This is a genomic window from Allochromatium humboldtianum (assembly GCF_013385175.1).
GTDB classification, from domain to species: Bacteria; Pseudomonadota; Gammaproteobacteria; order Chromatiales; family Chromatiaceae; genus Thermochromatium; species Thermochromatium humboldtianum.
This window is the reverse complement of sequence record NZ_JABZEO010000015.1, coordinates 1-57671: the sequence shown is the minus strand read 5'-3', so window position 1 is coordinate 57671 and position 57671 is coordinate 1. Positions and strand designations below refer to the sequence as shown.

At 65.3% G+C, this 57671-nt stretch carries 43 protein-coding genes and 1 CRISPR repeat array; of the genes, 18 read left to right on the top strand and 25 right to left on the bottom strand.

Features of this window, described 5'->3' with window-relative positions:
- Window positions 1-45: 45 nt before the first annotated feature.
- From pta to mdoH, 6 genes are all read left to right on the top strand, one after another.
- Window positions 46-2169 carry a phosphate acetyltransferase gene (gene pta, locus HW932_RS17615; RefSeq protein ID WP_176977799.1) on the top strand — a complete coding sequence of 708 codons (2124 nt, stop codon included), beginning with the start codon at window positions 46-48 and terminating at the stop codon, window positions 2167-2169.
- Complete coding sequence (locus HW932_RS17610; protein WP_176977798.1) at window positions 2166-3380, top strand: acetate/propionate family kinase; 1215 nt, start codon at window positions 2166-2168, stop codon at window positions 3378-3380. The genes pta and HW932_RS17610 overlap by 4 nt, the downstream gene beginning before the upstream one ends.
- Before the next feature lie 80 nt (window positions 3381-3460).
- Complete coding sequence (locus tag HW932_RS17605; RefSeq protein WP_176977797.1) at window positions 3461-5350, top strand: OmpA family protein; 1890 nt, start codon at window positions 3461-3463, stop codon at window positions 5348-5350.
- Window positions 5351-5526: 176 nt separating this feature from the next.
- Window positions 5527-7116, top strand: coding sequence for an OpgD/OpgG family glucan biosynthesis protein (locus HW932_RS17600; RefSeq protein ID WP_176977796.1), 1590 nt, complete (start codon window positions 5527-5529; stop codon window positions 7114-7116).
- Window positions 7101-7658, top strand: coding sequence for a hypothetical protein (locus tag HW932_RS17595; RefSeq protein ID WP_222932437.1), 558 nt, complete (start codon window positions 7101-7103; stop codon window positions 7656-7658). The genes HW932_RS17600 and HW932_RS17595 overlap by 16 nt, the downstream gene beginning before the upstream one ends.
- Window positions 7655-9730 carry a glucans biosynthesis glucosyltransferase MdoH gene (mdoH, locus tag HW932_RS17590; protein ID WP_176977794.1) on the top strand — a complete coding sequence of 692 codons (2076 nt, stop codon included), beginning with the start codon at window positions 7655-7657 and terminating at the stop codon, window positions 9728-9730. Before HW932_RS17595 ends, mdoH begins: the two co-directional genes overlap by 4 nt.
- Here the strand turns inward: mdoH and HW932_RS17585 are convergent.
- Entirely contained in the window at window positions 9615-11039 is a 1425-nt protein-coding gene (locus HW932_RS17585; protein WP_176977793.1) for a GH1 family beta-glucosidase, read from the bottom strand. The two genes, mdoH and HW932_RS17585, sit on opposite strands and share 116 nt — an antisense overlap.
- A 2-nt stretch (window positions 11040-11041) precedes the next feature.
- Window positions 11042-12853: an ABC transporter ATP-binding protein/permease gene (locus HW932_RS17580; RefSeq protein WP_176977792.1), complete on the bottom strand. Its 1812-nt coding sequence runs from the start codon at window positions 12851-12853 to the stop codon at window positions 11042-11044.
- Between the two features lie 190 nt (window positions 12854-13043).
- On the opposite strand from HW932_RS17580, the gene HW932_RS17575 reads away from it, so the two are divergent.
- The 6 genes from HW932_RS17575 (at window position 13044) to HW932_RS17550 (ending at window position 22480) form a co-directional block, all read left to right on the top strand.
- Window positions 13044-16145 carry a discoidin domain-containing protein gene (locus HW932_RS17575; protein WP_176977791.1) on the top strand — a complete coding sequence of 1034 codons (3102 nt, stop codon included), beginning with the start codon at window positions 13044-13046 and terminating at the stop codon, window positions 16143-16145.
- Between the two features lie 35 nt (window positions 16146-16180).
- Window positions 16181-16447 (top strand): DUF433 domain-containing protein, encoded by a 267-nt coding sequence (locus tag HW932_RS17570; protein ID WP_176977790.1) that lies wholly within the window; start codon window positions 16181-16183, stop codon window positions 16445-16447.
- Window positions 16448-16707: 260 nt separating this feature from the next.
- Window positions 16708-18057 (top strand): RNA-guided endonuclease IscB, encoded by a 1350-nt coding sequence (gene iscB, locus HW932_RS17565; protein WP_176977789.1) that lies wholly within the window; start codon window positions 16708-16710, stop codon window positions 18055-18057.
- A 65-nt stretch (window positions 18058-18122) separates the two neighbouring features.
- Window positions 18123-18473, top strand: a complete 351-nt coding sequence (locus HW932_RS17560; protein WP_176977788.1) for a DUF5615 family PIN-like protein — start codon at window positions 18123-18125, stop codon at window positions 18471-18473.
- A 62-nt stretch (window positions 18474-18535) separates the two neighbouring features.
- Complete coding sequence (locus tag HW932_RS17555) at window positions 18536-21928, top strand: GH36-type glycosyl hydrolase domain-containing protein (RefSeq protein ID WP_176977787.1); 3393 nt, start codon at window positions 18536-18538, stop codon at window positions 21926-21928.
- 9 nt (window positions 21929-21937) lie between these two features.
- Window positions 21938-22480, top strand: a complete 543-nt coding sequence (locus HW932_RS17550; protein WP_176977786.1) for a hypothetical protein — start codon at window positions 21938-21940, stop codon at window positions 22478-22480.
- A gap of 60 nt (window positions 22481-22540) precedes the next feature.
- On the opposite strand, the gene menC is transcribed toward HW932_RS17550, so the two are convergent.
- Genes menC through menB form a run of 3 tightly spaced genes read right to left on the bottom strand, consistent with a single transcriptional unit; the run spans window position 22541 to window position 25407 of the window.
- Window positions 22541-23608, bottom strand: coding sequence for an o-succinylbenzoate synthase (menC, locus tag HW932_RS17545; RefSeq protein ID WP_176977785.1), 1068 nt, complete (start codon window positions 23606-23608; stop codon window positions 22541-22543).
- Window positions 23605-24504 (bottom strand): 1,4-dihydroxy-2-naphthoate polyprenyltransferase, encoded by a 900-nt coding sequence (locus HW932_RS17540; protein WP_176977784.1) that lies wholly within the window; start codon window positions 24502-24504, stop codon window positions 23605-23607. The genes menC and HW932_RS17540 overlap by 4 nt, the downstream gene beginning before the upstream one ends.
- Window positions 24505-24546: 42 nt before the next feature.
- A complete protein-coding gene (gene menB / locus HW932_RS17535) occupies window positions 24547-25407 on the bottom strand; it encodes a 1,4-dihydroxy-2-naphthoyl-CoA synthase (RefSeq protein ID WP_176977783.1) in 861 nt (286 codons plus the stop codon).
- Window positions 25408-25554: 147 nt separating this feature from the next.
- Between menB and HW932_RS17530 the strand changes: the two genes are divergently transcribed.
- Window positions 25555-27321, top strand: a complete 1767-nt coding sequence (locus HW932_RS17530) for an AAA family ATPase (protein ID WP_176977782.1) — start codon at window positions 25555-25557, stop codon at window positions 27319-27321.
- Window positions 27322-27336: 15 nt separating this feature from the next.
- Here the strand turns inward: HW932_RS17530 and menD are convergent, their stop codons facing one another.
- The 3 genes from menD to HW932_RS17515 form a co-directional block, all read right to left on the bottom strand.
- Window positions 27337-29097, bottom strand: coding sequence for a 2-succinyl-5-enolpyruvyl-6-hydroxy-3-cyclohexene-1-carboxylic-acid synthase (menD, locus tag HW932_RS17525; protein WP_176977781.1), 1761 nt, complete (start codon window positions 29095-29097; stop codon window positions 27337-27339).
- Complete coding sequence (locus HW932_RS17520; RefSeq protein WP_176977780.1) at window positions 29094-30476, bottom strand: isochorismate synthase; 1383 nt, start codon at window positions 30474-30476, stop codon at window positions 29094-29096. Before HW932_RS17520 ends, menD begins: the two co-directional genes overlap by 4 nt.
- Window positions 30477-30599: 123 nt before the next feature.
- Window positions 30600-31511: an alpha/beta fold hydrolase gene (locus tag HW932_RS17515; RefSeq protein WP_176977826.1), complete on the bottom strand. Its 912-nt coding sequence runs from the start codon at window positions 31509-31511 to the stop codon at window positions 30600-30602.
- 210 nt (window positions 31512-31721) lie between these two features.
- Between HW932_RS17515 and HW932_RS17510 the strand changes: the two genes are divergently transcribed.
- The gene (locus HW932_RS17510; RefSeq protein ID WP_246296905.1) at window positions 31722-32453 is read left to right on the top strand and encodes an alpha/beta hydrolase family protein; all 732 of its coding nucleotides are present in this window, start codon (window positions 31722-31724) and stop codon (window positions 32451-32453) included.
- A gap of 32 nt (window positions 32454-32485) precedes the next feature.
- Here the strand turns inward: HW932_RS17510 and HW932_RS17505 are convergent, their stop codons facing one another.
- On the bottom strand, window positions 32486-32860 hold the full coding sequence (locus HW932_RS17505; protein WP_246296904.1) for an EF-hand domain-containing protein: 375 nt from the start codon (window positions 32858-32860) through the stop codon (window positions 32486-32488).
- A gap of 168 nt (window positions 32861-33028) precedes the next feature.
- A complete protein-coding gene (gene ettA, locus HW932_RS17500) occupies window positions 33029-34696 on the bottom strand; it encodes an energy-dependent translational throttle protein EttA (RefSeq protein WP_176977777.1) in 1668 nt (555 codons plus the stop codon).
- 44 nt (window positions 34697-34740) lie between these two features.
- Here ettA and HW932_RS17495 point away from each other — a divergent pair, with 44 nt between their 5' ends.
- Window positions 34741-35979, top strand: a complete 1239-nt coding sequence (locus HW932_RS17495; protein WP_176977776.1) for an HDOD domain-containing protein — start codon at window positions 34741-34743, stop codon at window positions 35977-35979.
- Between the two features lie 13 nt (window positions 35980-35992).
- On the opposite strand, the gene HW932_RS17490 is transcribed toward HW932_RS17495, so the two are convergent.
- The 3 genes from HW932_RS17490 to HW932_RS17480 all read right to left on the bottom strand — a co-directional run bounded on the left by HW932_RS17490 (window position 35993) and on the right by HW932_RS17480 (window position 39649).
- Window positions 35993-36631: a LysM peptidoglycan-binding domain-containing protein gene (locus HW932_RS17490; protein WP_176977775.1), complete on the bottom strand. Its 639-nt coding sequence runs from the start codon at window positions 36629-36631 to the stop codon at window positions 35993-35995.
- Between the two features lie 70 nt (window positions 36632-36701).
- Window positions 36702-38063 (bottom strand): TrpB-like pyridoxal phosphate-dependent enzyme, encoded by a 1362-nt coding sequence (locus HW932_RS17485; protein WP_176977774.1) that lies wholly within the window; start codon window positions 38061-38063, stop codon window positions 36702-36704.
- 89 nt (window positions 38064-38152) lie between these two features.
- On the bottom strand, window positions 38153-39649 hold the full coding sequence (locus tag HW932_RS17480; protein WP_176977773.1) for a leucyl aminopeptidase: 1497 nt from the start codon (window positions 39647-39649) through the stop codon (window positions 38153-38155).
- 114 nt (window positions 39650-39763) lie between these two features.
- On the opposite strand from HW932_RS17480, the gene lptG reads away from it, so the two are divergent.
- The gene (gene lptG / locus HW932_RS17475; protein ID WP_176977772.1) at window positions 39764-40828 is read left to right on the top strand and encodes an LPS export ABC transporter permease LptG; all 1065 of its coding nucleotides are present in this window, start codon (window positions 39764-39766) and stop codon (window positions 40826-40828) included.
- Between the two features lie 37 nt (window positions 40829-40865).
- Here the strand turns inward: lptG and HW932_RS17470 are convergent, their stop codons facing one another.
- The gene (locus HW932_RS17470) at window positions 40866-41321 is read right to left on the bottom strand and encodes an RDD family protein (RefSeq protein WP_176977771.1); all 456 of its coding nucleotides are present in this window, start codon (window positions 41319-41321) and stop codon (window positions 40866-40868) included.
- A 162-nt stretch (window positions 41322-41483) separates the two neighbouring features.
- On the opposite strand from HW932_RS17470, the gene HW932_RS17465 reads away from it, so the two are divergent.
- A complete protein-coding gene (locus HW932_RS17465) occupies window positions 41484-44027 on the top strand; it encodes a PAS domain-containing sensor histidine kinase (protein ID WP_176977770.1) in 2544 nt (847 codons plus the stop codon).
- Window positions 44028-44029: 2 nt separating this feature from the next.
- On the top strand, window positions 44030-44656 hold the full coding sequence (locus HW932_RS17460) for a response regulator transcription factor (protein WP_176977769.1): 627 nt from the start codon (window positions 44030-44032) through the stop codon (window positions 44654-44656).
- Window positions 44657-44679: 23 nt separating this feature from the next.
- On the opposite strand, the gene HW932_RS17455 is transcribed toward HW932_RS17460, so the two are convergent.
- From HW932_RS17455 to cas3, 11 genes are all read right to left on the bottom strand, one after another.
- Window positions 44680-46797, bottom strand: coding sequence for a TonB-dependent receptor plug domain-containing protein (locus HW932_RS17455; protein WP_176977768.1), 2118 nt, complete (start codon window positions 46795-46797; stop codon window positions 44680-44682).
- A gap of 105 nt (window positions 46798-46902) precedes the next feature.
- A CRISPR array of direct repeats spans window positions 46903-50181; the repeat unit is 29 nt; unit sequence CGGTTCATCCCCGCGAGCGCGGGGAACGG.
- Window positions 50182-50274: 93 nt separating this feature from the next.
- The gene (gene cas2e, locus HW932_RS17450) at window positions 50275-50574 is read right to left on the bottom strand and encodes a type I-E CRISPR-associated endoribonuclease Cas2e (RefSeq protein WP_176977767.1); all 300 of its coding nucleotides are present in this window, start codon (window positions 50572-50574) and stop codon (window positions 50275-50277) included.
- A complete protein-coding gene (gene cas1e, locus HW932_RS17445) occupies window positions 50555-51472 on the bottom strand; it encodes a type I-E CRISPR-associated endonuclease Cas1e (protein WP_176977766.1) in 918 nt (305 codons plus the stop codon). The genes cas2e and cas1e overlap by 20 nt, the downstream gene beginning before the upstream one ends.
- 57 nt (window positions 51473-51529) lie before the next feature.
- Window positions 51530-51742 (bottom strand): type II toxin-antitoxin system HicB family antitoxin, encoded by a 213-nt coding sequence (locus HW932_RS17440; protein ID WP_176977765.1) that lies wholly within the window; start codon window positions 51740-51742, stop codon window positions 51530-51532.
- A gap of 67 nt (window positions 51743-51809) precedes the next feature.
- On the bottom strand, window positions 51810-52439 hold the full coding sequence (cas6e, locus tag HW932_RS17435) for a type I-E CRISPR-associated protein Cas6/Cse3/CasE (protein WP_176977764.1): 630 nt from the start codon (window positions 52437-52439) through the stop codon (window positions 51810-51812).
- Window positions 52436-53134, bottom strand: a complete 699-nt coding sequence (cas5e, locus tag HW932_RS17430) for a type I-E CRISPR-associated protein Cas5/CasD (RefSeq protein WP_343047401.1) — start codon at window positions 53132-53134, stop codon at window positions 52436-52438. Before cas5e ends, cas6e begins: the two co-directional genes overlap by 4 nt.
- A complete protein-coding gene (cas7e, locus tag HW932_RS17425; protein ID WP_176977763.1) occupies window positions 53131-54309 on the bottom strand; it encodes a type I-E CRISPR-associated protein Cas7/Cse4/CasC in 1179 nt (392 codons plus the stop codon). Before cas7e ends, cas5e begins: the two co-directional genes overlap by 4 nt.
- Window positions 54310-54768, bottom strand: coding sequence for a type I-E CRISPR-associated protein Cse2/CasB (casB, locus tag HW932_RS17420; RefSeq protein ID WP_176977762.1), 459 nt, complete (start codon window positions 54766-54768; stop codon window positions 54310-54312).
- Window positions 54765-56288 (bottom strand): type I-E CRISPR-associated protein Cse1/CasA, encoded by a 1524-nt coding sequence (casA, locus tag HW932_RS17415; protein ID WP_176977761.1) that lies wholly within the window; start codon window positions 56286-56288, stop codon window positions 54765-54767. Before casA ends, casB begins: the two co-directional genes overlap by 4 nt.
- 55 nt (window positions 56289-56343) lie before the next feature.
- Window positions 56344-56493 (bottom strand): hypothetical protein, encoded by a 150-nt coding sequence (locus HW932_RS17410; RefSeq protein ID WP_176977760.1) that lies wholly within the window; start codon window positions 56491-56493, stop codon window positions 56344-56346.
- Window positions 56494-56669: 176 nt separating this feature from the next.
- Window positions 56670-57659, bottom strand: a complete 990-nt coding sequence (gene cas3 / locus HW932_RS17405) for a CRISPR-associated helicase Cas3' (protein WP_343047403.1) — start codon at window positions 57657-57659, stop codon at window positions 56670-56672.
- Window positions 57660-57671 lie beyond the last annotated feature (12 nt).

The window sequence follows — 57671 nt, the reverse complement described above, 5'->3', positions numbered from 1 at the left end:
CCATGCCAGAGGCGCGGCCGAACCCTTTCCCGTCAGAGTGAGATCATGCAAAGCATCTATATCGCCGGCGCCGGCGCCGGTAGCGGCAAGTCGGTCGTCGTCCTGGGCTTCATGGAGATGTTGTCGGCGGTGGGCCGCCGGGTCGGCTTCTTCCGCCCCTTCGCGCCCCAGGGCGCCGAGCTGGACAATCTCACGGCCCTGATCGCCTCGCGCTATGCGTTGCCCTTTCCGCCCGAGATGCTCTACGGCTGCACCGTGGAGACGGCCCGCCAGTTCATCGGCAGCGGGCGCTATGACGAGCTGCTCAAGCTCATCATGAACAAATTCAAGATGCTCGAAGAGCAGTGCGATCTGGTCGTCTGCGCCGGCACCGACTACAACGGACTCATCCCCTCGCTGGAATTCGGCTTCAACGTCGATCTGGCCAACAACTTCGGCTGTAGTCTGGTGGCCGTGGTCAAGGGCTTCGGACGTACCCCGCAGGAAGCCTGGGACGCCCTGCACATCACCCACGAGCTGATGCGCGAGCGCGGCGGCGACTTCCTGGCCACCGTGGTCAATGGCGTGGCGCCGGAGGATCTGGATACGGTGCGCGGCCGGGTCCAGCATCTGCTCACCGAGACTGAGACCGTCTATGTGCTCCCGGAGCAGCAGGCGCTCGGCATGCCGACCGTGGGCGAGATCCGGCAGGCGCTCGGCGCCGAGTGTCTCTACGGCGAGGGCGACGCCCTGCATCAGGTCGTCACCAACTACAAGATCGCCGCCATGGAGATCCCGGATTTCCTGCGCTATGTCGAGGACGGCTGTCTCATCATCACGCCCGGCGACCGCTCCGACATCATCCTGGCCAGTCTGGCCGCCGATGCCTCATCGGCCTTTCCGCGCGTGGCCGGGCTGCTGCTCACCGGCGGTCTGCGCCCGGCCGACAAGGTCCGCGATCTGATCGAGGGTCTGCGCCGCACCAAGGTCGCCATCCTCCAGGTGCCGACCGACACCTTCACCACAGCCATGCAGGTGAGCCGGATCGAGTCGAGCCTGCTGCCGGGCGATGATCGCAAGATCGCCGCCGCGCTCGGCGTGTTCGAGGCCCATGTCGATCTCGAAGAGTTGCGCACCCGCGCGGCCGTACATCACTCCGAGCGCGTCACGCCGCTGATGTTCGAGTACGAGCTGATCCGTCGCGCCAAGTCCAGGCGTCAGCGTATCGTGCTGCCCGAGGGCGGGGACGAACGCATCCTGCGTGCCGCCGAGATCCTCAGCCTGCGTCAGGTCGCCGACCTGACCCTGCTCGGCAATCCCGAGCGCATCCAGCGCCGTGCCGCTGAGCTGGGTCTGGATCTCGACGCCATCCGCATCATCGATCCGGTCGAGTCGCCCGATCGCATCCGCTATGCCCAGACCTATTACGAGCTGCGCAAGCACAAGGGCATCTCGGAGCAGATGGCTTACGATGTCCTCCAGGACGTCAGCTACTTCGGCACCCTCATGGTCTACCACGGCGATGCCGACGGCATGGTCTCGGGGGCGACCCACACCACCCAGCACACCATCCGGCCCTCGTTCGAGACGGTCAAGACCAAGCCGGGCGTCAAGCTCGTCTCCAGCGTGTTCTTCATGTGCCTGCCCGATCGGGTGCTGGTCTATGGCGACTGTGCCGTCAATCCCAATCCGGATTCGGAGGAACTGGCCGACATCGCCATCAGCTCGGCACAGACGGCGACGGCCTTCGGCATCGAGCCGCGCATCGCCATGCTGTCGTATTCGAGCGGCAGCTCGGGCAAGGGCGAGGACGTCGACCGGGTGCGCGAGGCGGTGCGTCTGGTGCGCGAGCGCCGCCCCGATCTCAAGGTCGAGGGACCGATCCAGTACGACGCGGCCGTCGACATCGAGGTCGGGCGCTCCAAGATGCCCGACAGCGAGGTCGCGGGTCATGCCACGGTGCTGATCTTCCCGGACCTCAACACCGGCAACAACACCTACAAGGCGGTGCAGCGCAGCGCCGGCGCCGTGGCCATCGGTCCGGTGCTCCAGGGGCTGAACAAGCCGGTCAACGATCTCAGTCGCGGCTGTACCGTGACCGACATCGTCAACACCGTGGCTATCACCGCCATCCAGGCGCAGGATGAGTCCAAGGCGACCATCGTCACCAACGAGGAGATCGCTCGATGAAGGTTCTGGTACTCAACTCGGGCAGTTCCTCGATCAAATATCAGCTCTTCCGGGTCGAGGACTGGCAGGCGCCGGCCTCGGGTCTGGTCGCGCGCATCGGAGAGCCGGAGGGCGAGATCAAACTCAACTGGCTCGACGCTGACGAAGCCTCGCATTCCAGTCAGGAGTCGCTGCCGATCGCGAGCCATGCGCAGGGCATCGACCACATCATCCGCTCACTGCGCGACAGCGGCGTGCTGACCGATGTCGCCGAACTCGCGGCCATCGGTCATCGCGTGGTCCATGGCGGGGTGCGCTTCAAGCAGCCGGCGTTGATCGACGACTCTGTGATCGAGGCCATCCGCGAGGTCGTCCCGCTCGCTCCGCTGCACAACCCCGGTCATCTGGCCGGCATCGAGGCGGCGCGCGCGCACTTTCCGGGCGTGCCCGCCGTGGCGGTCTTCGATACGGCCTTCCATCAGACCATGCCGCCTTCGGCCTATCGCTACGCCATCCCCGAGGCGCTCTATACCGAGCATCGCATCCGCCGCTACGGTTTCCACGGCACCTCGCATCACTATGTCGCCAAGCGGGCCGCCGAACTGCTCGGCAAACCGCTCGATCAGTGCAATCTGATCACCCTGCATTTGGGCAATGGCGCGAGCGCCACGGCGATCCGCGCCGGGCAGTGCGTCGACACCTCCATGGGCCTGACCCCGCTCGAAGGGCTGGTCATGGGCACGCGCAGCGGCGACATCGATCCGGCGGTCGTCATCTACCTGTGCAAGCATCTGGGGCTGGACGCCGACGGACTCGACCGGCTGTTCAACCGGCAGAGCGGTCTGCTGGGGCTGTGCGGAGTCAACGACATGCGCGAGATCGACCAACTGGCCGCCGCCGGCGACGAGCGCGCCGAGCTGGCCATCGCCATCACGACGCATCGGCTCAAGAAATACATCGGCGCCTATTACGCTGAACTCGGTCGGGTCGATGCCGTCGTCTTCACCGGCGGCATCGGCGAGAACGCCGCCGAGATCCGCCGTCGTGCCTGCGAGGGTCTGGAACGGCTGGGCATCCGACTCGATAGCGAGCTCAACGAGGCGCGCGCCCTGCGTGGCGAGCGCTGCATCAGCGCGCCCGAGAGCGAAGTCCAGGTACTGGTCGTCCCGACCAACGAGGAACTGGAGATCGCTCAGCAGGCACTGCGGACGGTCGCGGATGCCGGCGGATGATCGCTTCCCGGATGCGCCGTGCTGGGATCATCTTCGCCGGTAAGCGATAATCGCCGGATCAAACCCTACAGGAGACGACGATGTCCGAACCCAGTCCCCCTCAGTCCGGTAGTCAGTCCTTCTGGAAGCTGATCGCCTTTGCCTTGATGTTCGCACTGGTCGGCGTCTACATCCTCTACGACTGGTACGACGATCGACTCAAGGCGCAGATCGCCGAGAAGGACTCCCTGGTCGTGCAATTGAGCGACCGGGTCAAGGAGACCGAAGCGCGCCGTCTGGCCGCCGAGGAGGGCTGGAACGCCAGCCGCGCCGAGATCGAAGCGCTCAAGGAGCGGTTCCAGACCGAAAAGCGTGATCTGAACGACCAGATCCACATGCTCGAAGAGATCAAGGTCGGTCTGGGACAGGACATGGAGGGCATCAAGGCCGCCCATGCCGCCGTGCTGGCCGATGAGCGTCAAAAGACCGCTCAGGCCGTGGCCGAGCAGCAGCGTCTGGCGGCGGCGCGCGATGAGGTCCAGGCCCGACTGGAAGCCGAGCGCGAGAAGGTGCAGGCCCTGAAGGCTGACCTGGGGCGTGTCAACGACGCCATCGCCGAGTCTGCGACCAGTCATCAGCAGCGTATCGCCGAGCTGGAGCGCCATCTCAATGAGCGCGTGTCCCTGGCGCGCACGACGCCGGCGGATGCCGAACTGCTCAGGACCGTCCAGGAGCTGGGTCTGCTGGGTACGCCGGAGGGTCGCACCGCTGAGGCGCAGGCGCTCGCCGACGATCTGGCCAAGGCCAGGGCGGAGTTCGAGACGCTCTACAAGGAACACGAGGCGACGCGGGCGCGTCTGGCCGAGTCGCAGACCGAGCTGCAGAAGGTGCGCATGGATCTCGAATTGAGCCACCGCGAGGCCGCTCAGTCCGAACAGGCGCGTGAAGCACTGGCCAGGGTCGCGGCGCTCGAAGCCGAACTCGATGCCGAGCGCGAGGCGCGCGCCGCACTGGAGCAGCAGCAGGCGAATGCCCTGGCCGCGCATGAGGCGGCGCTGACCGAGCTGCAAACGGCGCTGGAACAAGCACGCGCCGAAGCCGGCGACGAGGCTCAGGAAGCCGAGAAGCTCGCCGCCGCCGAGGCACGTATCCGGGAGTTGGAAGCCGATCTGGAGGCGGCGCGCGCTGAAGTCGAGGATTCGCGAGCGAGCCTGAACGAGGCGCTGGAGCAGGCACGTGCTCGTCTGGCCGAATTGCAGCAGGCCGCCGAGGCGGCGGCTCAGGACGAGAATGAGGCGCTGACCGAGGCGCAGGCACGCATTGCCTCGCTCGAAGCCGAACTGGAGCAGGTGCGCACGGCCGATCAGTCCGAATCCGAGGCGCTGACCGAAGCACGCGCGCGCATCGAGTCGCTCACGGCTGAGCTGGAACAGGCGCGCGCCCAGGACGGGGCCGATGAGACCCTGAATGAAGCGCGCGCCCGGATCCAAGCGCTCGAAACCGAACTGGAGACGGCGCGTCAGTCGCTTCAGTCCGAGACGCCCTCAGCCGATCAGAGCCAAGCCGCCGCCGAGCTGGCCCGTCTGCGAGCACTGCACACCAGCTTCGCCCAGCTCAACGGCGCCTTCACCGAGCGCGGACTGCTCCTGAGTCTGGCCGAGTCCGAGTTGAGCTTCCCCACCGGCCAGGCGACCCTGCCGGCGGGCGAACTGGCGAGTCTGGATCGTATCGCGGCGCTGCTGAAGGCCCATCCCGAGCTGACCGCGCGCATCGAGGGCCATACCGACAGCCTCGGCAGCGCGGCGCTCAATCAGAGCTTGTCGCTCCAGCGCGCCGAGGCCGTGCGTCAGGCGCTCGTCGAGCGTGGCGTGGACGAGGGGCGTCTGAGCGCCGAGGGACTTGGGCCGGAGCGCCCGATCGCCGACAATGCGACCGCCGAGGGGCGCGGCAAGAACCGTCGCGTCGAGGTCTATATTCTCGATCGTGACTGATGCCGACGACGCGGATTCGAGCTAGAATCCGCGCGGCTCCGCCTCCCGTCTCTCCGTTACCGGCGGCTCGTTGCTCAGGCACGAGCCGCCGGCGCTTGCGCTCCCGGACCGAGTGCGACGGATTCACCGGCATCACAGGCACTTTTGGCGTTCAATCACACCCCATCGAGAACAACATGACGCTCGCTCGACTGTTCGGAATCCTGGTTCTTGGATCGACGTTGGTTTCTGGCACGCCACTGTGGGCGGACGACAGCCCCGGTCTGGTCGAGCCCGCACCGAGCGAGGGCGCTCCGGGCGCCTTCACCTTCGCGGCCGTGGTCCGGCGTGCTCAGGAACTGGCCGCCGCCGACTATCAGCCCGACCGTCCGGCGCTCCCGGACTATCTCGCCGATCTGGATTACGACCAATATCGCGATATCCGTTTCGACCGCGACGAGAGTCTTTGGAAGGCCGAGGGACTGCCGTTCCAGATGCAGTTCTTTCCGCGCGGCTTCCTGTTCAAGGACCGGGTGACGGTCAATGTCGTCGCGGATGGCGTCTCGCAGGTCGTGCCTTTCCGGCACGATCTCTTCGACTATGGTAGGAACCAGGTTCCCGATGAGATGCCGGCGGATCTCGGTTTCGCCGGATTGCGTCTGCTCTATCCGATCAACAGGGACGACGTGTTCGATGAGGTCGTGGTCTTTCTCGGGGCGAGTTATTTCCGTGGCGTCTCCAAGGGGCTGAACTACGGCATCACGACGCGCGGACTGGCGATCGACACCGGGCTGCCGACCCAGGAAGAGTTCCCGATCTTCCGTGAGTTCTGGGTGTTCAAGCCCACGTCCGACGCGGTCGACATCACAGTGTTCGCACTGCTCGACAGCGAGAGCGTCACCGGAGCCTACAGCTTCGTGATCCGTCCGGGCATCGAGACGGTGATGGACGTCAAGGCTCGGCTGTTCGTGCGCCGGTCGGTCGAGAAGCTCGGGATCGCGCCCCTGACCAGCATGTTCTTCCATGGCGAGAACACCGACCGCTTCCTCGACGACTTCCGCCCCGAGGTCCACGACTCCGACGGTCTGTTGGTCGTGAACGGCACCGGCGAGCGCATCTGGCGTCCGCTGACCAATCCGCGTGGTCTGCGCGTGAGCGGTTTCGTCGCCGAGAATCCCAGATCCTTCGGACTCTTCCAGCGCGATCGCGATTTCCGCAATTACGAAGACCTGGAGGCGCACTATCAGAACCGCCCGAGCGCGCTTGTCGAGCCGATCGGCGACTGGGGCCGGGGCATGGTCGAGCTGGTCGAGATCCCGAGTGACGCCGAGCGTTACGACAACATCGTCGCCTACTGGATGCCCGAGCGTAAGCCGGAGCCGGGCGAGGAACTGAAGCTCGAATACCGTCTGCGCTTCGCTCAGGATCCCGAAGCGGGCTTGCTGGGCGGACGGGCGATCTCGACCCGCGTCGGCGCGGCCGGAACCGACATCCCGGATTCGAGCCAACGTAAGTTCGTGATCGACTTCGCCGGTGAGTCGCTTGCTCAGCGGCCGCCCGAGAGCGGACTGGAGGGCGAGACCGAGACCGAGATCGAGGCCGTTGTCACCAGCACCTCGGGTGAGCTGTCCAAGCCGATCGTGCAGTGGAACCCGCACACCCAGGGCTGGCGCCTGTTCTTCGAGCTGAAGCCGGACGGCCGCGAACCGGCGGATCTGCGCGCCTTCCTGCGACAGGGCAATGACGTGCTCAGCGAGACCTGGAGCTACAGATGGGTTCAGGAGTGAGTGACCGACTCGATGTCCTCGACGAGCCGGCTCCGGCGGCCTGGTCCACAACCGAAGATCGCGCCCCGGTCGAGCAGCGGGTACGGCTCTATCTGAACGCTCTGGGCGTGCAGGATTCGCAGGAGACCGAGGTGCTCGTGCGCCGCGTGATCGAGCGGGTCGAGTTTCGGGCCACGCTCGGTCAGCTGGGCGAGCCGCTGGAGGTCGCGATCGAGGAGACGCATCGTCTGCTCGATCGCTGGCTGGTCGCCGAACTGGGTCTGGAGTCGGATCCCGACCAGATCTCGGCGGCCCGTGCTGCCGTGCTCGGCGGTCATGTGCCGGGCTGGACACGGCGCTGGGCCGGTCTGAGCGAGGATTCCCTGACTGAATCCATCCGGGCTGTGCGCTTCCAGGCGGTTCCTGAGCATGCGCCCCTGACCATGGAACCCAATCCCATTCGGCTCTGCTGTCATCGTCTGGTGCGACGTCTGGCGGCCAGGGTCTTGCGTTGGCTGGGGATTCGCGGTCGGCACCATGCCTCCGCAGAGGTGCAGGCATGAAACGTCTCTCGACCATCGCGACGCGGCATCTGCCGCGTCCGCTCTATTTCACGCTGGTTCTGCTCACGACCGTCTTCTGCCTGTCGCTGCTGTCGTCGGCGATCCAGGACGGCGGGCTCTCGACGCTCGAGCTGGTGCTGCTGATCCTCTATACCATCCTGATGCTGTGGATCAGCGCCTCGTTCTGGACGGCGGCCATCGGTTTTCTGGTGCTGGCGTTCCAGGATCGCGGAGGCGAGGGCGCGGAGTCGGCGTCCGAGCCAACCGCGTCCGCCGAGACCGGCGCTTTCAAGACCGCCCTGGTGATGCCGGTGTACAACGAAGACCCGGAGCGTGTCTTCGCCGGGCTGCGCGCCATGTTCGACTCGCTGGTCGCGACCGGACACTCGGACGGGTTCGAGTTCTTCGTCCTGAGCGACACGCGCGAGCCGGACATCTGGCTCCAGGAAGAACAGCACTGGCGGCGCTGGACGGAGGAACTCGGCGATCGGGTGCCGCTCTTCTACCGTAATCGGGTCGAGAACACCGCGCGCAAGAGCGGCAATCTGGCCGACTTCTGCCGCGACTGGGGCGGACGTTATCGCTACATGATCGTGCTCGACGCCGACAGCATCATGAGCGGCGAGACCCTGGTCGAGATGGTGCGCCGCATGGAGGCCGATCGACGACTCGCCCTGATCCAGGTGCCGCCGGTGCCGGTCAACCGCTCGTCCTTCTTCGCGCGGATGCTCCAATTCGCCGGCAGTCTCTATGGACGGCTGTTCGTCGCCGGGCTGGCCTTCTGGCAGCGCGACACGGCCAATTTCTGGGGCCACAACGCCATCATCCGGGTGCGGCCCTTCGCCGATCACTGCGGTCTGCCCAAGCTGCCGGGACGCGAGCCCTTCGGCGGCGACATCCTCAGTCACGACTTCGTCGAGGCGGCGTTGCTGGCGCGCGCGGGCTGGAAGGTGCGGCTGGCGCCCGATCTCGGCGGCAGTTACGAGGAGATCCCGCCGACCCTGATCGACTATGCCAAACGCGACCGGCGCTGGTGTCAGGGCAATCTGCAACATGCGCGCCTGATCCTGGCGCAGGGCTTCAAGCCGCTGAGCCGGCTGCATTTCGCCATGGGCGTCATGTCCTATGCCGCCTCGCCGCTGTGGCTGCTGTTTCTGATCGCGACCGGGGTCGAGGCCTATTTCAAGAGTCTGCAACAGCCGGAATATTTCTTCGGCTACAACGTCATGCCGATCTGGCCCGAGTCCTATGTGGTCGAGATGACCACGGTGCTGTGGGTGACGCTCGTTCTGCTGTTCCTGCCCAAGATCCTGGCGCTGGTCCTGCTGGCGCTCGATCGCGACGAGGCGCGGCGCTTCGGCGGTCTGCTCAAGGCGAGTCTGAGCGTGCTGATCGAGAGTCTGCTGTCGGTGCTGCTCGCGCCGGTGCTGATGCTGTTCCAGAGCAAGTTCGTGGCGGCGATCCTGCTGCGTACCAGCGTCGGCTGGCCGGCCCAGCAGCGCGGGGACCATCAGACCGGCGTGCTGGAGGCGCTGGGCGCGCATGGCGTCCATACGCTGATCGCGTTCGCGGTCGGCTATGTCGCCTATGTGCATGTGCCGGATTTCTTCTGGTGGTTCACGCCGGTGCTCGCGGGACTGGTGCTCTCGGTTCCGGTCTCCATCCTCACCAGCCGCACTTCGCTGGGTCTGCGTTTGAAAGAGGCCGGACTGTTTCTGACGCCGGCTGAGACCGAAGAGCCGCCGGTGCTGCGTCGACTGGAAGAGCGGCTGACCGAGCCGTCGCCCCCGATCGAGGCGCCGGTGGGAGAACGGGCGTTCTGGACGCGGGCGATGATGAATCCCGGCGTCTATGCCTTGCACGATGCCCTGCTGCACGATGAGCCGCAGACGCGACGGCGGCGGCACATTCTGGAAGGTCTGGCGCTACAGCTCCAGGACGAGGGCGAGGACTCGCTCAGTCTGCGCGAGAAGCGGGCGCTGCTGTCGCATCGCGATGGGCTGCATCTGCTGCACACCCGGCTGTGGGCGGCGCCGACGCTGGAAGCGCCGCCGCCCCCTGCGAACGGATGACCTCGCGATAGAAGCGCGCGCTGGCCTTGGGCCGGCGCGTCCGGTCGCCGGGATCGACCTGATAGAGACCGAAGCGCTTGGAATAGCCCTCGGCCCACTCGAAGTTGTCGAGCAGCGACCAGACGCAGTAGCCGCGCAGGTCGACGCCCTGTTCCAGCGCTGTCGCGGCAGCTTGGATGTGGGTGCGCAGATAGGCGACGCGTCTGGGGTCTTCGACCAGCCCGTCGCGCGGCGGCGGGTCGTCGAAGGCGGCGCCGTTCTCGGTGATGTAGAGCGGCGGATTGGCGTAGCGGTCGCGCAGCCACAGCAGGGTTTCCGTCAGCCCTTCGGGATAGACCTCCCAATCCATGGCCGTCAGCTCAGCATCCGTCGGCGTGATGCGGATCGCGTTGAGCGGCGGCGCCTCGGGCGCGGCCCGGACCAGACCGCGCGAATAGTAGTTGACCCCGATGAAATCGCCCGGACAGCGGATCTTCGCCAGGGACTCGGCCGAGAACTCCGGCCAGGCCGGCCCGAAGATGTCGGCCAGTTCCTCGGGATAGCGTCCGAACATGAGCGCATCCAGGAACCAGCGGTTGATGAAGGCGTCGCGCCGCCGGCTCGCCTCCAGATCCGCCGGGGATGACGAGGCCGGATGCTGGGGTTCGAGATTGACCGCCGGACCGATCCGGTGCCGGCCCAGCGTCCGATAGGCGGCGACGGCTTCGGCATGAGCCAGCAGCAGATGATGCGCCACGCGCGGCGGCTCGAACAGATCGCGATGGCCGGGCGCGAGTTGACCGTCCAGATAGCCGGGCGCCGTGACCACCCAGGGTTCGTTGATCGTGATCCAGAAGGGCACGCGGTCGCCCAGTGCCCGGAACACGGTCTCGGCATAGTCGGCGAACCAGCGCGGACTGTCCGGATTGAGCCAGCCGCCGCGCTCGTGCAGCGCCACCGGCAGATCCCAGTGATAGAGCGTGGCCATCGGCCGGATGCCGTGCTCCAGCAGGGCATCGACCAAGCGTTCGTAGAAATCCAGTCCCCGACGATTGATCGCGCCCCGTCCCTCGGGCAGCACCCGTCCCCAGGCCAGGCTGAAGCGGTAGGCGTTCAGCCCCAGCTCAGCCATGAGCGCCACGTCGTCCCGCCAGCGATGATAGTGATCGCAGGCCAGATCGCCGGTATCGTTTCCGGCCACCCGTCCCGGCGTGTGCGCGAAACGATGCCAGATACTGGGTCCGGCGCCATCGGCGAGCGGGAAGCCCTCAATCTGATAGGCGGAGGTCGCCGCACCCCAGAGAAAGTCGTTCGGAAAGGGCGCGGTCATGCTCAGTCCTCCGCGCGGCCCGAGTCCGAGCCTGAACCCTTCTCCCAGTCGGTGCGTCGGCGACCTGGGGTGGCTGGAGGCGAGAGGCGGTCGTGATCGTCATCGGATGTCGGCGGACGCAGACACCAGGCGCCGTCGGCCGCGATTTCGAGCAGCCGGTCATAGAAATGCGGGTCGTCCTCCGCATCCCCCAGCGTGAGATAGGTGATGCCCCGCTGACGCAACAGATTGAGCAGCTCGCCGACCGGACATTCGCTCAGACTGCGGCTGGGATGATCGAGGAAGACGAAACGCGGCTCGGCGAGCAGCATGCGGGCGAAACTCAGACGCTGCTGCTCACCGAGCGACAGCAGATCGCTCCAGTTGCGCTCGATGTCCAGACCGCCGACCTTGTGCAGGGTCGGGGTCAGATGCAGTGATTCGAGGCTGGCCAGGATCTTCCAGTCCGGCAGCCAGCGCTCCTGACAGGGACGCAGCAGCACCTCGCGCAGAGTGCCGGGCGGCATATAGGGGCGCTCGGGCAGGAAGAAGATCACATCATGTCCCGGATGCAGGATGCGGCCCTCGCCATGCGCCCACAAGGCCGCCGTGGCGCGAAACAGCGCCTTCTCGGCCGCCTCGCCGGTCGAGCGCACCAGCAGGTTCACGCCCGCCGGAAGCGACAGGCTCAGATCCCGGATCAGCACCCGCCCGTCACGCGGTGAAAGCAACGTCAGATGCTCGAAGGCCACGCTGCCGCAGTCGGCGCAGAACTCCACCTGCGGCGCCGGCTCGCGGCGTTCCTGGCCCATGGCATCGCGCAGTGCATTGAGCCGCGCGACCACGGCCGTGTAGTTCGAGATCGACTGGAACTGAGTGACGATCAGCGAGAAGGCGCCGAGCAGATGCCCGAAGGCGACCGCCGACTGAGTGATGACGCCGAATTGGGCCTCGCCCTGGATGAACAGCGGCGCAACCAGCAGCGCCGGGATGATCTGGATCAGATAGTTGTAGCCGGTGGTGAAGAAGCCGAGATTACGGTTGACCTCGATGATGCGCTGGAAGTTGGCCGTCAACTGGTTCAGGCGATCGCGCAGCCGCGCTTTGAGCCGCTCCTCGCGCCGCAGCAGGGCCACGGATTCGGCGTTCTCGCGTACATGGACCAGACGCGCGCGAAAGTTGGCCTCGCGGTCGAGCTGGTCGTAGTTGAGCTTGACCAGTGGCTTGCCGAGATAGATGGTCAGCAGCGAACCGAGGATGGAATAGGCGACCGCGACCACGAACAGCATTGGACTGATGGTCCAGAGCACGCCGGAAAAGGCGACCACCGTGAAGCTCGCATTGAGGAACATCAGGGTGAAGGAGAGGGTGGTTGCGGTGAGGGCGCGGATGTCCTCGGAGATGCGCTGATCGGGATTGGGCAGCTCGCCGGTGGCATGCAGCCGGAAATAGGTCCGCTCGTCGAGATAGCGGTCGATGGCGCGCTCGGTGAGCCACTTGCGCCACAGCAGCCCCAGGCGTTCTTCGGTGTAGCGGTAGACGACGGCGACCACGGTCGAGACGCCCATGACGAAGATGAACAGCAGGGCGTAATGGACGAATCCGCCCATGTCCTGGTTCTCGATCGCGGTCATGAAGTCGCGGTTGACGTAGCTGTTGACGACGTTCAGGCCATTGATCGCGAACAGGAACAGGATGAGCAGCACGAACAGCCACTTGGCCTTGCCGCCGACCTCGGAGGCGCCGAGCTGTTGCAGCATACGCACGAAGCGGTTCCAGATGGCCGGTGTGATCGGCACCTTGAGGGCGTTCAGGAGAGACCAGGGGAAGCGCATCGGGGCGGTCGGTCTTTGGCGTCGAGGTTGAGGTGGGGAAGTCTTTGGCCGGGTCGATACGCGCATCGGATGACTTTGGGCCGCGCGCAGTATAGCCTAGCGCTGGTATTGCCGAGAGGCATTCTGCCGCCCCCCGGAGTGCGGTTCGGGCGGTCTTCCGGCTCGTGCCCTATCGCCGAGGAGCGACTGCATGCATATCCTGGATCTGGACGATTTCAGCGATCTCTCCGCCTGGTCCGGCGTCGTTTCCGGGCAGGCGCGTCTCGATCTGGCCGCCGACGCCGGGCCGGAAGGCGAGGGCGAGGGCGAGGGCGAGGCCATGCGGCTCGACTTCGACTTCGGCGAGGGCGGCGGCTTCGTGGTGGCGCGCCGGACGGTGCGTCTGACATTGCCGGACAGCTTCGCCATCCGGTTGCGGGTGCGCGCCGAGGCCCCGGCCAATGCCTTCGAGTTCAAACTGGTCGACCCGAGCGGCGAGAACGTCTGGCGCTTTCGCGACGAGTCCTTCGACTTCGGCTCGGACTGGCGTGAGTTGCGGATCGCTAGCCGTGCGATCGCCTTCGGCTGGGGACCGGCCGGCGGCGGTGCACCGACGGAGGTCGGAGCCATCGAGATCGCCATCACCGCCGGGCCGGGCGGGCACGGACGTCTCTGGATCGCCGATCTGCGGATCGAGGATCGCACACCCTCTCAACCGCCCGCGATCCGCGCCTCCAGCGAACAGCCGGGGCAGGGTGCGGACTGCATCCTGGATGGACGATCCGACACGGCCTGGCGTCCCGCGCAACGGCCGGCCTGGGTCGAGCTGGATTGCCATGAGCCGCGCGATTACAGCGCCCTGATCCTGCATTGGGACTCGCCCGAGCCGCGCGCCTTCGAGATCCTGGCGAGCGACGACGGTGAACACTGGACTCGTCTTCATGCCGCATCCGGCGCACGCGGCCAACGCAACATGGTCTATCTGCCCGATGGGTGCTCGCGTTTCCTGCGGCTCGGTCTGACGGGCGGGGAGGGCGATCCGGTTCCGGGTCTGGTCGGCTTCGATCTGAAGCCCGAGACCTTCGCCCGCTCCATCGACGACTTCGTCCACCGTCTGGCCGAGCAGGCGCCGCGCGGCCGCTATCCGCGCTGGCTCTATCGCGAGCAGACCTACTGGACGCCGATCGACATCCCGGACGGCACGGTTCCGGCGCTGTTCAACGAAGAGGGACTGATCGAGGTCTGGCGTGCCGGTCCGGTGATCGAGCCGCTGCTGACCGTCCAGGGCGAGCGTCTGACCTGGGCCGACTGCACGGTCGAGCCGTCGCTGCTCCAGCCGCCGCTGCCGATTCCGCGCTCGACCTGGAGTACGGACGGGCTGAGCTTCGAGACGCTCGCCTTTGCCCACGGAGCGCCGGGGCGGGCCTGGCTCTTCATCCGCTATCGGCTGGAGAACCTGGGCGAGATTCCACTGAACGCGACGCTCCAGACCGCGATCCGCCCCGTGCAGGTTTCGCCGCCCTGGCAGGGCTACAGGGACATTGGCGGTGTGGCGCGGATCGAACGGATCGCCTGGGAGCAGGGCGATGTGCGGATCGATGGTCGGCTGGCCCTGGTGCCGCTCTCGACGCCAAACGGTTTCGGGGCCATGGCCTTCGATGCGGATGCGATCGACGAACCCGTTGCGCCCGGCGTCCCGCTCAAGACCACTGTGGTCGAGGACGGACTCGGGCTGGCCTCGGCGGCCTTGCGCTTCGATCTGGACGTCGCGCCGGGCGCTCATCGGGAGATCTGGCTCGCCGCTCCGCTCGGTGAGCACGAGGATGCCCATCCACGCGAGCTGGCCGGTGCGGCCGGTGCGGTCGAGTCGCATCTGAAGGCGACGCTCGATCAGTGGTCGAGCCGACTCGGGGCCGTCGAACTGCACCTGCCGGAGATCGCGCGCGACTATTGGCACGGCTGCCAGGGGGCGCTCGCCCATATCCTGATCAATCGCGACGGTCCCGCGCTCCAGCCCGGACCCCGTCGCTATACGCGCTCCTGGATGCGCGACGGCGCGACTATGGCGGCGGCGCTTCTGCGCTTCGGACTCGGGCGCGAAGTCGTCGACTTCATCGACTGGTATGCCGGGTTCCAGGCCGAGGACGGCAATGTGCCCTGTTGTGTCGATCGTCAGGGCGTCGACTGGCTGCCCGAGCACGACAGCCATGGTCAGTTCATCTTCGCCGTCGCCGATGCTTGGCGTTTCGGGGCGGATCGGGCGCGTCTGGAGGCGCTGTGGCCGGCGGTGTGTCGGGCGGTCGGCTATCTGGAACGTCTGCGCGCCGAGCGTCTCACGCCGCACTATCAGGAGCCCGAGCGCCGCGCCTGTCTGGGGCTGCTGCCGGAGTCGGTGAGTCATGAGGGCTATCTGGCCCATCCGGTCCATTCCTATTGGGACGACTTCTGGGCGCTACGCGGGTTCAAGGACGCCGCCGAGCTGGCCGAGGCGCTGGGCGACGGCGAGCGCGCCGCGCACTTCGCCCGTCTGCGCGATGAGTTCAGCGCGGCGCTCTATGTCTCCCTGGACCGCGTCATGGAGGAGCGCGGTATCGACTTTCTGCCCGGATCGGTCGAATGGGCCGACTACGACCCCACGGCGACCGCCAATGCTCTGACCCTGATCGACGAGAGCCATCGGCTGCCGGCAGCGGCCATGCAGCGCACTTTCGATCAGTTCATGCAGCACTTCCGCGCCGTCCATGGACCCGACCCCGTGCCTTGGATCAACTACACCGCCTATGAGATCCGCATCGCGGGCGCGCTGCTCCGGCTCGGGCGGCGCGATGAGGTGCACGAGCTGCTGAGGTGCTATCTCAACGAGCGCCGGCCGGCGGCCTGGAATCAGTGGCCCGAGATCACCTGGCGCGATCCCAGGTCGCCGGGGCATCAGGGCGATCTGCCGCATGCCTGGATCGGGGCCGAATACTGTCTGGTGTTCCGCGATCTCTTCGTCCATGAGCGCGAGGCGGATCGCTCGCTGGTGATCGCTGCCGGTCTCCCGGCCGAGTGGCCGGCGGCGGGCGAGATCCGGGCGCGTCGTCTGCCGACGGCTTACGGCCTGCTCGATCTGGACATCGCGCGTTTCGACGGCGGCGCGCTGCGGATGCGTGTCGGCGGCGAGCTGCGGCTTCCGCCGGGCGGTCTGTGGGTGGCGCCGCCGTTGCCGGGGCCGTTGACGAGCGTCGAGATCGACGGCGAGCCGAGCCGTGATTTCAATGCGACCGAGGCGCATGTCATGACGCTTCCGGCCGAGATCACGTTGATCGGTTGAGAAACGTTTGAAAATTTGCACCAGGAATATCGAAGATGATCGAAGACCAACTGCTAAAACGCATCGCGATCAACCCCGCGATTTTCAACGGCAAGCCTATCATTCGCGGACGACGCTTGGCCGTCGAGCACGTCCTCGGCATGCTTGCAGCCGGCGATGATTTCGACTCCCTGCTGGAGGGCTACCCCTGGCTGGAGCGCGAAGACATCCTGGCCTGTCTGGCGTATGCCCATCGCCTTGTTGAGCATGAGCGGGTGGAGCCTTTGATCGTCAGTAAAGCCGCGTCAACTACCCCGGCCTGAAGGCCGGAGCTTGAAAGAGCTGGGTTGACCAGGGCAAGCGGTGCAAATCCGCTCCGTGTATCACGGGTCGTTAAGACTCACCGGCGGATGCTTCCTCAGTCCGCCGCTCTGAAAGGCCCGGATCACGCTGACGAAAGGCAAAGCGTCGAAGGTTCGGGTCGCCGCCGTGAGGCGGGAGCCGGTGATACACATGCCCGAGGGGAGCGAGCCGCGAGGCTCCGTCACTAGGCCCGTAAGGGCAGGTTTTTTGGAACAGCACCATGGCTGTATTCGTTCTCGACAGGCAGAAACATCCGCTGATGCCATGCACGGAGAAACGCGCGCGGCTGTTACTGGAGCGCGGACGCGCGGTGGTCGTGCGTCTGGCTCCCTTTACCATTCGCCTGAAAGATCGCGTGGGCGAGACGCGGCAGCCGCTGCGGTTGAAGCTCGATCCCGGCAGTCGTGTTACCGGCCTGGCCCTGGTGCGCGAATCTGCAACCCGCGATCCTGAACCGGGCGCGGTCGAGCGCCTTGAGCATGGGCTGTGGTTTGGGGAACTGGAACATCGCGGTCAGGCGATTCGTGAGGCGCTGGAGCAACGGCGTCATTGCCGGCGCGCCCGGCGCGCTCGCAAGACCCGCTACCGGGAACCGCGTTTTTTGAATCGAACCCGCCGCGACGGTTGGCTACCACCGTCGTTACAGCATCGGATCGGGACCACCGTCAACTGGGTGGAGCGGTTGCAGCGGCTCGCCCCGATCACCGCCCTCAGCCAGGAATTGGTGCGTTTCGATACCCAAGCCATGCAAAATCCCGAGATCAGCGGGGTCGAATACCAACAGGGCGAACTGGCCGGTTACGAGGTGCGTGAGTACCTGCTGGAGAAATGGAACCGCACCTGTGCCTATTGCGGCGCGACGCACGTGCCGCTGGAGATCGAGCACATCGTGCCGCGCGCCAAAGGCGGCTCGGATCGGGTCTCGAACCTGACGCTCGCCTGCCGGCCCTGCAACGAACACAAGGGAAACCGGCTGATCGAGGCGTTTCTCAAGGGCCGGCCGGTGCTCCTGAAACAGATCCAGGCGCAGGCCCAAGCGCCGCTCCAGGACGCCGCCGCCGTTAATGCCACGCGCTGGGCGCTGTTGAACGCGCTCAAGACCACGGGCCTCGCGGTCGAGACCGGCTCGGGCGGACGGACCAAGTTCAATCGCACGCGCCTGGGCATCCCCAAGACCCATGCCCTTGATGCCGCCTGCGTCGGCGCCGTCGATCAGCTACGGGACTGGAACCGCCCAGTCCTGGCCATCCGTGCCACAGGGCGCGGGGCCTACCGCCGCACGCGCACGTTCAACAACGGCTTCCCGCGTGCCTATCTCATGCGCCACAAGCGCGTCAACGGCTTCCAGACCGGCGATTGGGTGCGCGCCGAGGTACCGAAGGGCAAGAAGGCCGGCGTACATGTCGGGCGCGTGGCCATCCGGCGCACCGGATCGTTCAACGTCCAGACGCCCGGCGGCACGGTCGCAGGCATTTCACATCGCTATTGCCGTCTGCTGCAACGCGCCGACGGCTATGGCTACACCATTCACACCAAACCTGTAACGGAGGACGCGAGACGGGCCGCCTAACCGCGCTACGCGCGGTGCGCTCTCCCTCCCCGCCAGTCAAGGACGGGGTTTCTCGCGCAAGACTGATGAAACTGTTACTGGACACCTGTGTTTGGGGCGGCGCGGCCAAAATTCTGTCTGAAGCCGGGCACGACGTGCGTTGGATGGGCGAGATGGAACCCGATCCCGGTGATGAGACCGTCCTCCGCAGCGCCTACGAGGAAGGTCGAATCCTGATCACGCTCGATAAAGACTTCGGCGAGCTGGCCATCGTCTACGGCAGACCCCACAGCGGAATCCTGCGTCTGGTCAATCTGCCGGGTCGCCGGCAGGGATCTTATTGTTTGACCGTGCTGGAACGCTTTGCTTCGGAATTGAGCCAGGGAGCGATTCTTACGGTCACGGCCGATCGAGTTCGCATTCGCCCCGCCGATTGAGTGGGCAACACACAGGCCGGCGTCGAAGAGCGACGGATACTGAAATCCACGAGGACATCGACATGCCACAGTTCTTCGATCCGCACGGCCCAGAGTCGAGTCTGCATCGGCTGACCAAGGGTCCGCTCGAAGTCCTGCTCTCGGATTCGGGCGCCGGTCAACTGCGCTGGAACGGGCTGGCGCTCACGCGCCGGCACGCCGATCCGGTCGAGGACGACCTCGGGAGCCTGCTCTATGTGCGGGATCTGGATTCAGGTGCGATCTGGTCGTTGGGCTATCAGCCGACGCGGGTCGAGCCGCAGGTCTATCGCGTCGGCTGTCAGGATGCGTGTTTCCGGCTCGAACGCGAGGATCAGGGTATCGCATTGCGGCTCGATCTGAGCCTGGACGCGGCCAAGGATCTGGAACGACGTCGCCTGCGACTGACCAATGTCTCTGATCGGGCGCGCCGGATCGAGCTGACCAGTTATCTGGAAGTGGCGCTCTTTCCAGACGAGGCCGACGCGGCGCATCCGGCGTTCGCCAAGCTCTTCGTCCAGACCGAGCGGGATGCGTCTACGGGGGCGCTGCTCGCCCGCCGTCGTCCGCGCGGTCAGGGTGAGTCCTGGCCCTGGATGATCCATGCGCTGCTCGGCGCCGAGGCCGTGCAATGGGAGACCGATCGCGCCCGTTTCATCGGACGCGGCAGGAGTCGGGCGCGTCCGGCGGCGCTGTTCGGTTCGGACTCGGACGCCGGTTCGCTGTCCGGCAGTCTGGGTAACGTGCTCGATCCGATCCTCTCTCTGCGCGCGGTGGTGGAACTGGAGCCCGGGGCCGATACCGAGCTGACCTGGGTCACGGGCGCGGCGCCCGACCGTGCGGCGGCGCTGGCGCTTCTGGATGGCGAGTCGTTGAAGGCGTCCGTATCGTCTGTAGCCGACGACGAGACGCCGGCCGGTCGCGAGGCAGACACCGAACCACTCGAATCGACTCAGGATCTACGCTTCTTCAACGGCTATGGCGGCTTCTCCGCTGACGGTCGTCAATACGAAATCCGGCTGCCGTATCAGGGAGCCGCCGGCCATCGCCGCCCGCCCCAACCCTGGATCAACGTCATCGCCAATCCGGATTTCGGCTGTCTGGTGAGCGAGTCCGGCGCCGGTTACACCTGGTCCCGTAACAGTCAGGCCAACCGGCTCACGCCCTGGTCCAACGATCCGGTCAGCGATCCGCACGGCGAGGCGCTCTATGTGCGTGACGAGGCGACGGGTGAATCCTGGTCGCCGCTGCCCGGACCGCGTCCGGCGCCTGCGGACTACCGGGTGACGCATGGACTGGGCTTCACGCGCTTTTCGCTCCGATACGATGGGCTGGAACAGGAAGCGACGCTCTTCGTGCCGCGTCACGATCCGGTGCGCATCCTCAGACTGCGTCTGACCAATTCAGGAACCAGCACGCGGCATCTGTCGCTGCTCGGCTATCAGCGTCTGGTCATGGGGCAGCAACCATCGTCGAGCAGCGCCATCGTCACGGCGATCGAGCCGGAAGCTGGGCTGTTGCGCGCGATCGATCCGAACGCGGGCGACTTCGCCGGCGGCATCGTCTTCGCCAACGCGATCGTCTCGGGGGCCACGGTCAGCGAGCGCGATTTCACTACCGATCGTCTGTCGGTCATCGGGCGTCATCGCGATCTCGCCGACCCCGTGGCCCTTGAGCCGGGACGTCGGTTCGACGGACGCCAGGGTGTTGTGCCCGATCCCTGTTTCGCGCAACGACTCCGGGTGAGTCTGGAGCCGGGCGCGACCCTGGTCTGCGACTGGCTGCTGGGCGAGGTGATGAGCGAGACGCAGCTGAGCGACCTGCTGCAACGCTATGCCGAGCCGTCCGCCATCGGCGCGGCCTTCGATGACGCCGTCGCCTTCTGGGACGATCTGGTCTCGCGCGTCCAGGTCGAGACGCCCGAGCCGGCCATCGATCTCATGCTCAACGGCTGGCTGCTCTATCAGAACCTCGGCTGCCGGATCTGGGCGCGTTCGGCCTTCTATCAGTCCGGCGGGGCTTACGGCTATCGCGACCAGCTCCAGGACGCCGCCGCGCTTGCCGCCATCCGTCCGGACATCACGCGCGCGCAGATCCTGCTGCACGCCGCACATCAGTTCGTCGAGGGTGATGTGCTGCACTGGTGGCATCCGGCGCCGCTCGAACGCGGACTGCGCACCCGCTTCTCCGATGATCTGCTCTGGCTGCCGTTCGTCACCGCGCACTATGTCCGGGTGACGGGCGATGTCGGCGTATTGGACGAGCTTCAGCCCTATCTGACCGCGCCCGAACTGGCGCCGGGGCAGGATGAGAACTATCTGGCGCCCGAGTTCAGCGGTGAATCGGGCGATCTCTACGACCATGGCTGCCGCGCCATCGACCGCTCGCTGACGCACGGCGCACACGGCCTGCCGCTCATGGGCACAGGCGACTGGAACGATGGCATGAACCGCGTCGGGCGCGAGGGACGCGGCGAGAGCGTCTGGATGGGGTTCTTCCTGTACCGGGTGCTGAGCGACTTCCTGCCGCTGTGCGAGCGGCGCGGCGATCAGGCGCGCATCGACCGCTATCGCACCTGTCAGGCCGAACTGGAACGCGCCCTGGAGACCAGCGGCTGGGATGGCGACTGGTACCGTCGCGCCTACTACGACGACGGCACGCCGCTCGGCTCGGCGGCGGATCAGGAATGCCGCATCGACGCCCTGGCGCAGTCCTGGGCGGCGCTCTCAGGCGCGGCGCCGCGCGCCCGCGCCGAGCAGGCGCTGAATGCACTGGAACGCCATCTGGCCAGCGAGCCGGGCCGGCTGATCCGGCTGCTGACGCCGCCCTTCGTCGACACCCCGCGCGATCCGGGTTACATCAAGGGCTATGTCGCCGGTGTGCGCGAGAACGGCGGCCAGTACACCCATGCCGCCTGCTGGGCGGTCGCGGCCATGGCCGAACTGGGACGGCGCGAACAGGCCGCCTCCTGGCTGGCACGGCTCAGTCCGGTCAGCCACACCCAGACCTCCAGTGACGTCCAACGCTACCGGCTCGAACCCTATGTGGTCGCCGCCGACGTCTATGGCGAGCCGCCGCACGTCGGGCGCGGCGGCTGGAGCTGGTATACGGGTTCCGCCGGCTGGTGGTATCGGGTCGCGCTCGAATCCGTCCTGGGTCTGCGCGTCGAGAACGAACGCGAACTCATCATCCGCCCCTGCATCCCGGCGAGCTGGCCGGGCTTTCGTCTGCGCTACCGTCTGCCCGACGGCGTGACCGAATGCGAGATCCAGGTGGATAATGGCGACGGCGGCGGTTCTGTCATCACGGCCACGCTCGACGGCGCACACCAGACCATTCAGGCGGGCGCGGCGCGTGTCGTGCTGCCAGCCGGTCCCGGCCGCCATTCCATCCGGGTGAGGCTCGGCGTCTCGCCCGCTTCCGTTCCGACTCGATAAGGATCGACCATGTCTCTGACTGCCACACTCGCGCGCCCAATGATCGCCGCTGTCTTCCTGGGCGCACTGGTCCCAACCGCCGCCTTGTGCGCCGACGACATCGAACCCCTGAGCGTCGCGGTCATCAAGGCCACGACCGGACTGTGCAAACGCGGCGAGACCTGCCACAAGGACCGCGCCGGTTCCTGGACGCCGAAGAAAGCCATCGCCATCCTCGCCGTCTCGGTCGCCGAGCAGGCCGACATCGATCTCTATACCGACATCGAGGTGAGCACCCGACCCGAGATGTATCAGTGCGCCGGGGACGACTCCAAAGGCTGCATCTTCCGCGCGAAATATGCCGGACCCGGACTGTTCGACTATGGCTCGACCTCGGGCAGCACCTACGTCGGCTCCAACATCACCAACACCACCATCACCTTCCCGTCCGGCTATGGTCTCATGGTCCCGGCCGGCGAGCCGATCTACGTCCATCTCGACGTGCGCAACGGCAGTCTCATCGATCTCCAGGTCGATCAGGACGCCTGGATCTACTACGTCGAGGCCGACTGAGCAGCGTGGCGTGCGTCCATGCGGCGATTCCGCATGGCTTCTCGCTGAGTGCAGGGCGCGTCAAACATGCGTGGGCATGAAGCCCGATCCGGGCCGATCCGGCAGATCGATCCGGCCGGCGCAGGGGCGGGGCGCTTGGCCCAGGTCGGCAGCGAGCCAGTCGGCCGTGGCCAGTCCCTGCGCAATGGGACTGGCGATGGCCGCAGCCAGTTGCGCCGTGGGCCAGAGTCCGGCGGCGCTCTCGACCAGACTCGTGACGACGACTTCGATGCTCGCGTCCTGGGCGCGGCGTGCAAGCGCCAGCGTGCGGTGCAGACCGCCGAGCGCCGCCGGTTTGAGCACCAGGCGTCGTACACCGAGTTGTGAGGGATCGACCGCCGCAAAGCGGGTCGGCAGTGATTCATCCAGCGCCAGAGGGAAGGGGGCGAGGGCTTGCAGTTCGTCCAACCGCTCAGGCGTCGGCTCGGCCAGTGGTTCCTCGATCGACTCGATCGGCAGCCGGAGCTTGACCAAACGCTCGATGAGCCAGCGTGCCTGATCGAAGCTCCAGGCGCCATTGGCGTCCAGGCGTAGTCTGACATCTGTATCAGTGGATGAAGGCCGGGCCAGTTCTACCAGCGATTCCAGCTCGGACATTGGCGTATCGACGCCAACCTTGAGCTTGAGCACGCGAAAGCCCTGTGCCTGACTGGCGGCGAGGGCCTTGCCGGGCACCGTACCGAGCGTGCCGAGCATGGCATTGACGGCGAGGCGATCGACGGCCTCAGGCGCGAGCCACCGGCGCATGCTCAGATTCAAGCGTTGGCTGGCAAGATCGGCCAGAGCGCAGTCCAGGGCGAAGCGCGCGGCTGGATGCGCATCCGTAGCGTTCTCCGCATCCAGAGCAGACAGTCGTATCTCGATCTCCTGTCCGCGCAGACCTGAGAAGAGCCGTTCGAGCGCCGCGCCGGCGGCCTCTTGGGCCTCGGTGCCCGCCGCCGGCAACGGGGCGCAATCGCCGTAGCCGGTCAGACCATCCGCCTCGACCCAGACCAACCAGCCGCGCCGCCGTGCGAACCCGCCGCGCGCACTGCCCCAGGCTTGGCGTAACGGCAGATCATAGGGCCGGAATCCGGCGCGCTCGATCACGCTGTGCCGGGCAGCAGCAGGCTCAGGATCAGCAGACCGACCAGCAGTGCCTGGTACTGAGCGGTGCGTGCCAGTTGCTCGTTGAGCGCCGGACCCATGGCGCCGCGCCACAGCCGCCGGATCAGAAGGGCCGCCAACGGCAGGGCGGCGAGCAGGGGCCAGGAGACGTGCAGCGGATCGAGCAACATCAGCAGCGGGACGGGTATGAGCAGCAGCAGCGCATAGAGCACCCTGGCCCGCTCGCGTCCGAGCACGCGGCAGAGCGTGCGCCGCCCGGCCGCCGTGTCGGTTTCGAGATCGCGATAGTTGTTGATCAGCAATACGGCCGAGGCCAGACAGCCGAGCGCCGCCCCGGCGACCAGCGTCGAGCCGTCGAGCGTCAGGGTTTGCAGATAGTAGGTGCCGCCCACGGCGGCCACGCCGAAGAAGAGCAGCGCATAGACCTCACCGAAGGGGCCATAGGCGATCGGGCGCGGGCCACTGGTATAGGCATAGCCGGCCGCCAACGAGGCCAGCCCGACCAGCAGGATCGGCCAGCCGCCGCGCACCAGCAGCGCCAGTCCAAGCACGAAGGCGAGTGCGAACATGCCATGCGCGGCGTTCTTGACCTGACGCGCGGTCAGCCAGCCTTGCGCCGTGGCGCGCGGCGGACCGAGCCGTTCGTCCGTATCCGTGCCGCGCTCGAAGTCGGCGGCGTCGTTGTGCAGATTGGTGCCGATCTGGATCGCCACCGCCGCCAGCAGGGTGGCGAGCGCGGTCCAGACGGCCAGCGCGCCGGTCGCGGCGACGGCCAGCGCGAGTCCGGCGATCACCGGCGACAGCGTCAGTGGCAGCGTCTTGGGGCGCGCGGCCAGCAGCCAGCGCGCCAATGGGGATGGAGTCGATTGCTCGGGCATGGAGTCAGGGCGTGATGCTTGCAGAATTGTCGTCCGTGCCGCTCAAGGTCGGCGCGGAAAGCGGCCGAAGTCGGGCGCGCGCTTTTCGAGGAAGGCGTTGCGTCCTTCCTGACCTTCCTCGGTGGTGTAGAAGAGCGCCGTGGCATTGCCGGCCAGTTCCTGGATGCCGGCCAGACCGTCGGTGTCGGCGTTGAAGGCGGACTTGAGCACGCGCAGTGCGGTCGGCGACAGGCGGTTCATCTGGCGGCACCAATCGACCGTCACCGCTTCCAGCTCGGCGAGCGGCACGACCGTGTTGACCAGCCCCATGTCGAGCGCCTCCTGGGCGTCGTACTGACGGCACAGGAACCAGATCTCCTTGGCCTTCTTCAGGCCCACGGTACGCGCCATGAGACCGGCGCCGAAACCGGCGTCGAAGCTGCCCACGCGCGGTCCGGTCTGGCCGAAGCGCGCGTTGTCGGCGGCGATGGTCAGGTCGCAGATCAGATGCAACACATGGCCGCCGCCGATCGCGTAGCCCGCCACCATGGCCACCACCGGCTTGGGCAGGGTACGGATCTGGCGTTGCAGCTCCAGCACGTTCAGATGCTCGACGCCGGCCTCGTCCTTGTAGCCTTCGTGACCGCGGATGCGCTGATCGCCGCCCGAACAGAAGGCCAGTTCGCCCGCGCCTGTGAAGATGATGACGCCGATCTCGGGGTCCATGTGGGCGCGGTGGAAGGCGTCGATCAGTTCGCGCACCGTCTGCGGGCGGAAGGCGTTGCGCACCTCGGGCCGGTTGATGGTGATCTTGGCGATGTGCTCGGCCTGATGGTAGAGGATGTCCTGATAGCGGGCGTCTGCGGGCGCCTCCCAGTGGATGGGACGCGAGTCGGTCTCGGGTCGATTCGCGGTTGGTTGCATGGTCTCTGACGCCACCTGGGATGCCTCGCTGTGCATGGAAACTGGGGGCGTCATTTTAGCCGCAAATGGTCCGGGATCGGTGGTGAGTTGACTCAAATGGATGCTGATATAGAGTGACGATATACATCGTCAGTCCGGAATCGTCCCATGCGTCAAACCGCCTCACCTGACCTGCGCATCCCCTACGGCGTGGCCGACTTCGTCAAGCTGCGCCGCGGTCATGAATACTATGTGGACAAGACCCGTTATCTGCCGCTGCTGGAGGAGGCCGGGCGCTTTCTGTTCCTGATCCGCCCGCGCCGTTTCGGCAAGAGTCTGCTGCAATCCATGATGGAGTGCTACTACGATGCCGAATGGGCCAAGTCCTTCGATGAACTCTTCGCTGAGACCTGGGTCCAGTCCCATCCGACCCCGGAGCGCGGTCAATACCTGAGCCTGCGTTTCGATTTCTCGATGGTGCGCGCCGAGCCGGAGCATCTGGAATCCTCGTTCGAGACCCATTGTCGTAATCAGATCGACGGCCTGTTCCTGCGCCATGCCGAGCACCTGCCGGAGGGGATGGCGGCGCGGGTGCGCGAGCAGCCGACCGTGGCGGCGGCACTGGAGCGGCTGCTGATGGAACTCGGTCATCTGGGCCGGTCGCTCTATCTGTTCATCGACGAATACGACAACTTCGCCAACAACCTGCTGGCGCATTTCGGCCAGGACGCCTATCGGGAGCTGACGCACGGCAGCGGATTCTTCCGTAATGTCTTCGCGATGCTCAAGGGGGCGGCTGGACAGAGCGGCGGCGGTCTGGCACGGCTGTTCATCACCGGAGTCTCGCCGCTGACGCTGGACGATGTGACCAGCGGTTTCAACATCGGTCGCAATATCAGCCTGGATCCGCGTTTCAATGGCTTGCTCGGCTTCAACCACGCCGAGTTAGAGACCCTGTTCGCCGCCTTCGGACAGACACTGGAACCCCATCGAGCCCTGATCGACGCCTGGTACAACCACTACCATTTCCATCCGGCGCGTCATGAGTCGATCGTCAACAGCGACATGGCACTCTATTACCTGCAATCGCTGGTCGACCTGGGTACACCGCCGGACGAGCTGATCGACCACAATGTGCGCATCGACTATGGCAAGCTGCGTCATCTGGTGCAGATCGACCGTCGGCTCAACGGCAACTTCAGCCATCTGCGGGCGATCATCGAGCGCGGTGAGCAGGTCGGGCAGGTGCAGACCAGCTTCCCGGCCGAGGCGCTGCATCAGCCCGAGAACTTCGTCTCGCTGCTCTATTATCTGGGGTTGCTGACCTTCGCCGGCGAGCAGCGCGGACTGCCGTTACTGCATATCCCCAACCAGACCGTGCACCAACTCATGTATGGCTATCTGCGCGAAGCCTACAGTGAGGCTGGAGTGTTCAAACCGACGACCTGGGAGATCGCCGACCGACTCAGCCGTATGGCCTACAACGGCGACTGGGAGCCGTTCTTCGACTATCTGGCCGAGCGCATCGCCGAGCAGGCCAGCGTGCGCGACTATCTGCAGGGCGAGAAGATGATCCAGGGCTTTCTGCTCGCCTGGCTCAATCTCACGCCGTACTTCCGGGTCTGGAGCGAGCAGGAACAGGGCGGCGGCTTCGTCGATCTCTATCTGGCGCCCTTCTATTTCCGCTATCCGGACATGCGCCATGCCTATCTGATCGAGCTGAAATACGTCAAGCGTTCCGAAGACACGCCTGAGCGGCGCAACGAGCTGCTGGAGGCGGCGCGCACGCAGTTACGCCGCTATGCCGGGGATGCACGGGTGCGCGAACATCTGGGGCCGGCCCATCTGCACGCCCTGGTGCTGCTCTACAGCGGCTGGGAGCTGGTGCAGCGCGAGGCGCTCGACCTGTCGGCGGATGCGCCGGATGTCGCCTGAATCCGGAGTCCGGCCTCAGGTGTCGTCGCCGAGCCGACTGACCGTCTGCCAAAAATCACGATGGATCCGTCGGCTCAGATCGGCGTCGATGACGACCTCGATCAGTCCGCCGGGGCGCGAACTCTGGATGGCCTCGCTCAGGGCCTGTTGGAATCCGGCGCCATCGGACACCTGACGATGAATCAACCCGAAGGTTTGGGCCAGCGCCCCCAGATCGACCGCGACCGGCGTGCGCCAGAGCGTCTCGAAGCCGGGCAGTCCGTGCTGGGGCAGATAGTCGAAGATACGCCCGCCGCCGTTGTTGATGACGATACAGGGCCGCTGGAGCGTGCGCAGTGCCGTCAGGCCGCTGAGATCGTGCAGGAAGGACAGATCGCCAAGCAGCGCCGTGGTCGGCACGCCGCCGGCGTTGAGTCCGGCGAGCGTCGAGGTCTGGCCGTCGATGCCGCTGGCGCCGCGATTGCCGAAGAGACGGAGCGGCTGGGCACGCCGGCCCGACCAGGTGTCGAGCTGGCGGATCGGCATGGAGTTGGCGCACAGCAACCCTTCGCCTTCGGGCAGCCGTGCAATGAGATCGCGGATCAGATGCCCCTCGCACCAGGGCGCCTGGTCGAGATACTCGGTGGCGAAACGCTCCAGACGGCGCTCGGCCTGGAACCAGCCGGCGAGCCAATCAGGGTCCGATGTGCCGAGTTCCAGATCCGCGTCTGCAAGCCAAGCGCAGAACACGGCCGGATCGGCATCGATCTTGAGCCGAACGTCATGATTCGGATCACTCCAGCCGCGTCCGGCATCGACCAGGATGGTCGGAACCTCCGCCATCCAGCCGAGCAGCGTCTTGGAGACCGGCGCACGTCCGAAGCGCAGCACCCAATCCGGCTTGAGTGCAGCGGCGGTCGCCGGATGACGGAGCAGACTGTCGTAACGGGTGAGGCGATGGTCCGAGACGGAACCTGAGCCGAAACCGAAACGCAAACCTGAAAGCGGATCGCACAGCACAGGCACGCCAAGCCGCGCCGCCAACTGCCAAAGCGCCTCCGCGCCGTCTGCCGTCCAGTCGCCCGGCCCGCAGCAGATCAGGCCGCGCCCGGAGCATTGGGACGTCAAGCCGACTGTCAGCGGCCGGCTACCAGCCTCCAGCGTCCGGTTCCCCGCAAGACCAAGCCGGTGGCTGGAGGCTGGAGGCTGAACGGCTGTTTGAACCTGTGTGGCTTCAGCCCGGCAATCCACCCCCGGCACCAGCGGTTCGCGAAACGGCAGATTCAGATGCACCGGTCCCGGCCAGTCGCTCAGACTCTCAGCCGCCGCGCGCCGCCCCAGTGCCCGCATCAACTTGCCCGCGCCGGGCGAATCCTCGGGCGTGCCCGGATCATGGAAGGCGCGCACATGCACCCCGAAGAAGCGCGTCTGATCGATGGTCTGGTTCGCCCCCCAGCCACGCAGTTCGGGCGGACGATCGGCCGAGAGCAGCACCAGCGGAATCCCGGACTCAGAGGCTTCGAGGACCGCCGGGAACCAGTGGGCGAGCGCGCTCCCCGAGGTGCAGACCAGCCCCACCGGACGCCCCGAGGCCCGCGCCACACCCAGCGCGAAAAAGGCCGCGCTACGCTCGTCGAGGATCGGCGTGACGGTCAGCGCCGGTTGACGCTGGGCTGCCAGCACCAGCGGCGTGGAGCGCGATCCGGGCGAGAGCACCAGATGACGCATTCCACCTTCGACCAGCCCATCGAACAGGGCCAGCGCCCAGCGCAGATTCACGCAGCCCTGATCCGTCATGCGAACTGCAACGCCGTCGACATGGCCGCGAGCTTGTGCTCGGTCTCCTGCCATTCGCTCGCCGGATCCGAGCCGGCGACGATCCCGGCCCCCGCATAGAGATCGGCCGTGCGGTCAAGGATGTGCGCACAGCGCAGCAGCACCCACAGTTCCCCGGTCAGATCCGGCTCGACGATTCCGGCCGCGCCCGTGTACCAGCCGCGTTCGAGCGGCTCGTTGACATCGAGCCAGTCGCGCGCCTCGCGGCGTGGCTGGCCATTGGTCGCTGGCGTCGGATGCAGCCGCTCGGCCAGCTCGAACACATCGACGCCGGGATGCAACTCACCGCGCAGGCGTGTCCAGAGATGCTGGGCATTGTTGAGCTGGAGGATGCTCGGCCCCTCGGCCGGCTCCAGACGTCGGCAGCACTGATCGAGCGCCTCGCGCACCGCCGCGACCACCACCTGATGCTCGCGCAGATTCTTCTCGCAGCTCTGGAGACCGAGCGTGATGGCGGCATCGCGCTCACTGTCCTCGGCGCGGCAGGCGGTACCGGCCAGCGCATCGGCCTCGACCCGGTCGCGACGCTGGGTGAACAGCCGTTCGGGCGTGGCGGCGACGAAGCTGGCGGCATGGCGCCGGATGTTGATCACCTGACAGGACGGGAACAGATAGCTCAGCGCCGCGTTGAGCCGGTCGAGATCGAAGCGCCGGTGTCCCTGGAGCCGCTGCCGACGACAGACGACGACCTTTTCGAGCCGCTCCCGATCGATCTCGTCGAGCGCGTTCAGCACCAGCGTGCGCCAGTCGTCGCGATCCGGCGTGCTGCCCAGGGCTTCGAGATGTGCCGGGGTGAGCGGATCGAGCGCCGGACGCCCGAGTAGCGGCACCAGACGGTCGAGCCAGGCGTCCCAGCGCGTCAGCAAGTCATCGCGCACGGCGGGACGCTGCGTCGTCAGCACCAGCGCCGCTTGACCGCCATGCGAGATCAGCGCCAGTTCCGGCAGCCACAGGAGCGCGTTGGGCAGATCGTCGCGCGTGGCGGATGTCTCCGGCGTGGCCGCGAAGCCCAGCATCCCGAACCCGCTGAAACCGGTCTCGTCCGGATCGCACTGCACCCAGTCGGCGCGCAGTCCCTGAGCGATGCGTCGCAGTTCGCTCAGGCGCTCGGGACCGTGCGCCTGCCACTCGCCGGCGATGCCATAGCCCGCGCGCAGGTCGCCGCGATGGTTGTGCGCGAAATGAAAGCGCGGTCCGTCGAGATCGGGCGCGCCGGCCGGCGGATGCGGCAGTTCGAGGATCAGCGAGACGGGGCCGGTACCCTCGGCGAGCGGCAGCAGAGCGAGGGTCTCGCGCAGTCGGGCCTTGAGCTGATCGAGGACTTGGAGCGATTGCAGCATGAGTCGAGTCGTGGCGGGGCAGGGGAATGGAACGAACCCTCTAGGACGCGCGGACACCCGCCGGGGTTCCCGCGCGTTCGGGGTCGAGACAGGACGCGCTACATCATGCAGCGCGGTGCGCTCCTAGCCGAGCGAGTCCCAGAACCGCTCGATGGCCGCGATGGTCTCGGCGGGCTTCTCCCACTGCGGCATCCCGTTGGTCGGCGTCAGGCGCTCGGCGCGCCAGTTGAACTGACGACCGAGGAAGTCCGGCAGCTCCTGAAAATCGATGTTGGGATCCTTGTCGTAGAGTGCCAGTACCGGCTGGGTCACGCGGGGGTAGAGGCTGTCGCAGGCGCGCGGCGTGAAGAGCTGCCCGGAGAGGAAATAGAGCGGAGCGATCTTGGCGCCCGGCTGATGCGTGGTGGCGTAGGCATAGTCGATCAGCTCGGGCGGGGTCGAGCCGGCGAAGACCTGATTGTAGAAATACTTGATGCTGGAGCGCGTGGTCAGCAGGCCATAGAGCCCGTCGCTGAGTCCGGGGATGCTCAGGAATCGATGGGCACGCTCGGCGGCGGCGCCGGTCGGCAGTCCGCGGGTGTTGAAACCTGTGGGCGAGAGCAGCGCCAGCGAGTTCACGCGCTCCGGCGCATCCGCCGCCGCAATGGCGGCAAACTCACAGCCGAGCGAGTAGGCGATCAGATCGGCCGGTTCCCGGACCACCTCGACCAGGAACTCGCCGATGACCTTGGCATAGAGTTCGGGCGAATAGCGTCGTTTGGCGCGCTCGGAGTGTCCGAAGCCGGGCAGATCGAGCGCATAGACCGGACGGCCGGCGCGGAAGTGCTCGAAGAGCGGCTTCATCTCCATCGCGCTGGGCGCGGCGTTGATGCTGTGGATCAGCACCAGCGGCCGACCGCCGGCGCTGGTGTCGGCGTAGTAATGGACACGTCCGCCGGCGCTGGTCTGGAGATCGTGGCGCGGGGCGTCGACGGCGGCGGGCAGCGGCCGGCCGCGCGTCGCGTGCTTGTCTGGAGGGTTGATCGCGGAGTCCATCGGCTCAATACCTTTGCTCAATCAATCGCGAGATCGCTCGGGGTGGGCGGCATCCACGGGCGAACCGTCCGAACCCTGCCGGCGCATCGAGCTGGAGTGGTCGAAACGGTCGCGCGTCACTGTCAAATGAGTTGGACGATGCCTTGTCAATCGAAGTTTACAGCGGTCTGGGTCGCTTGTCTGGTGCTGGTCGGATGTTTCGGCGGTGTCATGCATGAGGCCCCGGGTCATGTCGCCGCGTCGCGAGCGAGCCGGCTGCAGGCGGACGTGACGCCAGGCGTGCGAATCGAATGGGGTCGGGCCGAGTCGGCGACCGGCTGCACCCTGGACTATGCCTGGTATCGTCCGGCCTCGGCCACGCCGGGCGAGCTGGTGGTTCTGGCACACGGCTTTCTGCGCGACAAGGCTCGGCTCGCCGGCTTGGCGCGTGCGTTGGCCGAGACCGGGATCTCGGTGGTGACGGTCGATTTCTGCAATACCCGACCCTGGCGCGGCAATCATGCGCGCAACGGTTTCGACCTGATCGCGGTCGCCGATCGGCTGGAGGCGCGGCGTCTGGTCTATGCCGGCTTCTCGGCTGGCGGACTGGCGGCGCTGGTGGCGGCGCGCAACGATCCGCGCACGCTCGGCGTGCTGACCCTGGATCTGGTCGATGCGCGGGAGCTGGGGCGTCTCATGGTGAGGGAGTTCGATCGGCCGGTCATCGGGCTGTTCGGTGAACCGGCCTCCTGCAATGCCGACAACAATGGTCTGGCCACGCTGGCGGCGGCGCGACAGGCGCGCATCGAGCGCATCGCCGGGGCCAGTCACTGCGACTTCGAAGCCCCGACCGACTGGCTCTGCCGCGCGCTCTGCGAGCCGGATCGCGAGGGCGCGGAACAGCGCCGCGCCGAGATCCTGGCGCGCTCGGTGACGGCGGTGCGTTCATTGCTGGTCGAGTGAACCTGGATGACCGCCGAGCGGATGGTCAGCGCTCAGGGCGTCTGAAACCGCTGCTGACGATGCCGGGCCTGGGCCGAGGTGAACTCGGTCGCGTCGACCTGGCCATCGCCGTTGCGGTCGATCTCACCGAACTCGGGCGCATTGGCCAAACCGCGCATGGCATAGCCCTGTTGCGAGCGCTCGGCGATGCGTTGCGCGCGGGCCTGGTAGAACTCGGCTTCGGTCAGGACGCCATTGCCGTCCAGATCGAACTCGGTGAATGCGGGAGCCTGCCAGCCCATGCCGCGTCCCATGCCGCCACCTGGACCCCAGCCGCCGCCCGGCGGTTGTGCCTCGACGAGCGGGACGAGACAGAGGCCAAGCGTGAAGGCGCCCAGCCAACGAACGAGATTGGATCGACTGTTCATATCAACCTCCAGGGTCCGGGCCGACAGGCGGCGTTTGTTGGATAGAACGTTCCGGATCTGAGACAAGTATCGATCCAAAGGCCCGTGGAAGGTTGCAGCAACGGTGGAATCAATGGTCATAGATCCGGCGCGCGTCCAGCCCCACGCGACGGGCCGGACGCACCCCGATCAGGCCGACAGCCGCCGATACTTCAACCGATGCGGCTGATCGGCCTCAGTACCGAGCCGGCGATGACGATCGGCCTCGTAGTCGGCATAGTTGCCCTCGAACCAGACCACCTCCGAGTCGCCTTCGAAGGCGAGGATGTGGGTCGCGACACGATCGAGGAACCAGCGATCGTGGCTGATGACCACCGCGCAGCCGGGAAATACCAGCAACGCCTCTTCCAGCGCCCGCAGCGTCTCGACGTCCAGATCGTTGGTCGGTTCGTCCAGGAGCAGCAGATTGCCGCCGCGCTTGAGCACCTTGGCCAGATGCACCCGGTTGCGCTCACCGCCCGACAGATCGCCGATGCGCTTCTGCTGGTCCGTGCCCTTGAAGTTGAAGCGTCCGCAATAGGCGCGCGAGGGCATCTCGTAGCGGCCGACCGTGATGATGTCCGACCCGCCCGAGATCTCCTCCCAGATGGTGTTGTTGTCGTCGAGCGCGTCGCGGCTCTGGTCGACATAGGCGATCTCGACCGTCTCGCCGATGCGTAACTCACCCGCATCCGGCTGTTCGCGTCCGGTCAGCAGCCGGAACAGCGTGGTCTTGCCCGCGCCGTTGGGACCGATGATGCCGACGATGCCGCCCTTGGGCAGGTTGAACGACAGATTCTCGTAGAGCAGATTGTCGCCATAGGCCTTCTTCAGGCCCACCGCCTCGATGACCAGATCGCCGAGACGCGGACCCGGCGGGATATAGATCTCGTTGGTCTCGTTGCGGGCCTGGAATTCCTGCGATTGCAGCTCGTCGAAGCGTGCCAGACGCGCCTTGCTCTTGGCCTGACGGCCCTTGGGATTGGTGCGCACCCACTCCAATTCCTGCTTCATGGCCTTGATGCGCGCCTGCTCCTGCTTCTGCTCCAGCTCCAGACGCTGTTCCTTCTGATCCAGCCAGGACGAATAATTGCCTTCCCAAGGAATGCCGTGACCGCGGTCGAGCTCCAGGATCCAGCCGGCGACGTTGTCGAGGAAGTAGCGGTCGTGGGTGACGGCGACCACGGTGCCCGGATACTCGTGCAGGAAGCGCTCCAGCCAGGCCACAGATTCGGCGTCGAGATGGTTGGTCGGTTCGTCCAGGAGCAGCATGTCGGGCTTCGACAGCAGTAGCCGGCACAGGGCCACGCGCCGCCGCTCGCCACCCGAGAGCTTGGTGACATCCGCGTCCCAGGGCGGCAGACGCAGCGCTTCGGCAGCAACTTCGAGCGTGCGGTCCAGATTGTGCCCGTCGGTGGCCTCGATCAGATTCTCGAGTTCGGCCTGCTCTTTGGCGAGCGCGTCGAAGTCGGCGTCCGGCTCGGCATAGGCGGCATAGACGGCATCGAGTCGCTCCAGCGCGACCTTGATGTGACCGAGCGCCTCCTCGACATTACCGCGCACGTCCTTGCTCGGATCGAGCTGCGGCTCCTGGGGCAGATAACCGACCTTGATGCCGGGCTGCGGGCGCGCCTCGCCCTCGATCTCGGTGTCGATCCCGGCCATGATGCGCAGGAGCGAGGACTTGCCCGAACCGTTGAGACCCAGCACGCCGATCTTGGCGCCGGGGAAGAACGACAGTGAGATGTCGCGCAGAATGACACGTTTGGGCGGCACGACCTTGCCGACCCGGTTCATCGTGTAGATATATTGAGCCATGGATTCCGTATGAATGTGGTAAACGGCGAAGAGAGAACCCTATTATGCCCCAGATCCTGACCAACTCGACTCTGGACGACCTCAGCCCCGTCCATGACCTGGACAAGGATCAGCGCGCCCGCCTGGCCTCAAGCGGTCAGATCGCCGCCGTGCCGGCCGGCAAACGGATCACGGCCGTCCAGGAGCATCCCTGGATGCTGTATCTGCTCTCGGGACAGGTCTGTCTCGTTCGGGGCGAGACCAAGGAACTGATCCAGGCCGGCAGTCGCCGTGCCCTGCAGCCGATCTTCTCTGAGCACAACCTGCTCGATCAGGCGGTGTTCACGGCCGACTCCGAGCTGTTGCGCCTCGATCGTCAGCTCTACGACAGTCTGAACAACCCGAGGCGTCCGGCCGTGCCCGGCTCGCTCGACGAGCTGGATCTGAGCGATGCCGAGGGCGCCCTGCTCGGCAAGCTCTATCATGCCTGCAAAGAGGACAAGCTGGCCCTGCCCACGCTGCCCAAGGTCGCCCGCGCGATCCAGGACGCGATGAAGGATCCCAACATCACCTCGGCGCGTCTGGCGCGCATCGTCCAGGTCGATCTGGCCGTCACCGGCGGGCTGATCCGGTTGGCCAACAGCGTCGTCTATCGCGGCGTGAAGACCATTCCGGACGTGCGCAACGCCATCATCCGGCTCGGCATGGAGATCACGCGCTCGGCGGTCATGAGTCTGTCGATGCAGCAGTTGTTTCGCACCAAGTCGCCGATCATGAAACACCGTATGAAGGCGGCCTGGAACCGCAGTGTGCATATCTCGGCCCTGAGCTATGTGATCGCGCGCCATTGTCCGAAATTCAATCCCGAACACGCGATGCTGGCCGGGCTGGTGCACGATGTGGGCGTGATCCCGATCCTCGACTATGTCAGCCGCAACGAGATCCAGGTCGGCGAGGACGAACTGGAGGCCGCCATCATCAAGCTGCACCGCCTGGTCGGCGAGCTGGTGGTCGGTTACTGGGGGCTGGGGCCTGAGATCACCGAGATCGTGCGCTATTCGGGCGACTGGTATCGCGACGACAAGGATGCGCCGGACTATGGCGACATCGTGCGGGTCGCGCGGCTCTATCGGCTCAATCAGTCCGAGTCGCGCGGTCCGTTGCCGCGCTACGACGAGGTGCCGGCTTACTACAAGCTCGGGCTGGGCTTCCCGGCCAACGACGGCACGGTCGACGTGATCGCCGAGGCCGGGGAGGAACTGTCGGCCGTCATGGCCATGCTCAAGGGCGACAAGGAGTCCTGAGCCGGACGCGCTTTCAGGGAATGACGAGGGTCATGCCGGGCGTCAGCCGGTCCGGGGCGTCGAGCAGAGATCGGTTGGCCTCGAAGATCGCGCGCCACTGATCGGCGCGGCCATAGAAACGCAGACTTATCGCGGCCAGATTGTCGCCAGGACGGACCTGATAGAGCGTCCTGTTGGCTGTGCCCTGTCGCTGCAACTCCTCGGCGAGCCGGCTCCGGGCCGACTCGCAGTCGCTCAGCCGCTGCTCCAGCTCGGCGTGGGCGGCGCGCAGGGCTTCGAGTGCCTGCATGTTCTCGGCGAGCCGGCGCTCGGCCTCCATTCGCGCCTGATCGGCACTCTTGCGCGCCAGCGCCGATTCACGCAGCTTGCCCTCCATGCCCTGGATGCGATGCTGGAGTTCCTCCAGAGCGTGCGGGGGCGTTTCGGGTGCGGCCTCGGTCCCAGCCTCTTCCGTCGGCTGTGAACTCGGCGTCTCTGCCTCGGGCTTGGGGCCGGCGTCTTCCGTCGCCGTTACGGGTTCAGGCTCGGGCATGGGCGCCGGCTCAACGGCCGGCGCCGACCCGATCGGCCCCCCGACCAGAGCGATCAGGAGTATCCAGCGTCCCGGACTCCGCTTCAAGATGGATTCGCGTCCAGATGATCGAGTCGGCATCCGGGAGGCTCCTCGCTCCAAGTCGATGACACAGGCGTTCCGGTCGGGGGCTTCAGGCGCCGGGCTTCACTCAGCCGATCGACGGCAATCCGGCGAGCGCCATGGCGACCTCGTTCTCGGCATAGTCCAGATCCTGGAGCTTGCCGCCCAGATAGTCGGTATAGGCCTGCATGTCGAAGTTGCCGTGACCGCTGAGGTTGAACAGGATGGTCTTGGCCTCGCCGGTCTCGCGGCACTTCTCGGCCTCATGGATGGCCGCGCGCACCGCGTGGTTGGCCTCGGGCGCCGGGATGATGCCCTCGGCCTTGGCGAACTGGAGACCGGCCGCGAAGCATTCGAGCTGGTTGTAGGAGCGCGGATTGATCAGACCGAGTTCGGCCAGATGGCTGACCTGCGGGGCCATGCCGTGATAGCGCAGACCGCCGGCGTGGAAGCCGGGCGGAACGAAGCTCGATCCCAGCGTGAACATCTTGCACAGCGGGGTGAGATGCGCCGTGTCGCCGAAGTCGTAGGCGAAGCGTCCCTTGGTGAGCGTCGGGCAGGCCGATGGCTCGACTGCGATGCACTCGACCTGACGCCCGCCGCGCAGCTGCTCGCCGAGGAAGGGGAAGGCGATGCCGGCGAAGTTGCTGCCGCCGCCGGTGCAGCCGATGACCATGTCCGGATAGGCATCGGCCATCTCCAGTTGCTTCATGGCCTCCAGACCGATCACGGTCTGGTGCAGGAGCACATGGTTGAGCACGCTGCCGAGGGCGTACTTGGTGTCCTCTCGCTGGGCGGCCAGCTCCACTGCCTCGCTGATGGCGATGCCCAGACTGCCGGTGCTGTCCGGATGCTCGGCGAGCACGGCGCGGCCGGACTCGGTGGTGTTACTGGGGCTGGCGATGCACTGGGCGCCGAAGGCCTCCATGAAGGCGCGCCGATAGGGCTTCTGGTTGTAGCTGACCTTGACCATGTAGACCAGGATCTCGATCCCGAACATGGAGCCGGCGAGCGAGAGCGACGAACCCCACTGCCCGGCGCCGGTCTCGGTGGTGATGCGCTTGACACCCTCGACCTTGTTGTAGAACGCCTGAGCGATGGCCGAGTTGGCCTTGTGACTGCCGGCGGGGCTGACGCCCTCGTATTTGTAGAAGATCTTGGCCGGAGTCTTGAGCGCCTGCTCCAGACGGCGCGCACGATAGAGCGGAGAGGGGCGCCACTGACGCCAGACCTCGCGTACCGGCTCCGGGATCTCGATCTCGCGCTCGGTGCTCATCTCCTGCTCGATGACGCCGCGCGGGAAGATGACTTCCAACTCCTCGGGAGAGATCGGCTGCTGGGTGCCCGGATGCAGCACCGGATCGAGCGGCTTGGGCAGATCGGCGTTGATGTTGTACCAGAAGCGGGGCAGGTGCTGCTCGTCGAGCAGATATTTGACGGTGTCGTTCATGCGATCGGGTCGTCTCAGATGAGTTGCGATGACGGCCGGCGGTCAACAGGGCCGCCGGTCAGGGTCGACGATGGCCAGTCTGCCAGGGGCTAGCCTTGTCCGGCGCGCTCCAGCAACCAGTGCGTGAGCAGCGCCACCGGGCGTCCGGTGCCACCTTTCTCCTTGCCGGTTAACCAGGTGATGCCGGCGATGTCCAGATGCGCCCACCGATACTTCTTGGTGAAGCGCGAGAGGAAGCAGGCGGCGGTGATGGCCCCGCCGTCGCGTCCGCCGACGTTGGCCATGTCGGCGAAATTGCTGTCGAGCTGGCTCTGATACTCCTCCCACAGCGGCATCCGCCAGGCGCGGTCGCCCGCCGCCTCGCCGGCGGCCAGGAGTTCGGCGGCGAGCCGGTCGTCGGTGGTGAAGAGTCCGGCCGGGTGCTTGCCGAGCGCGACCACGCAGGCGCCGGTCAGGGTCGCCAGATCGACGACGATCTCGGGGTCGAAGCGCTCGCAGTAGGTCAGGGCATCGCAGAGGATGAGCCGGCCCTCGGCGTCGGTGTTGAGGATCTCGATGGTCTGGCCCGAGAGACTGGTGACGATGTCGCCCGGCTTGTTGGCCGCGCCGTCGGGCAGGTTCTCGGAGGCCGGCACCACGCCGATCAGATGGATGGGCAGCTCCAGCTCGCAGGCGGCGCGCAGGGCGCCGATGACCGCCGCGCCGCCGGCCATGTCGTACTTCATCTCGTCCATTTCGGCGGCGGGCTTGAGCGAGATGCCGCCGGCATCGAAGGTCAGGCCCTTGCCGACCAGCACCAGAGGTTTGGTCTCTTTGGGCGCGCCGCGATAGTGCATGACGATCAGCTTGGCCGGCTGGCGGCTGCCGCGCGAGACCGAGAGCAGGGCGCCCATGCCCAGTTCGGCCATCTGGTCTTCTTCGAGCACCTCGACTTCGAGCCTGGGATACTGGTTGCCGAGTGCGCGCGCCTGCTCGGCCAGATAGCTCGGAGTGCAGACGTTGCCGGGCAGGTTGCCGAGTTCGCGCGCCAGCCGGATGCCCTCGGCCATCGCCTGGCCATGACGCGCGGCGCGCTCGGCCTGGGCAGTCTCGGACTTTTTGCCGATCCAGAGGTTCAGACGCTTGAGCGGCGTCTTGGGCGCGCGCTTGTCGTCCCTGGTGTGGCTGTAGCGATAGACTTTGTCCTCGACCGTCACCACGGCATCGCGCACGCTGGTATAGAGATCGAGCGTATTCGGCAGCGTCTCCGGGAGGGCCAGGGTCGCCTCGCCGGCGCCGCTCTGTTGCAGCAGGGTGGTGGCCGCCGCCAGCGCCTTGCGATAATTGGCGCGGGTGAATTCCTTCTTCTTGCCCAGCCCGATCAGGAGCACGCGCTCGGCGGTCACGCCGGGCAGGTCGTAGAGCATCAGCGTCTGACCGGCCTCGCCCTCGATGTCGCCCTTCTTGAGCAGCCGGCTCAGATGACCGTCACTGGCCTCGTCGATCCGCTCGGCCGGCCCTGAGAGCTTGCGTTTCTCGAAGATCCCGAGTACCAGACAGGGGGTCTTGTGGGTGGCGAGAGCGCCGGTCTTGATCTTGAACTCCATCATCGGCTCCTGAGGATCGGTCGAGGCGAAAGCCCGAAGTTTACAGAAAATAGCCAAGTCGCGCCGGTCGTGGTATGCAATGCCGCCCGAAACAATCAACCTGGACAGGATTTCATGCGGATTCTGGATCGTTATCTGGCCTGGGCGGTGATGAGCGGCACGCTGCTGACGCTCGCCGGACTGCTGCCGCTGATGGGCGTCTTCATCCTGTCGGACGAACTCGACGCCATCGGCACCGAGCGCTACGGTCTGGCCGAAGCCATGCTGTTCACGCTCCTGAGCCTGCCGCGCTATCTCTATCAGCTCTTCCCGATCGCGACTCTGATCGGCGCGCTCATCGGCCTGGGCACACTGGCCAGCCGCTCGGAGCTGGTCGCCATGCGCGCGGCTGGGATCTCGGTCGGGCGTCTGGTGCGTGCGGCCCTGCTCGGCGGGCTGGTGCTGGCGACCGTCGCTGTGGTGCTCGGCGAGCTGGTCGCGCCCATCGCCGAACAGCGTGCCGTCGAACTGCGGCGTCTGGCACTCTCGGGCGAGGCGGCGCAACTGACGCCCTATGGCTTCTGGGCCATCGACGATGGCGCCTATGTCAACATCCGCGAGATCCGTTCCGGGACCAGTCTGCGTGACATCGACATCTACCGGGTGGATGCCGCCAAGGGCACCCTGGAAGCGAGTCACGCCGAGGGCGCGCGCTACGAGAACGGGCGCTGGGTGCTGGATGGGATCGCCCTCAGCCGTGTCGATGGCGAAGGCGTGCAGGTCGAGCGCGTCGAGCACGCCGAGTGGGATTCGATGCTCGATCCGGGGCTGCTCAAGGTGGTGGTGGCCGACCCGCGCGCCCTGCCGGTGTGGGGACTCTACAAATACATCCGCTTCATGTCCGTCAACAAGCAGGACGCCAGCGCCTACGAGATCGCCTTCTGGGGCAAGGTGCTGCATCCGGTGCTGACGCTGTCGATGATCCTGATCGCCATTCCGATGCTGCTCGGTTCCTCGCGCAGCACCGGGATGGGCCGGCGGATGCTGGCCGGCATCCTGGTCGGTCTGGTCTACTATCTGGTCAGCCGCACCTTCGCCTATCTGGCGCTCCTGTTCGGTATGAACGCCTTCCTGGCCGCCATCGCCCCGCCCGTGCTCTTCATCGGCGCGGCCATGCTCCTGCTCAGGCGGGTGGGCTGACGTAGGGCACGTCGTGCGTCCCCTACGGCACGCGAACTCAGGCGCTCTTCGGCAGCAGCACGACGCGGGTATTGGACCGGCTGTCGTGCCAGGCCAGACCCTGACGGTTGAACAGGCTCCACCACAGTCCCAGGCCTGCCGGGATCAGGCTCAGGATCGACCAGACGAAGCGCTTGACGGCGGCGTTGACACCGACCGCCTCGCCATCCTGCGCGATGACCTGGAGGCGCCACGCCTTCATGCCCAGCGTCTGGCCGCCGTGGGTCCAGAAATAGACATAGAAGGCGCCGATCACGCCGAGCAGATAGAGTCGCATCAGGGTCAGGGGTACGAAGCTCTCATAGATCGGATGGCCGTTGATCACTTCGTAGGGAATGACGACGATGGCGTTGGCGACCATCAGCACCGCCAGCAGCAGCAGCGCGTCGTAGAAGAGCGCGCCGATACGGCGCAGGACGGAGGGTTTCTGGGCTTTCGAGAGGTCGAATGACATGGTCTTCAGTGTGGGTCCACAGGGGTTGAATGAATTGGCCTCGGGCGAGGCCGCCAGGGCTGATCGAACCGCGCCCGGAATGCGACTGACGAACGCCACCGCCGATGCGGTCCAAAGATGAGTATTAAACCATTTCTCTTCAGGCTTTTGCGACGGGTACCCATGCCCTGGATCGCGATCGTCGTCGGTCTGGCCACGGGAATCGCGGTCTGGACCGTGCTCGATCAGATCCAGACGCGTCAGGTCGACAAGATCTTCGGTCAGGAACTCCAGGTCCAGCTCGATCTGCGCGCGCGAGAGAGTCTGATCCGCTTCGACCGCTATCTCTCCAGCTATGCGGCCACCACGCGCCTGCTGGCCAACTACCGCAAGCTGTCGGAATATCTCGAACCCCTGTTCTGGTCCGACGACGAGGCGATCGAACCTGTCGTCTACAAGGACTTCCGTCCGCAGTGGCTGCCGGACTTCTTCGAGCGCGACGCGCTCACGCCGCCCAGTCATGTCCTGCTGACCGATGCGTACGGCCGGGTGCGTGAGGTCTTCCAGGCCGGATCGCAAGCCGTGCCGACCGAGATCGCCGACCAGGCGCCGACCCAGTGGCTCGATCGCCACGACGTCCGCACCGTCATCGATCGTCTCGACGAGCGGCTCTATCTGATCACCAGCGATGCGGCCGAGGACGCAGGCGGCTATCACATGGGCTATCTGGTGGTGCTGGTCCCGGTCGACGCGACCTTCATGGTCGCCTCGCAACGGGGCATCGATATCGAGCGCGCCGCCGTCGCCCTGGTCGACAGTGACGAGCAGCGCATCCTGGCCAGTCTCGATCCGCGCGTCATCGGCCTCGACTCGACCCTGAGCGACTGGAGCGAGACCCATGTCATCACCTCGCAGTCGCTGCCCGAATACGAGGGTTCGGACTCGAACCTGCTGTTCGCCACCTTCGTGCCCCAGTCGCGGGTCGAGAAGATGTCGCGTCACGTGCGCATCTTCGAGCGCCGCCAGCGTTTCTATGCCGCCGCCGTGTTCGTGATCGTGTTCACGGGGCTGATCTATCTGGTCTCCTCGCGCCTGAACAGGGTGCTCAAGCGCATGACCCGCTTCTCGCAGCGCGCGCTCGGCATTCCCGAACCGGGTTTCCAGCGAGGCGGCAATCAACTGGTGCTGCTGGAGGACTGGATCCAGCACTTCACCCAGCTGGTGCTCAGGGCGCGCGAAGAGATGAGCCGGCGCCATCAGGCGGCGATGCGCGAGAGCGAGGCGCTCAAGGCGGCCATGATGGAGGCCTCGCTCGACGCCATCGTCACCCTGGACCACAGCGGGCGGGTGATCGAATACAATCCGTCCGCCGAACGGTTGTTCGGGGTCGGGCGGCCCTTTGCGCTCGGCGCGGTCTTCGTCGAGCGCTTCCTGCCCGATGTCGCCCGACCGGCGTTCAAGCGGCTGCTCGATCGCTCGCGCCATCGTCATCGCGAACCGCTCGGGCGGGGTGAGTTGATCGCCCTGAATGCCGACGGCGGCGAGATCCCGGTCGAGATCTCGATCGCGCCCATCGAGCGGGTCGGCGAGCGTTTCTTCACCCTCTACATCCACGATATCAGCAGCCGCAAGCAGGCCGAGCAGGAGATCAAGAGTCTGGCCCGCTTCGCCAGCGAGAGTCCGCATCCGATCCTGCGCGTCAATGCCGCCGGGCTGATCGTCTATGCCAACAACGCCAGCCGTCCGCTGTTGCGCGCCTGGAACGCCGATCCGGGCGAGCCGCTGCCCGAGGACTGGGGCACGGCGGTCGCCGCTGCCCTGGAGACCGCCCAGCCGCTGGAACGCGAACTGGAGGCCGGCGGGCAGGTCTATTCACTGCTGCTGGCGCCGATCCGCGATCTCGGTTATGTCAACCTCTATGCGCGCGACATCACCGCCGTGCGCCGCGCCGAGCAGGAGTCGCGTCAGCATCAGGCCGAACTGGTCCATGTCTGCCGGCTGAGCACCATGGGTGAGGTGGCCACCGGCATGGCGCATGAGCTCAACCAGCCGCTCTCGGCCATCGTCAACTATGCCAATGGTTGTGTGCGGCGGTTGCAGGGCGGCCAGGGACAGCCCGAGGAACTGGTCGGAGCCATGACCCAGATCACCGCCCAGGCCAAGCGCGCCAGCGAGATCATCAAGCGTCTGCGCGCCCTGGTCGGTAAGCAGCCGCCGGCACGCGCCGAGGTCGATCTCAACCATCTGGTGCGCGAGGTCTGCTCCTTCCTGGAGTTCGAGACCAGCCGGGTCGGGGTGGCGATCGAGCTGGAGCTGAGTGGCGAGGCGATCCCGGTCTGTGTCGATCTGGTTCAGGTCGAACAGGTGCTGCTCAATCTGGTCGGCAACGCGCTCGATGCGCTAGAGGAACGGCCTGAGTCGGAGCGTCGGCTCCGGATTCGCACCGAGTTGGAAGACGACTGGGCGCATGTCGAGGTCGCCGACAGCGGACCTGGGATCGACCCCGAGCACCTGAAGCGTCTCTTCGATCCCTTCGTCACCACCAAGGAGGGCGGCATGGGAATGGGGCTGGCCATCAGCCAGACCATCGTCGAGAATCACGAGGGACGTATCTGGGCCGAGTCCGTGCTGGGGCAGGGCTCGACCTTTCATCTGCGCCTGCCGCTCGCGCCGCCCGTCCGGGACGACGCGGGCACGCGGGCAGACGTGCTGGAACCCATCGATTGAACATGACTGCCGAAGCCAACGCCACTGTATTCATCGTCGACGACGACCAGGCCATGCGCACCTCGCTGCAATGGCTGATCGAGTCGACCGGGATGTCGGTCAAGACCTATGACTCGGCCGATGCCTTCCTGGCCGACTACTACCCGGGCCGCGCCGGCTGCCTGCTGCTGGACGTGCGCATGCCGGGCATGAGCGGTCTGGAGCTGCAAGCCTATCTGGCGCGCGAGGGGTTCCGGATCCCGGTCATCCTCATCACCGGGCATGGCGACGTGGCCATGGCGGTGCGCGCCATGAAGGCCGGGGCCATGGACTTCATCGAAAAGCCGTTTCATGACGAGGATCTGTTGCGCAGCCTCCGCAACGCGCTCGACCATGATCAGAAGACGCGCGCCAATCGCCTGGCGCGGGCCGACATCGCCAGACGTCTGGCCGAGCTGACGCCGCGCGAGCACGAGGTCATGGCCATGGTCACGGACGGCAAGTCGAACAAGGAGATCGCCGCCGCGCTCGGGGTGAGCGCCAAGACGGTCGAGGCGCATCGGGCGCGGGTGATGGAGAAGATGCGCGCCGAGTCGCTGGCCGAACTGGTGCGCATGGCGCTGATCGCCGCGCCGGAGGCGTTGGTCTGAGTGCCGGGCCGGCGCGCGATCCGCTAAGGCAGTTCATACGAGAGCTGCACCCACAGGGTGCGCTCGTCCACCAGCGGGTAGTCCTCGTCGTAGGTCAGTGCCGGCGCGGGCGATCGGACCGTCTCGCCCAGCAGATTGGTCACCCCGAGGCGCAGATCCAGTCCCTGGGCGCCGACGTTGAACCAGCTGAGCGTGAGCGTCACATTGTCGTAGCCGGCCAGATCGCTCCGGGAATCATCGCTCTCGCGCGCGCGGTCGCCGACATGATTCCAGCGTCCGGCCAGCAACACGTCGGGCGCCAGATAATAGAACAGGCTCAGGTTGCCCAGCCAGTTCGCGGCCCCCGGAATCGGCCCGCCGGTCTCGTAATTCAGGGTGTCGGCGTAGCTCAGGTTGGCTTGCAGCTTGAACCGGCGTCCAAAGGCTTGTTGCCACTCGAGCTCGACGCCTTGCGTGCGCGCTTCGCCGAGGTTCACCCAGCTGCTTCCGCTCGCGGTGATCAGGTCGTACAGCCTGGAGTAGTAGGCCGAAGCGCGCCCGACCGTGTCGGCACGCCGGAAGATGTAGGCGAGTTCCGCGGTGCGGGTGGTTTCCGGATCGCGAGCCGTCTCGATCACGGGCAGAAAACTCTGGATATGGCGCTGGAGCAGGGAGGGCGGGAAAAAGGCGCTCGCGACTTGCGCCTTGAGCACATGCTGATCCGTTACGCGCCAGACGGCGGCCAGACGGGGGGAGACATTGTCGCCCACGTCGCTATAGGCGTCGTAGCGCACGCCCAGGGTCAGGTCGAGGTCGGGGCGGGCAGACCATTGATCCTGGAACATGACACTCCGCATGGTGCGCGACGCATCCGGGTCGATGAAACCGAGTTCGCCGGAGTAACGGCGCATGAACGGCAGCGGTTCCAGGGTGAGCAGGTCCAGATTGAAGGCCCACCAGGCATCGAGCATTTTGTTTTCGGCGACACTGACTTCGAAGCGCATCCGGTGATCCGTCCAACCCTCCCAATCGAGCGCGGCCTCCAGTTGGATCCGGTTTGAGTGGGTATAGAGTTTTTGGCGCGAATCCTCCGGCATGATGGCGCCGATGCCCAGGGCCGGCAAACCGGCCGGCCCCAGTCGCTGATCGGACTCCATCCAACCCTCATGCCAATGCATCTTCAGTTCGGCACGCGATCGAGCGCTCAACGGGAATGCATAGCCGGCCTGAACGACCGACTTGGTCATTGTGCTTCCTTCGTCTCCCCATTGCATGGGACCGGGCAAGATATCGATCGCGCCAAAGAAGGGGTCTTTTCGCGTCGTCTGATATTGGGCCAGCAAGGAAAAGTCACCCGCGTTGAAGCGCAGTTGGCCGAAGCGATAGCCCTGGCTGTCATCGACGGCGCCGGGGGCGTTGGAGAAGTCGCCGAGACCGAGCGGATACAGACTGTCGGGTCCGGCCTCGATGCCCAGGCCGCGGCTGTCCCAACCGGCCAGATTCATCGTCAGCGACAGGTTGCGCTCGGGGTCTTCGAGCGAATACACGCCTCCCACCTGCGTGGTATTGGCGTCACCATAGCGCACATGCGCGCGGCGGGCCCGTTGCAGCGTGACGATGTTCACGACGCCCGAGAAGGCGAATTCGCCGTAGAGCGCCGAACCTGGACCGCGGATCACCTCGATCCGCTCCACCTGTTCGACCGGCATCTCATCGAAGATGAGCACGGCGCCGTCACTGGTGTTCATCGACACTGAGTCGATCAGAACCTTGACGGTGCCGTTGCTGTTTCCCTGTCCTCTGATCGACAGCGTCATCTCCCCGGTCCCGTTTCGCTCGACCAGGACGCCGGGGATCAGCGTCAGGGCATCCGCCACCGTGCGCACGCCCAGCGCGAGCATCTCGGCGCGCTCCAGCACGGTCATGATGCCGGGGACATAGTCGACATTGATACGGTTTTTGGTAGCCAGCTCCGTGGCCTCATCCAGGACGGCCAGTAGCTCGGCCTGTTGTCGATCGGATTGGGCGTCTTCCTGAGGCGTGAGGGGGGCGTCGGCGGCCCTTAGGTCGGCGCCGGTCGCAACACCAGCGCAGAACGCGCTGACGGCGAGTGAGCGTCGCCAGCGGCCGAGCGTGTCGATACTGAAGGGGATCGAAACCATAGCAACCTACGCTCTAAGACGTTCCAGACAGTTGAGCCTCAAGGCCCAAGCGGACTCGGTCAATCTTAGCATTTCCCGCATATCGACAATCGCTGCGCGTAAAAACGCTTCGTCCCCGCGAGCGCGGGGAACGGTCGGGATCGCGATACTTCGACGGGGCTTTCGACGGTTCATCCCCGCGAGTGCGGGGAACGGGCAGACTCACTAATCCGTTCCTACCCACTGGCCGGTTCATCCCCGCGAGCGCGGGGAACGGAGAAACACCATGGCATTCCACGGCTCGCGCGGCGGTTCATCCCCGCGAGCGCGGGGAACGGAGAAACACCATGGCATTCCACGGCTCGCGCGGCGGTTCATCCCCGCGAGCGCGGGGAACGGGCTGAATGGTTGAATGGTTGAATGGTTGAATGGTTGAATGGTCATTATAGGTTCATCCCCGCGAGCGCGGGGAACGGGCGATACTCGTCAGCCTTGCCAGTGCGGTAGGCGGTTCATCCCCGCGAGCGCGGGGAACGGGTGTCGGCTTGGGGGCCGGGATCGGCGGGTTTCGGTTCATCCCCGCGAGCGCGGGGAACGGAGGAACTGAACCACAGAGGAGACGAACAGCCCCGGTTCATCCCCGCGAGCGCGGGGAACGGCCGCGGTTGGTAGTCAAGTCAAAGTCGCTAAGCGGTTCATCCCCGCGAGCGCGGGGAACGGCGATCGGCGTGTTTAACTGGTGCGTCCGTCATCGGTTCATCCCCGCGAGCGCGGGGAACGGGGCATCTGGAGGCGCCGGAGCTGGATCTCCAGGGGTTCATCCCCGCGAGCGCGGGGAACGGAACGCCAAGACCCTGCTGGCTGATTCGGATGCCGGTTCATCCCCGCGAGCGCGGGGAACGGGCTCAGCGCAGAATACAGGCGGCGGATGGAGTCGGTTCATCCCCGCGAGCGCGGGGAACGGCCGTCGGTGGCGTCCGGGTCATAGGGCACGGCCGGTTCATCCCCGCGAGCGCGGGGAACGGGGCATCTGGAGGCGCCGGAGCTGGATCTCCAGGGGTTCATCCCCGCGAGCGCGGGGAACGGCTGACCAGCTTGTCCGCCGCATCCTGCACCGGCGGTTCATCCCCGCGAGCGCGGGGAACGGAAGACGAGATCAATATTCTCATCTGCGAATTGCGGTTCATCCCCGCGAGCGCGGGGAACGGGCACCTCAGACCGAGATGGAGCGCCTGTCGCGCGGTTCATCCCCGCGAGCGCGGGGAACGGCACCGCTTGGGTGAGATGCGGAAGCGCCCGGACGGTTCATCCCCGCGAGCGCGGGGAACGGAGATCCTGGATGTAGGCCTCGGCCATCAGGCCCGGTTCATCCCCGCGAGCGCGGGGAACGGCGCCGCGATGCACCACATCACCGACCGCGTGACGGTTCATCCCCGCGAGCGCGGGGAACGGGAGTTCGGCGTTTCGCAAGACAGCGAAATTGACGGTTCATCCCCGCGAGCGCGGGGAACGGTCCAGGGTCGAGACGCCGATCTCCATGCGGATCGGTTCATCCCCGCGAGCGCGGGGAACGGTCATGGACGAGCAGTGCCAGGGCGAGTGAGTCCGGTTCATCCCCGCGAGCGCGGGGAACGGGGGCCGTCAGTGCGCTGGCTGATCGACAACGGCGGTTCATCCCCGCGAGCGCGGGGAACGGCCGGGCGGATCAATCGCGCGTCCGAGCGCTACCGGTTCATCCCCGCGAGCGCGGGGAACGGCGCGGCCTGTTCGGTGACGACGAAACAGTCCGCGGTTCATCCCCGCGAGCGCGGGGAACGGTACCGGCGGCCCTGGATCCGGGTTCCTACGTGCGGTTCATCCCCGCGAGCGCGGGGAACGGGCGGCGCGCAGCAGCAGGTCGTCGAGGCTGAACGGTTCATCCCCGCGAGCGCGGGGAACGGGCGTCAGTCAAGCACGATGCGCGCTGCGCGCGCGGTTCATCCCCGCGAGCGCGGGGAACGGCTCGGTTCTGGGGCCATCGTTCCGTTAAGCGCCGGTTCATCCCCGCGAGCGCGGGGAACGGCACATGCGCCGCGAGACGGTAAGACGAACCACCGGTTCATCCCCGCGAGCGCGGGGAACGGGACAGCGCCGTCGTCCAGTCACGCGCGGCCAGCGGTTCATCCCCGCGAGCGCGGGGAACGGACGGCGTCGGCGTTGAGTGAGACGCCGATGGCCGGTTCATCCCCGCGAGCGCGGGGAACGGTCTCCTGGCTCCACGATTCCGGTTGGGTGGATCGGTTCATCCCCGCGAGCGCGGGGAACGGTAGGTGTACCGGGCGTGCCGCCATTTCCATGCCGGTTCATCCCCGCGAGCGCGGGGAACGGGTCGCGCAGTTCCTCGCGCAGCTCCTGGACGGCGGTTCATCCCCGCGAGCGCGGGGAACGGGTTGGCCCGCCACGCGCGGCCTGCCTCAGTCTTCGGTTCATCCCCGCGAGCGCGGGGAACGGGATGCGCTACAGTCGCTCACTCCGAAACAGTGCGGTTCATCCCCGCGAGCGCGGGGAACGGCAACCGCTATCGTCCTGAAGACCTGCGCGCGTCGGTTCATCCCCGCGAGCGCGGGGAACGGACAAATTTTTTCGCCACCATAGCTGGGAGAAAAGGTTCATCCCCGCGAGCGCGGGGAACGGCAACGGGTGTTTCCAGACCGACCGCGGACCATCGGTTCATCCCCGCGAGCGCGGGGAACGGTGCGACCGTTGGAGAGCCAGCGCTGCACCGTGCGGTTCATCCCCGCGAGCGCGGGGAACGGGACTCGACCTCGCGCAACGCCACGGCCAGTGTCGGTTCATCCCCGCGAGCGCGGGGAACGGGCTTGAGCAGCACGGCGCCAGCGGATCGGCTGCGGTTCATCCCCGCGAGCGCGGGGAACGGCCGTGAGCCAAGGAGCCTGAACCCATGCAACGCGGTTCATCCCCGCGAGCGCGGGGAACGGGTCGTGTTGCACCGCGTCTGCGAATAGGTGGTCGGTTCATCCCCGCGAGCGCGGGGAACGGGACCCGACGGACGCCATCGAGCGCGTCGGCGGCGGTTCATCCCCGCGAGCGCGGGGAACGGATTTGACGCTCGAAGTGGATGGCATACAGCCGCGGTTCATCCCCGCGAGCGCGGGGAACGGCCAGGCAGGTCGACGTGCTGCTGATCGAGGATCGGTTCATCCCCGCGAGCGCGGGGAACGGAAGATGGCTGGGTTCGCGCAGACCCCAGTCGACGGTTCATCCCCGCGAGCGCGGGGAACGGTGTGGCTTGCATCGCTCAGCCCTCCATGCCGTCGGTTCATCCCCGCGAGCGCGGGGAACGGATGCTCGGAACAGCGGCCGCAAACTGGATGGGCGGTTCATCCCCGCGAGCGCGGGGAACGGACTTCCCATACTTGCCTGATCTAGAACAAGAAATCAGACGCTGAGAAATCTACCAGCAAAATGCCCCATTTCAAAGGGGCGTGATTTCGATTGTTAAAGAGCTTTATCCGGCTCATCGAGCGGCTTGAAACTGACCAACCGCAAACCATCGAAATCGACTGGAACACGCCGGTTCCTGCCGACGGTGAGAAAATCGTAGCCCGACTCCGTGTTGGTGTTCCAAGCCATGACTGCATTGCCATCTTCGACGCCCTCCAGCACTTGATTCCAGATGAACTCACGCAGCCGCTTTGAGGGGCTGCCGATATAGACCCCGGCGCGGATCTCCAGCAGCCAGACCGCGAGCCGTCCGCGCAAACGCGGCGGAACGTTCTCAGTGACGATGACCAGCATCGCCCAAAGGCTTCCCGTCGTCGATGGCCGGTGCGACCGCCTCGGGGGCCGGCTTGGGCGGTTCGATCTCACCGGCCGACAGAACCTCCTCGATCATCGGAATGATTTTGCCCAGGAGCTTGCTCTCGCGGAACACATCTCGGCAAGCCAGTCGAACCAGACGTTCGGCTTGCGATTGCGGCGGATTCCTGGCCGCGATCTGGAACGCAACCGGCACCACGGTCTCGAATTTGACGATATCGGCGATGTCGTAAACGAACGATTGCGGCTTGCCGGTGTGTATGAATCCGACCGCCGGGGCATAGCCGGCCGCCAAAATCGCCGCCTCGGTGATGCCATACAGGCAGGCTGTAGCCGCCGACAGACAGGTGTTGGGAACATCACTGGTGTCCCATTCGCTGGGGTCATAGCGCCGACCGCGCCACTGGACGCCATAACGCTTGGCGAGGTTTTCGTAAGTCTTCTTGACCCGCGCCCCTTCGATTCCGCGCAACTGCTCGACACTGCGCCGCTCGGGCGGTTTCTCCCCAAAGCGCAGTTCGTACATTTTGCGCACGACCTTGAGTCGAGCCTGATCGTCGAGGGCGAGTTTGGCCTGATACAACAGCCGATCAGACCGCGCACCACCCGGCTGACCGGACGCATAGAGCCGCACGCCCGCCTCACCGACCCAGACCAGCAGGGTGCCGACCCGCGCCGCGAGTGCCGCCGCCCGGTGCGAGACCCGCGTACCCGGCTCCAGCATGATGCAGGCGATGCTGCCAATCGGAATGTGGGTGCGCACGCCGGTCTTGTCGATCACGACGAAGGCCCCATCGAGCACGTCGATTTCTCCATACTCGATGAAGACCATCGAAATGCGTTCCTTCATGGCGATGGGCTTGAGTGGTGGAAGCATGGCACTCGGTCGTGTCGGCACATATTGCGTTATTGAGTGGCTCGACGGTGGAGGGGGTCAGGCCGCGATCTCGATGTAGTCGACCTGACTGGTCGGCGTTGGTACCGGCAAGCCATCTTCTCGCAGACCTTCCAGATGAAACTCGATCGCTTCCCGAATCTCCCGCTCGGCCTCCTCCAGGGTGCGCCCAGTGGCGACGCAACCTGGCAGGTCGGGGACATAAGCCGAGTAGTTATGCTCGACTCGCTCGATCACGATGGCGTAACGCATGGTCGCGGTCCTCATTTGTAATGCTGCTCACCGTACCTGGAGCCAAGTCGTCGCTCGACTTGCCCGGTCATGAGGTAGCACGACGCACCAGCAGCAGACCGCAGCCGAATGCCTTAGCGGGACCAAGACCGTTTTCCAGTAGCGCGACCAGCGCATTCGGATCAAGGACAGTCAAGAGACCCTCGAAAGTAGCACACAGGATCTTTCCACCTCGGTTGGCCTTACGGAAGTAGAGCGGCGGATGCGGCGTGACAGCAACAGCCTCGACTTCGGCGACATCCTTGAGCCGCTGTATCAGCCAAGACCTTTGGGTTTCCTCAGTGATCAGCGGAACACGGCAGGTATCGCGTGTCTTCCGTGGCTTGGTATCTGTCTGTCGATCCTTGATGGTCTTGATCGGATTGGCCGTCAGGATGAAGGCGAGCCGTTGGCCTTGCGAGGGTTGCGGGTTGATCTCGCGGCTACCGATCAGGTTCAGGGTGGCCTCAGGTTGGGGCCTGCATCTGGATTGAATCAGAACCTGGGCCGGTCGGCCGGGCCGATGGTCCTCCACCCGGAACAGGAATCCCCGACGCGGCTGATCCGGCGTTCGGCGTGATTCCGCCGCTTCGCCGGGAAAGAGTCGCCAGATAGCGCGGTGCATGTCATAGGGGTTGCGTGACTCGGACCAAGGAATCTCAGCGCGGCTCAGGATCATGAAGATTCCTCCCCGCGATGCAGATGGATACGGCGAGTCGCAAATTGGCGATGGCGACCGTAACGGGGAACGTCGCGAATCCAGGTGGGTTGATCCGAGACGAGTTCGTCTTCGCTGTAGATGAGTCCGCTATGGGGCGGGAACTGCGCTAATGCCGCTTTCGCATCATCGGCTTCGATGCAATCCGGACGTTCGAGCAGGGGGCGGCCCAGAGGACAGGAGCGTCGCCCCAGAACGGGCGTGAAGCGCGGTCGCCGCAGAGATTCGGCGATCCGCGCCAGACTGAAACTTGCGTCTGGTCTGGAGCCGATAGCCACGGTGAAGGCGGCATCGAATAGATATTCCCTGTGCGACTGGATCGGGAATTTATTCGTCGATCCATCGACCTTCCGAGCATCGAGCACAGTGTGATAGTCAGACAGCTTGGTATGGCGCTTGGGCATCAGGCGATCGACGCCGGGACGCGGAGCGCCCGTATCGAGGCGGACTGTGAATGCGACGCTCTCGGCGAGCGCATCGAGACTCTGGGTGTCGGATCGGTCCAGCCCGAGACAGGCGCCCAAGAGTCCAAGCAGACCGCTACGGGTTGGAAACGGGTTGCTGGGACGATAGTCCTCGAAGGTGTGTGTGCCCCAAGCCTGCATGGGGCCATCGAGTCGAAGGATCAGGTAGCTCGGCATATGGGTACGCCTCACGCCCGACCATCGTTGGCAAGCCACTGTTCGAGGTCTGCGATCGAGATCAGAGCCTCTTGATCACTCAGCTTGATTCCTCCCCGGAGCGCAAAGGCGCGCGCTTGTTCGTCGAGTCCGTAGGCGCTGTTGACCCGTGACCAATAGTCGGCGAGCGCGGTGATGGATGGCTTGAGAAAACCTCCTGTCTTGCGCTCACGTTCGATGGGCTCCTCGAAGGCGTTGGCGAGTGAGACGGGCTGATCGGCAAGGCTGACGATCACGAAGTCAGCCAAGTTGTGCGCCGCGAATGACTGCTGCTTGGCGGAAGGCACCACGGTGGCTAGCAGACGCAAGACATGGCGGGCAATATCCAGTGCACGCGCGCGCGACTCCGTCGTTTGCTCGGCATGGATATCGGCCAGCAAGCCAAGGTTGACCTGAAGCTGACGCAGATTGAGGCTGGCATAGCGGTAGAAGACACCCGCCGAGAATTGCTGGGTATTCAGGTGTCCGGCGCCGGTTTCGCCGGCATCCTGGGTCAGATCGTCGACAGCGGTGAACCAGTCGATGTCCTGAGGCTCCACCGTGTGGGTCGTGATGGCATGAGCAACAGCAAGCGCTCCATCGACCGGATAGATGAGGTCGGAATTGGCCATGCGTCCGGAGAGCGCGACATCCAGGTCGACGCGGGTGCGTTGCTCGCGTTCCAGACGCTGGATCTCGGCCTTCATGTACTCGATACGGCCTTTCTCTGGTTTGCCGGCGGCTTCGAGCAGGATCTGTTTGATTCCCTCGATTTCAGCCTGGCTGAATGGAATGATCTGGGTCTCGATATGACCGCTTTTCTTGTCGCGTTCATACTTGCCGATCTCGTCGACCTTGGTCTTACCCTCGAAGATAGCCGCCGCATACAGCGCGCACTTCTCAATGGCTTTGGCCTGTTCGGGTGAGTCGGCCGATGCGCTCAAGTCGTCGACTATTTTATCGAGCAGTCGGCGCGTGCGCTGTGATTTGCTGAAGTGCTTTGCGTAATAGTCGCTGTATCTGATGGAGCGCTTGAGCGATTGGCTGGAAATGCGTACCCGCGTCTTGCCGCCGAAGATGGCGGTTTTCTGCATGTTCATGTCGTCCCGGTTGAGGCAGGACGGACTGTGTGAAATGAGGACGTGGAAATTGACGAAATTCCTGGTGTTCATTCATTTGTCTCCCTGGTCGATCTTGTGGAGGGCGATGTAGTAGCCTTCGACGAGGCGGCGTTTGCTGGATCCTGTCTTTTTACTGCCCCAGTACCAAAGGAGCGGAGCCAGATCCAGCCAGCCGACGGCCGGATGCAGTTGTATCACGAGCCGTCTCAAGGCAATGAGATCGTCCGGCGGATTGGCACGGGCAATCTGCATGATCCGCTCTTCGGAAATGCTGTTGGTGCATAGAGTCATGAAGCCGGTGTTGCTGTTGAGCGCTGGGCACCAGGGCAGAAAAAACGCGAGCAGTGTTTCCTGATTCGAAGGTCTGCTTCCTGGAAACAGATGGTAGAGTCCAGGCAGATCCCTCAGGTCGTCCGGCTCGGCGGCTCGGCGCAATCCGGCCTTCGCTCCGTTGGGTAGCCGTTCGAAGCGAGCATGGTATTCGGCGAAATCCGGCGCTTCGGTGCTCATTGGCTCTCCTTGAGTTTCTTGAGATCAGCATTCAGGCTGCGGCGCGCCCAAGCGATGATTGGGATCAGCTCAGGTTTCATTGTGTAAGGTTCGGTCATAGCATCGAAGATATCGCGGCAGTCAGCAGCAAGCGCATCGATATAAGCCGCGCGATTCTCTTTCCATTGCATGAACGTAGTCGGCCTGGACAAAGTTTCAATGATTTTGCCTTCGGTCCGAGAATAGAAGATTCGTTCTCCGACGTCCTGTATAGGAGATCCAATTCCTGGAAGCATTTTTTTCTTATGCCCTTTGGACGCGAAAGAGAGCTTGTCCTTTAGACTCTCTTTGGCTTTTATGCCCAGCGCTACCAAATCTTTTAGTCGACTGCCGTCTTCTTCGCTCCAGCCCGCTGCCAGGGAAAGCATCTCATGACGGCGCTCTGTGACCGATGCTTTTTTATTGCGGTAGCCGCCTATGATTAAAGTAAGCGGCTGGGGCTTTTCGAGTGCTGTTACTGCCATTGATTTAGCCTGCGCGACCGGAGTCGCCGGCCGGCTGCCTTCTCCTTTCGGGCCATCGATGCGCAGAACCATCTCCGTGAGGCGTGTCCAGGCTGGAGCCTCTGTGGTGAAGGAGGCAAATTTCATCTCCAGCGCCCCCTTCTTGAGGATCGACTGAAGTACGCCATGCGGATGCGGCCAAGTACCTTCAAGCGTGAAGTTGAATTTCTCCTTCCGAAAGCCTGTGTAGAGCGGGCCAGCCTCGATGCCGAGCAGGTCGCAAGGTCCGGATTCGCGGCTACCAAGCAGCTCGACATGGGCTGGCTGCCAGAACAGTCCGCGAGCGAGTCCGATTTGGTGAGCATGGATCGTCTCTTTTGCCCGAATCGGTTCGATCCAAGTCGGCAGATCCTGACTCAGGTCGTGCTGCCAATCCGGGAAATCCGTGCGGATGAACTCCGGGGTCAGCACATTGCGCCAGATCCGTTCGCGCAGATTGCGGCCATCGACGAGTGTCGTGATAGGAGCGATACCACGCAGACTGCCCTTGAAACCGCCGCCGAAGCTGGGGCAATTGGTCGCTTGATGGAAGAGCGCGATGGCGGCAACCGGCGCTGAAAGCACCGAGACCTCACCAGGCGCGTTGAAAAAGGCATGATTGGTCCCTTCCGGCAGGCCGATCAGGAGTTTTTGGATGGGCGTGACGTCCTTGGCAACGACTCCGCGTGTTTGCATGAAAGGCTGCGTCGGGTGATCCAGGTCGAACCATTCCAGGCAGGGCGAAATGCCCTCGGTGAATTCGTCTGGCGTGAGCGGTGTGTCGATACGTTCCAGCAGGACGTCATCATCTGGGGGCAGGAACACGATCTGCGTCATGCAGATCAGGAGTTGCAGACAGGCCAACTCCAGGTCGTCTCGGGGAAGGCTGATCTGCCAGTCTTCGTCTTCGCAGAGCAGTTCCTTATAGGTGAGCAGCCGAAACGTGCCACTTCCGCCTTGGGCTCGCACCGGAATCCAGGGTGTCTTCAACAGATCCATAATCCTCATCCTGAACACGACTGGCGCTGCAATTGGTGCAGACACCTTGGTTTTTCTAGAGTCGAAGCAGGAACAGTGTTGCTATAAAGAACAGAAAAATCAGCAACATCAGCCTCGCAATCAGTTTGAGTGCGACTATCCCATCCGGGCCCAGTTTGCCGAGTTCGACCACCAGCTCTTTCAAGGCTTTGATCGTCTCAAGCATTCTATATGCCACCAAATCGAGTACGAATGTGGCTGAGTATAGCTGGCGCGCTTCAACTTGCAAGAGTTAAAGTGTAAATCTCATCGTGTGCTATTCTTTGGCAGAATTCCCGGCTTAGCTTGGGATGACCCAAGTTACAGTGTCCTGTGACATCGAAATTGGGTTCGTTCCCCGCGTTAGCGGGGTGCCTCCGTCGGCGGGTCCATGAGGCCCGCCGTTTCTGCTTTGGCCAAGCCAAGCTCAGTCGTGTAGCAGACTCCTCCATCAAGGCTGCTCCAGCGTTGTTGGCCGTCGTCATGCATCTTGAGCCGAATGCGGCCATCCTCATCACGGACGTGGCCCGCGAGCTGCTTGTCACCCCAACTGTGCGGTGCGGGAACCGTGTTCAACATGAGCGTTTCAGCTTTGGTGTATTCGTCCATCTGGTCAGGATCTTCGCCGTCCAGCAGGCGACCATCCTCTCGAATCAGCAGAACGGACAAGCTCATTTCGCCATCTCGCGTGAGCGAGGTCAGGCGCTCTTCGTCGTCGCGAAATTTGCTCAGGTTCATGGTCGTGAGACGATGCGCTTTCTTTTCTGCCGCGCTCTGGTCGTCCCGCCACGCCAGATGTTTGCCATAGACGGACTCAGGCTCATCGTCCCAGGGAGCTTCTCCATAGACAGGCTCGATCCATTCCCGATAGGCCGCTGGAAAATGGATCTGCTTGTGTCGGGCCAGCAGGAACTCGGTTCGCCACAACAGGCGCGCATCGCCGTAGATCAGTTCATGCAGACCGTAATCGTCCGTTTCGACCGACAGGACGGTGCAGGCGGGAACCCGGAAATCATCAAGGCGTTTGCGTGAGTGTCTGTGCAAGCGTCCGAGCCGCTGGAAGAGGAGGTCGACCGGGCAGAGCTGGGTGATGAGCCAATCGAAGTCCAGATCGAGGCTCTGCTCGATGACTTGGGTCGCGACCAGGATGCGCCCTTGGGTCCGTTCGGCTTCACGTCCGTAGTGCTCGATCACCCGCTGCTCGATGCGCTGTCGGTCCCGGAGCCTGAAGCGGGCATGGAAGAGATCGACGGGCACCTGGGCATTCTTGTGGAGCTGAATCCAGAGCTGCTGAGCATCGTCGACCGTGTTCATCACGATGCCAACCAGAGCGCCGGATTCTGCGGCGTCGATGATGCGCTGGAT

What these genes read in the sequence shown, in the direction of transcription:
- pta (WP_176977799.1), top strand. Translation starts at nt 46, where the DNA reads ATGCAAAGCATCTATATCGCCGGCGCCGGCGCCGGTAGCGGCAAGTCG.
- HW932_RS17610 (WP_176977798.1), top strand. Translation starts at nt 2,166, where the DNA reads ATGAAGGTTCTGGTACTCAACTCGGGCAGTTCCTCGATCAAATATCAG.
- HW932_RS17605 (WP_176977797.1), top strand. Translation starts at nt 3,461, where the DNA reads ATGTCCGAACCCAGTCCCCCTCAGTCCGGTAGTCAGTCCTTCTGGAAG.
- HW932_RS17600 (WP_176977796.1), top strand. Translation starts at nt 5,527, where the DNA reads ATGACGCTCGCTCGACTGTTCGGAATCCTGGTTCTTGGATCGACGTTG.
- HW932_RS17595 (WP_222932437.1), top strand. Translation starts at nt 7,101, where the DNA reads ATGGGTTCAGGAGTGAGTGACCGACTCGATGTCCTCGACGAGCCGGCT.
- mdoH (WP_176977794.1), top strand. Translation starts at nt 7,655, where the DNA reads ATGAAACGTCTCTCGACCATCGCGACGCGGCATCTGCCGCGTCCGCTC.
- HW932_RS17585 (WP_176977793.1), bottom strand. Translation starts at nt 11,039, where the DNA reads ATGACCGCGCCCTTTCCGAACGACTTTCTCTGGGGTGCGGCGACCTCC.
- HW932_RS17580 (WP_176977792.1), bottom strand. Translation starts at nt 12,853, where the DNA reads ATGCGCTTCCCCTGGTCTCTCCTGAACGCCCTCAAGGTGCCGATCACA.
- HW932_RS17575 (WP_176977791.1), top strand. Translation starts at nt 13,044, where the DNA reads ATGCATATCCTGGATCTGGACGATTTCAGCGATCTCTCCGCCTGGTCC.
- HW932_RS17570 (WP_176977790.1), top strand. Translation starts at nt 16,181, where the DNA reads ATGATCGAAGACCAACTGCTAAAACGCATCGCGATCAACCCCGCGATT.
- iscB (WP_176977789.1), top strand. Translation starts at nt 16,708, where the DNA reads ATGGCTGTATTCGTTCTCGACAGGCAGAAACATCCGCTGATGCCATGC.
- HW932_RS17560 (WP_176977788.1), top strand. Translation starts at nt 18,123, where the DNA reads ATGAAACTGTTACTGGACACCTGTGTTTGGGGCGGCGCGGCCAAAATT.
- HW932_RS17555 (WP_176977787.1), top strand. Translation starts at nt 18,536, where the DNA reads ATGCCACAGTTCTTCGATCCGCACGGCCCAGAGTCGAGTCTGCATCGG.
- HW932_RS17550 (WP_176977786.1), top strand. Translation starts at nt 21,938, where the DNA reads ATGTCTCTGACTGCCACACTCGCGCGCCCAATGATCGCCGCTGTCTTC.
- HW932_RS17540 (WP_176977784.1), bottom strand. Translation starts at nt 24,504, where the DNA reads ATGCCCGAGCAATCGACTCCATCCCCATTGGCGCGCTGGCTGCTGGCC.
- menB (WP_176977783.1), bottom strand. Translation starts at nt 25,407, where the DNA reads ATGCAACCAACCGCGAATCGACCCGAGACCGACTCGCGTCCCATCCAC.
- HW932_RS17530 (WP_176977782.1), top strand. Translation starts at nt 25,555, where the DNA reads ATGCGTCAAACCGCCTCACCTGACCTGCGCATCCCCTACGGCGTGGCC.
- menD (WP_176977781.1), bottom strand. Translation starts at nt 29,097, where the DNA reads ATGACGGATCAGGGCTGCGTGAATCTGCGCTGGGCGCTGGCCCTGTTC.
- HW932_RS17520 (WP_176977780.1), bottom strand. Translation starts at nt 30,476, where the DNA reads ATGCTGCAATCGCTCCAAGTCCTCGATCAGCTCAAGGCCCGACTGCGC.
- HW932_RS17515 (WP_176977826.1), bottom strand. Translation starts at nt 31,511, where the DNA reads ATGGACTCCGCGATCAACCCTCCAGACAAGCACGCGACGCGCGGCCGG.
- HW932_RS17510 (WP_246296905.1), top strand. Translation starts at nt 31,722, where the DNA reads ATGCATGAGGCCCCGGGTCATGTCGCCGCGTCGCGAGCGAGCCGGCTG.
- HW932_RS17505 (WP_246296904.1), bottom strand. Translation starts at nt 32,860, where the DNA reads ATGAACAGTCGATCCAATCTCGTTCGTTGGCTGGGCGCCTTCACGCTT.
- ettA (WP_176977777.1), bottom strand. Translation starts at nt 34,696, where the DNA reads ATGGCTCAATATATCTACACGATGAACCGGGTCGGCAAGGTCGTGCCG.
- HW932_RS17495 (WP_176977776.1), top strand. Translation starts at nt 34,741, where the DNA reads ATGCCCCAGATCCTGACCAACTCGACTCTGGACGACCTCAGCCCCGTC.
- HW932_RS17490 (WP_176977775.1), bottom strand. Translation starts at nt 36,631, where the DNA reads ATGCCGACTCGATCATCTGGACGCGAATCCATCTTGAAGCGGAGTCCG.
- HW932_RS17485 (WP_176977774.1), bottom strand. Translation starts at nt 38,063, where the DNA reads ATGAACGACACCGTCAAATATCTGCTCGACGAGCAGCACCTGCCCCGC.
- HW932_RS17480 (WP_176977773.1), bottom strand. Translation starts at nt 39,649, where the DNA reads ATGGAGTTCAAGATCAAGACCGGCGCTCTCGCCACCCACAAGACCCCC.
- lptG (WP_176977772.1), top strand. Translation starts at nt 39,764, where the DNA reads ATGCGGATTCTGGATCGTTATCTGGCCTGGGCGGTGATGAGCGGCACG.
- HW932_RS17470 (WP_176977771.1), bottom strand. Translation starts at nt 41,321, where the DNA reads ATGTCATTCGACCTCTCGAAAGCCCAGAAACCCTCCGTCCTGCGCCGT.
- HW932_RS17465 (WP_176977770.1), top strand. Translation starts at nt 41,484, where the DNA reads ATGCCCTGGATCGCGATCGTCGTCGGTCTGGCCACGGGAATCGCGGTC.
- HW932_RS17460 (WP_176977769.1), top strand. Translation starts at nt 44,030, where the DNA reads ATGACTGCCGAAGCCAACGCCACTGTATTCATCGTCGACGACGACCAG.
- HW932_RS17455 (WP_176977768.1), bottom strand. Translation starts at nt 46,797, where the DNA reads ATGGTTTCGATCCCCTTCAGTATCGACACGCTCGGCCGCTGGCGACGC.
- cas2e (WP_176977767.1), bottom strand. Translation starts at nt 50,574, where the DNA reads ATGCTGGTCATCGTCACTGAGAACGTTCCGCCGCGTTTGCGCGGACGG.
- cas1e (WP_176977766.1), bottom strand. Translation starts at nt 51,472, where the DNA reads ATGCTTCCACCACTCAAGCCCATCGCCATGAAGGAACGCATTTCGATG.
- HW932_RS17440 (WP_176977765.1), bottom strand. Translation starts at nt 51,742, where the DNA reads ATGCGTTACGCCATCGTGATCGAGCGAGTCGAGCATAACTACTCGGCT.
- cas6e (WP_176977764.1), bottom strand. Translation starts at nt 52,439, where the DNA reads ATGATCCTGAGCCGCGCTGAGATTCCTTGGTCCGAGTCACGCAACCCC.
- cas7e (WP_176977763.1), bottom strand. Translation starts at nt 54,309, where the DNA reads ATGAACACCAGGAATTTCGTCAATTTCCACGTCCTCATTTCACACAGT.
- casB (WP_176977762.1), bottom strand. Translation starts at nt 54,768, where the DNA reads ATGAGCACCGAAGCGCCGGATTTCGCCGAATACCATGCTCGCTTCGAA.
- casA (WP_176977761.1), bottom strand. Translation starts at nt 56,288, where the DNA reads ATGGATCTGTTGAAGACACCCTGGATTCCGGTGCGAGCCCAAGGCGGA.
- HW932_RS17410 (WP_176977760.1), bottom strand. Translation starts at nt 56,493, where the DNA reads ATGCTTGAGACGATCAAAGCCTTGAAAGAGCTGGTGGTCGAACTCGGC.